Genomic DNA, 56,112 nt, shown 5'->3' on the forward strand with positions numbered 1-56,112 from the left:
AGCGTCTCTAACTGCCGAATATGGCAGCCTCTCTTGAGAATACGGGCCATAAACTGTATAGCAGTGCCGGCCCGTATCCCATGCAACTGCAACAAGGCTATCTGGGTGAAATCTATGGCATGGCGTTCTTCGAGCGCCTCGGTCGGGATTATCATTCTCAGGTAACCGAGAACCAGTTAACAGAAATCCACTTAATAGAAAGCCAAGCCGTGTTTTCTCTACTGTTCAAGGTGGAGCAATATACTGCCAAGGCTTTGCTGAAACAGTTGCCCGAGCTGGCAAGTCTGGACGAGGCGTTGTTGGAGCAGGTGCGCATGCAAGCGCAAAAAGAGGTGGACAGTTGGCTTAAGCTTCCCTGGCATGAACTGCTTGCGGCGCTGCGCCTCTGGGTCGAACCTTACCAGCAAAAATATGCCAAGTGGGCGGATGATGCCGAGAGTAACTCTGAGTACGGCGCAGCCTTTCGTCTGTTGGAGCGGCATGAAACCGCCATCTATCGCTATCTGCAGGCGCTTGAGCGCGGTGACCAGCGTTCAGCGTTAATCCTGGAGTGTTTTCTTGGAGCTCTTTAGTTGAAAGAGCTCTTCAAGTGCGGAAATTACTGGAAGGTATAGAGCAGGTTGAAGGTGGTGATGGTATCTGTCTGTTTACTGCCTTCCGGCACCACTTCTGTGTATTTAACGTTGAAGCCTATCTTGAAGGCCCAGTCCTGAAACAGGGTGTTTTTATAGCCCATGTCCAGTGCCAGAGTATTGTTGTTTTCGCCCACCTCGGCGGTCAGGTCGGCAGTGAAGCTGGTGTACTCGTGGATCTTCTGTTCAAACTTGGCCGCGGTCCGTAGGATCACATCTTTCTCGGCTACTGGATCCGGCGCCGCATCAGTTTCTATCGGCATGTTGTATCGGTAACCCGGGCCGACTTCGAGACTCAACTTGGTACGGCGGGTGCTGATGGCATCGAAACCATAACCACTGGACGCGGTATAAATTTCTGTGTAAGAACCGAACTTGTCCCAGATAAATTCGCCGCGGCCGAAGATATAGCCGCCGTTGAGTTTGTAGTTGGACTGCAGTTGCAGATTGTACTTCTCGGCAGTGGTTTTTTCAGAGTCAGAGGCGAAATAGGCCTTGAGGGTTCCTTCCTGTTTGGCGTTTTCCGTGTCGTAAACCAACTTGGTGCGACCATTGAAACTGCTTGAGTCTGTGTTACCTGTGTTGAGCTGAAAGCCGGCCTCAATCTCAGCGGTGAAGTCGCTTGGAGGCTCGCGATAATCCGGAGGCACCAAGGCCCACGCCGAAGTCGGTAGCGCAAACAATAACGCCAATACAGAGGATCTTGTCATTATTCTTATGTCTTTTGCTGTGACTGCCATAAATTTAGCGTCACATAATACCTGCTCATGGGGCCGAGGCAAAGTTATTGCTTGAGTTTACCGCAGCCTTTATGTACTATTTCGCGCCTAATTCAGTCACATTAATTTTCGTTCCTTGCCTCAATTTGGTCTGACTGAGCCAACAACGAGGCTAGATAACCGTAAGGAGCACTAAATGCGTCATTACGAAATCGTATTTATGGTTCACCCTGATCAGAGTGAACAAGTACCAGGTATGATTGAGCGCTACACAGGTGTTATCACCGAAGCTGGCGGTCAAATCCATCGTTTGGAAGACTGGGGTCGTCGCCAACTGGCTTACCCAATCCAGGATCTGCACAAGGCTCACTATGTTCTGATGAACGTTGAGACCACTGCAGAGTCTGTTGAAGAGCTGGAAACTGCTTTCCGTTTCAACGACGCCGTTCTGCGTAGCCTGGTGATGCGCACTAAAGCTGCCATCACTGAAGCATCTCCAATGGCCAAAGCTAAAGACGAGCGCGATTCACGTCGCAGCGCCGTTAGCGAAAAAGCTGCTGAAGAAACCCAAGAAAACGCTGAAGCAAGCGCTGAGTAAGTTTTTCTGTGACCACCAATCACTTGGTGTTGTCCGGTACCGTCATTCGGTCCAGACACTTTGATAGTCCGGCTGGAATACCTCACACGGTACTTCAACTGGAACACAGGTCGCAGCGTTTCGAGGCCGATTTGCCCAGAAACGTCTACTGCCAACTTCAAGTGATATTGAGTGGTGAACGCTTCAAGAGCGTAGCAGACAAGCTGAAAGCGGGTGTGGATATCCAAGTCAGTGGTTTTCTGGCTCTACAACAGAGTCGCAATGGCCAAAGCCGACTGGTGTTACACGCCGAAAATGTCGAATTGAAAAATTAGGAGACTGTCAAATGGCACGTTATTTCCGTCGTCGTAAGTTCTGCCGTTTCACTGCTGAAGGTGTTACGGAGATCGATTACAAAGATATCGCTACTCTGAAAAACTACATCACAGAAAGCGGTAAGATTGTTCCAAGCCGTATCACTGGTACTTCTGCCAAGTATCAGCGTCAACTGGCTCGCGCTATCAAGCGTGCTCGTTATCTGTCACTGCTGCCATACACTGATCTGCATCAGTAATCGGCACTGTTCTAGCTAGAGGAATTGATAATGAACGTTATTCTGCTTGATAAAATCGCAAACCTGGGCAACCTGGGTGACCAGGTATCAGTTAAGGCCGGTTACGCTCGTAACTACCTGCTGCCAAAAGGCAAAGCTGTTGTTGCCAACGCTGAGAACGTAAAAGTTTTCGAAGCTCGTCGTGCTGAGCTGGAAGCCAAGCTGGCTGCCGACCTGGCCGCTGCCACTGCTCGTGCAGAGCAGATCTCTGCTCTGGAAGCGGTTGTTATCGCTTCTAAAGCCGGTGACGAAGGCAAGCTGTTCGGTTCTATCGGTACCCGTGACATCGCTGATGCAGTAACTGCTGCCGGCGTTGAACTGGCCAAAGCCGAAGTACGTCTGCCACTGGGCGCTCTGCGCACTACTGGCGACTTCGAAGTTGAAGTTCAGCTGCACACTGAAGTAAAAGCTGTAGTTAAAGTAACTGTTGTTGCTGAAGCTTAATCCCGGCTTTTACTAGAAAAACACCGCCTTCGGGCGGTGTTTTTTTATGCCTGTTTGCTGGCCGAGGCCGACGGGTTTCCCTTTAATTCTCCTGTCTGCGGATGCCAAACTTAAGTACGCTGTCACTTACCCACAGTTACTGGCACACTTTCACTACCATACTGACATTGATTGAGTATTGGCTATCTCGGCAGTCCCGCTCCTAATTTGATTACCGATAACAACAGAGACAAAAACACCCGCCGGGGCGGGTGTTTTCAGGGTTATTGCAGATTAGTGGCTATCAGTTGCGCACCAGTTCCAGCTCTTTGAGCAGGTTGTCGGCATGATCCACTTCATCCATCATCCACAGAATGTAGCGGATATCCACGTGCACGGCGCGGGTGATGGTGGGGTTGAAGTACCAATCTTTGGTGATGGCTTCATAGGTGGAGTCAAAGTTGAGGCCAACCAGCTCGCCCTTGCCGTTAAACACAGGGGAGCCTGAGTTGCCTCCTGTGGTATCTACGCTGGAGAGGAAGTTAACCGGTACAGAGTTGAACTCGGCCGGGTTATCCAGACAGGAGAACAGGCGGCACAACCAGCTGCGGGGATCCTGATACAAGTGCTGCACCTTATGCTCGCCCAGTCGTCCCTGCTTGATGGCATCCAGCAGCTTCTGCGGTGCATTGTAGGGCTCGACACCTGTGTGCTTGGCGACTATGCCTTCCAACTTGGTAAAGGGTTGCTTGTAGAGCGCATCACGGGACTGATAGCCATCGACCATACCATAGCTGATCCTTAAGGTGCCGTTGGCATCCGGATAGACAGGCTTACCCATGGCCTTGTTATAGGCAATGATCGCCTTCATGTAGGCGGGGCGGGCGATGGACAGCTTACCGGCCAGTTCCTTGTCGGCTTTTTCCTGCGCCATATTGGTGTCGTACAGGGTCACTGCCATGCGAATGAAGGGATCGCTGCTGCTCTCGAAAGCTTCCGGCTTGGCCTGCATCCAGTTGAGGCGTTTCTCTTGGTCGGTCAACTCGGTCAGGGCATACATGCCTTCGAGCTTGTCGCCCAGGCTGATTCCTTGCTCGGGTGTCAGCAACTGGTCCATCACGGCGACCCGGTTATCCTGCGCCAGGTAGGCGTCGATATCCATTTGCCACAGTGTCTTGTCGACGCTGATATCGAAGCTGGAGTCAAGTCGCTTGAGACGGGCGGCGAACATCTTCATGTCACGCTCTTGATAACCCGCTTCGCGCTCGGCATCCGGCTTTTGGTTTTCTTTGGCCAGGCGATAAAGCTGCTTGGCGGCGCCGAGCAGGGCACTGGATTGAGCGTTGTCAAAATAGTAGCTCTGCTGATACTTGTGCTGTTGCTCGGCCAGCAGTTGTTCGAGCTCACTCAGTTGCGCCGTCAGCGGCTGTGCGTCTTTATCTTTGGCCAGCCAGTCGCGGAAGGCATTTTCCTCGACCTGCTTGATAGCGGCAATATCAGTGGCGTGGAAGCCATCCAACAAGCCGTTGAGTTTTTTCATCCGGTTGGCCATGCCGGCCAGAGTACCGGCATACTTGATGGCGATATCCTTGTCGGAAGTGCCCATGCCCTCAATGGTGTCGATTCTGGCCTGATAGCGGGCGGCTTGAGTCGGGTAGAGCCAGTCGCTGGCGAATCTCAACTCTGAGGTCAGGCGGTAGCGGCTGGTTGAACCCGGGTAACCGGCCACAAATACGCCGTCACCGGCCTTGACGCCATCGGCATTGACCTTGAGGAAGCTCTTGGGCTGATAAGGCACGTTATCCTCGGCATAGGCCGCAGGCTTGCCATCCTTGCCGACATAGGCCCTGAGGAAGGTAAAGTCGCCGCTGTGGCGAGGGTATTCATAGTTATCTATGTCGCCACCGTAACCGCCAACACTCTCGGGTGGCGCATAAACCAGGCGCACATCGCGAATAATCAGTTGTTTGATCAGGTAATATTCAAGTCCATTGTGGAAACTACGTACTGAGCAGCGGTAGTTATCGTCGGCTTCACACTCTTTGACCAGCGCCTTGCTGTTGGCCTGGATGGCTTCATAACGCGCCAGTGGCTCGGTCGGTAGATTGGCCGTTATCTTATCAGTGACATCTGTGACCGCCTCGGTGACATAGAGGCGCTCGTTGGGGCCGGCCGAAGGCTCCAGGCGTTGTTCTTTGGCCAAAAAGCCGTCGGCCAGATAGTTGTGTTCTTTGGTGCTGTTGTATTGGATACCCCGATAGGCACAGTGATGGTTGGTGACAACCAATCCTTGGGGTGAGACGAAACTGGCGGTACAATAGCCGAGGCCCACCACGGCGTTCATGGGATACTTTCCGAGATCGGCCAGTTGCTCTGCCGGGATGGCGATGCCGCGCTCACTGAGCTTGTCGGCAATAGAGGGCATTTGGTAAGGTTGCCACTGCCCTTCATCGGCTATGGCGAGGCCAGAGGTCAGCGCCAAGGCTGCAGCCAATGCATTGCGCATGTTCATTCCTTATTTATTGTTAGTGTCCGTTTGGATATGAAAAACAGGTGATTGTAGGTGTAAAATTCCTGTTCTGATTGAACCGGGTTTTATATCACATTTTGCCTGATTGTTGGAGAGTTGGAGATTTATGCAACAGCAAGGTGCCTTTAAGGCCAAAGACAAGCGAAGAGACGTCCAGGTTGACGCGCTCAAGCTGCCTCCCCATTCCATTGAGGCGGAGCAATCCGTGCTCGGGGGACTAATGCTGGATGCAGAGGCCTGGGACAAGGTGTCCGAGGCCGTGGTCAGAGAAGACTTTTACTCCCGTTCCCACAGGCTGATTTTCGGTGCCATGCAAAAGCTGGTAGAAAACGGCCAACCCATAGATTTGATTACGGTTTCAGAACAACTGGAACTGACTGACGAGCTGGAAGATGCCGGTGGTTTTACCTATCTGGGTGAGATCGCCAAGAACACCCCCAGCGCCGGTAATATTCTCTCCTACGCCGAAATCGTGCGCGAGCGTGCCGTGGTGCGGGAGATGATCCGGGTAGCACATGAGATTGCCGATGCCGGTTACAACCCTGAGGGGCGGGACTCAGGCGCCTTGCTGGACTTGGCCGAAACCAAGGTGTTCAAGATAGCCGAGCAGCGCGCCAACGCCAACGAGGGCCCGGAGGGGATCAAGACCATCCTCGAAAAAACCGTCGACAAGATTGAGCAGCTGTACAACAACCCGCACAACGGTGTGACCGGGGTATCCAGCGGTTTCTCCGATCTGGATAAGATGACCGCAGGTTTCCAATCCGGTGACCTGATCATTGTCGCGGCCCGTCCTTCCATGGGTAAGACCACCTTTGCGATGAACCTGTGTGAATATGCGGCGCTCAATGAAAACAAGCCAGTGCTTATTTTCAGTCTAGAGATGCCCTCGGAACAGATCATGATGCGTATGCTGGCGTCGCTTGGCCGGGTAGATCAGACCAAGATACGTACCGGCCAGCTGGATGATGATGATTGGGCGCGGGTGTCCTCTACCATGGGGATCATGCTCGAGCAGGGCAAGATGTATATCGATGACAGCTCGGGCCTGACGCCGACCGAAGTGCGCAGCAGGGCCAGGCGTATCGCCCGGGAATACGGCGGTCTGTCTATGATCATGGTCGACTACCTGCAGCTGATGCAGGTGCCGGCGCTGGCCGATAACCGGACCCTGGAAATTGCTGAAATCTCCCGCTCGCTCAAGGCCTTGGCCAAGGAGCTGGAGATCCCGGTGATCGCCCTGTCACAGCTGAACCGCTCATTGGAGCAAAGGGCCGATAAGCGCCCGGTAAACTCTGACTTGCGTGAATCCGGCTCTATCGAGCAGGATGCGGACCTTATCATGTTTATTTATCGTGACGAGGTGTATAACGACGATTCGCCCGATAAAGGCACGGCAGAGATCATCATAGGTAAGCAACGTAACGGCCCCATCGGCCGGGTCAGGCTGACTTTCCAGGGGATGTTCTCCCGCTTTGACAATTACGCCGGTCCGCAATTTGAAGAGGACTAAACCTCTGCGGACGGTTTTCCCGGCGCGGCCAGAGAGCGCGCCATCCAATCCAAGATTGAAGGTAAGCTTTGAAACCCTTTCCCAGAGCAGAGATTAGCAGCCGGGCGCTGCAACATAATCTGGCCAGGCTGCGTGAGATCGCGCCCGCCAGCAAAGTTATTGCTGTCGTCAAGGCCAACGGCTATGGCCACGGCTCACTGAACGTGGCCAAGAGCCTGAACAGTGCCGACGGCTTCGGTCTGGCGCGGCTCGAAGAAGCGTTGGAGCTCAGGGCCGGTGGCGTAACGGCCAAGCTGTTGTTGCTCGAAGGTTTTTTTCGCAGTACTGAGTTGCCTCTACTGGTTAAGCATGACATAGACACTGTGGTGCATCATGAGTCGCAGTTGCAGATGCTGGAGCAAGCCAAGCTGGATAAGCCGGTAACTGTGTGGCTCAAGGTCGACAGCGGCATGCACAGATTGGGTTTTCGCAGCGACGAGTTTAGCGAAGTGTATCAGCGGCTGCTGGATTGCCCGCAAGTGGCCAAGCCCATCAATCTGATGACCCATTTCGCCTGCGCCGATGAGCCGGACAATGACTATACCCGCAAGCAGTTGGAGCATTTCAACCAGCTCACCGCCGGGTTGGATGGCGACCGCAGTCTGGCCAACTCGGCCGGTGCCCTCTATTGGCCCAGCAGCCAGCAAAACTGGATTCGCCCGGGTATCGCTCTCTATGGGGTGTCGCCTGTTGTCGGTGACAGAGGCGCCAACCACGACCTGCAACCGGCCATGAGTCTGGTGTCACAACTGATAGCCGTGCGCGAGCACAAGGCCGGGGAGAGCGTGGGCTACGGGAGTTTTTGGCGCTCATCAAGAGATACCCGCCTCGGCGTGGTGGCCATAGGTTATGGTGACGGTTATCCACGCAATGCTCCCGAAGGCACGCCTGTGTTGATCAATGGTCGCCGGGTGCCTGTGGTTGGCAGGGTGTCCATGGATATGCTGACTGTGGATCTGGGGCCGGATGCCCGGGATGCGGTCGGTGATGATGCCCTCTTGTGGGGCCCGGCGTTACCGGTAGAAGAGGTGGCGGCTCATATCGAAACCGTGGCTTATGAACTGGTGACCAAGTTGACTCCCAGAGTGGCCGTCTGCCTCGATTGAGTGAGTCATGCCATTGAGTTGGCAAACAATAAAGGGCGCCTCGGCGCCCTTTGTCATTACTGATCCTCGAAACAGATCTCTATGTAGGCCGAGCCCTTGGGTGCGACAAAAGGCATGATGATCTTCTTGCCCTGGGCCTGATGGGAAATCTTGTGACCTATGCCGGAAACCACCACAGGGGTGGCCATTTCAAACTCATAGCCCTTGTCCGACAGCAGGTTCTTGGCGCCGCCGGTCACCATGTTGGTGATTTCCCCCACCAGATCTGTCACTTCTTCATTGATATTGCCGGGATTCTCTCCCAACATATTTTGCATTATCTCCAGGATCAGTCCTTGTTCAAAGGTGATCGACAGCGACCCTTTGGTCTGAGGGCCCACCATACCGATAAGCCCGGAGACATCACCTTTGGCCAGGTTGTCTGTCTTGAGTCTGGGCTTGCCCGGGGTCAACTGCATATTGGCCATGGTGGAAACTACGTTGAGGAGTGACTGGAGAAAGGGATTGATAAAAGTGACATTCATGCCGGATTTGTTCCTCTTGCTGCCAAGGGATGCGGATAGTGCAAGGCTAATCCATAAGCGGTTTGACTCCCGCCCACTGGATCACACTCTTATTAGCTTAGAACAATGGCTTGGGCTCTGTGGCGATTTCTTGCCCGGAAAAACTGTGCCCGGCATAAAAACCGGGCACAGAGCGAGCTTCAGGAGACTTTTTCGATTTTTGCCGGTAACCCCTGGCGGGCCGAGGCGCCGCTGGCCCAATCCACCAGAGGGTAGGAACCCGAACGGCTGGGATCCAGCACGGCGAGATCGTTGAGGTTAACCCCGGCGCGGATCAGCGGATTGGCAGCAACCTGCTTGTCATCTATGCTGAATGCTCGCGCGCCGAGCTCCTTGTGACCAAAGCCGTGTTCTATGGCGATGCACTCGGGATGCACACCGGCGACACATTCCACCAGTGCCAGCACACTGCCGTTGGGGGTGCTGATTTTCACTGTATCCCCCGTGGTTATCCCCAATCTTTGGGCCGTGTCTTTGTTGATCCGTACCGGATTATTGGGGTGCACCTGCCTGAGCCTGTCAGAGCCGATACTCATGGAGCTCATGGTGTGCGACTTGTAGCTCGACAGCAACATGGGCCAGGACTGGCGGTCGAAGGCTTGCCTGAGCGCTGTGCCATCGGCCAGGCGTTGACCATAGCTGCGCGGACAGCCACTGAGAAACTCGCCGCTCTGGGAGTGACGGCGACTGCCCACCTGGGGGTTCCACAGCATCATCGGCTTGGGCCAGACTTTGGTGGGGTTGCCTTCGGCGTCCCTGGCCTGGTTCATTGATTCGAACCGGCCACCGCGGGCATAGAGATAAGCCACTCTCGATGCTTCCTCTTCGCCGAGACGGGCCTTGAGTTCGGGAATAATCCTGGCAACCCCGGACCAATAGAGATCTTCCTTGCCGATGGCGGGGACTTTCTCTCCCAACCAGGCGACGTTGGCGGCGCCGTAGAGAGAAAAGTCGGCGGCGCGGGTCAACGGGTGGCGTGTGCCATCATGGGCCAGCACCGCATTTTCACCGAAGCCGGGCAAGGCCAGCGCTATGGCAATCCGGGTAAGAAAGCTTTCCATGCACACGGGATCGCCATCCACTGTGTGTTCCACCCTGGGTTTGACTATCGGCCAGCGGCCGGTGGCTATCTTGGTCATGGTGCCCTGCCAGGCAGAGGTCCAGCCCCAGGACTCGTAGGTGAGGGTATCAGGCACTATATAGTCGGACAGTGCCGTGGTTTCGTTGATAAAGCTGTCGATACTGATAAACAGCGGCAGCACCTTGGGGTCTTTGAGTTTTTCGCCTATGGCGGCGCCGAGCCCGGCCTGGCCATAGACAGGGTTGCCCATATGGTTGATCCAGGCCTTGAGCGAATAGGGGTAACCGTTGACCGCCGCGGTTAGATGCTCGCTCAGCATGGGCGCCGAGATCGGGAACCAGGGTTCCCTGGCCGGGTAGGGGGACTCGCCGGCCTGCTGCTTGCGCTTGTATTCCGAGCTTTTTTCATAGGGGAAACGGGAGCGTGACAGGAATACTCCCTTGGGCTGCACCATGCCGTCAAACTCGGCCAGATTGTAGCGTGGGCCTTTGCCGAAGGCCGGGAAAGTGCCGCCCTTGGCCAGCGCGCCGCCCTTTTGGTTGATATTGCCTATCATGGCGTTGAGCATCATGATGGCCCAGGCGGTATAGAAGCCATCACTGCTCATGGTGCCGCCGTGGCTGATCACCGCCGCCTTGCTGCCATGGCTGGTGAACTTGTTGGCCAGGGCCTCAATCTCATCGACCGGCACATCGCATTCGGCGCTGTATTGCGCCAACGTCTTGAGCCGGGCCGATTCGGCCAGCAGGCTGAAACTGCTCTTGCAGGCCAGGCTCTGGCCATTTTGGCCTGTGAGTCTGCGGTCTACTTCGAGCTGCGCCTTGGGGCAGGCTTCGGCGGCCATGGGTTCACCGCTGACGGCGTCCAGCACCAGCAAGGGGTCTTCATCACCGAAGGGCTTGCCGCTGAAGGCCAAACCCAATTCGCTGGCGTGCAGATATTGGCCGTATCTCGGATGCGCCTGGTCTGAATGCACCAGGAAACCGGCATTACTGAAACCGCGGAAACCGGCTGTTTTAGCGGCCTTGGCATTGGGAGCACTGAGAAACTCGGCGCTGTAGCGCTGATTGTCGATGATCCAGCGCAACATGGCCATCGCCAGCGAGGCGTCTGTGGCCGGGCGGATCGGCAACCAGACATTGTCCGGCGCCGACGCCAGGTTGGAGGTGTTGGGCAGCATGGGCGAAACCACAACATAGCTGAAGTTGCGGTTGTTGACCCTGGCATTGGCCAGTTGCCGTGCTTGGCGCTTGAAGGGGTTGCCGGACTGCTGCGGTGAAGTGCCGATGAACAGCAGAAACTCGGCATGATCCCAGTCCGGTTTCAAGTGGGCGTACTTTTTCAGATCGTCCAGCAAGGCGCCGGCACCGGCCCGATAGCTGAAGCCACAGTAAGAGCCGTGGTTGGCAAAGTTACGGGTGCCGAAGCTGTTGAAGGTGAAGCGTTTTATCAGCGTGTCCCGCCCCTCATCCGAGGCGTTGCTGACCAACAGCTGATTGGCCTTGGGGCCGTATTCAGGGTTGGCGGGATCCAAAGGCGTATTGAGATCGCGAATCGCCCTGAGTCCATCCACATGGCCTTCACCAAACAGATCGCCGCCTTCGACAACCTCCTTGAGCAACTGCTCGAAGGCTATGCTCTGCCACTGGCCCGAACCTCTGGGGCCGACCCGTTTCAGGCAGCGTGTTACCCGATAGGGGCTGTCCAATAACTCCAGCATGGCGTTACCGCGGGCGCAGGCGGTGGAACGTCCGGCAAGCCCCTGCTCCTGCCAGGCGCTGGTGGACACCAGGGCATCGCGCACCGGGGTGTCAAAGTCCAGGTGTTCACGGGCCGACAGTGGATGATAAGGATTACCACTGATACGGATAATGCTGTCGGTTTCATTATCGATACGGGCCCGTACCCCGCATTTGGTCCAGCAGCCGAAACACATGGTGTTGGCCAGACGCTGGTTGTCATTGGCGCTCAGTTGGCCGCTATTCAGGTCAACCCTGAGCTCAGGTGCCAGCGAGTTGCCATGAATCGCTTCTTGGGTATTTTTGCCCGAGCTGCCATTGACCAGGCCCTTGCCCAACTGGGTCAGGGTGTGGCTGTAGCCTGCAACAAACAGTCCGGTACCACCTGTGATGGCAGCCCCTTTGATAAAACGGCGTTTACTCTTATCCATTATGCGGCTCCTTTCAGTCCGGTGGCAGACTGACGTATCAGTTCGGAAATCAGGGTGATCAGGGCCAGCCATAGGCCAAAGGTACCCAGGATCCCCAGCAGCCCCTGTGGGCCCCAGGGCAGTTCATAGAAGTAGGTGCCGGCGCCATACTTGGGATCTGTCTGCGCCTGGATAAGCACCAGCCAGCGAAAGCCCCAAGCCAGGTGGATGGCGGCAAAGCTGCCAAACAGCAAGGCCCAGCGGGGCAGATGTCTGAAGGCCAGCAGCAGCGCCAACAAGGCCAGGGTTGCCAGCACCCAGATAGCGGCCAGTTGCCAACTGGGGCTGTCGCCGAGCAGTAATCTGGCTTCATTGGCGCTGTTGCCGCCACTGATAGCCCAGCCGATAAGCAACAGGGCAAACAGGGCGAAAGAGCCACGCAGCCAGAGCAGCAGCTGTTTGTCTGTCTCCTGCTTATGGCCATTGAACAGGCGGTTGAGCCAAATCAGCATGCCGCTGCCGGCGGCCAGGGCGCTGGCGGCGAACAGAGGCGGCAGCCAGTAGCTGTGCCACAGCGGTCTGGCCTTGATCGCCATGGTTTCCATGCCGGTGTAGAGGGCGATACTCAGGCCGCTGAGCAGGGCAACCCAGGCCAGAGGCTTGAGCCAGGGCTCGCCTTGCCAGTTCCCCAGGCGTAACCAGTATCCCAGGCGGCTCCAGCCATCTTTGGGCTGAGTCGGAAGGGAAGGGCGCAGCAAGAGGTAGGCAAAGGCCAGCGCCGCTGCCATAAACAGCGGCAGTAACCAGGCGCCATACCACATCCAGGAATCCGGTCTGAGCTGCATATAGAAGTGCCAGGCGCGGGCGGGTTGGTGCAGATCGGCCAAGAGTGCCACAGGTGCCACAATGGCTGTGCTGAGGATCAGGCTGCCGCAGAGTGTCAGCAGGCGCCTATCTTTGGCGCCGGGGCGGATAATGGTCAGCGCCGCAATCCACACCGCGGAATAGGCCAGTCCCATCATAAAGAAGTATTGCACCGCCCAGGGTAACCAGGTGATGGCGATATCCGGGGTCAAGATCTCTTTAATGTCCATGGTGCAACTCCTCTCCAGTGGCGGTCATCAGGCTGCGAACCGGTGCTTCGCCGCGGATCCTTTCTTCAAATGCGGCTGTCATCCCCAGATAGAATACGCAGGGCGAGGTTTCGGCCGAGGGCTTGAGTACCTTGATCTCGTCTCTATGTTCGGCCAGCATGCGACTGATTTGGCTGCCGGGATCGTTGAGATCGCCGATGATCCTGGCTTCACCGACACAGGTTTCGACGCAGGCGGGCAGCAAGCCCGCTTCCAGCCGATGGGCGCAGAAGGTGCACTTGTCGGCGGTGTTGGTGTCATGGTTGATAAAGCGCGCATCGTAGGGGCAGGCCTGGACACAGTAACCGCAGCCAACACACCAGTGGCTGTCGACCACCACTATGCCGTCCTGGCGCTGGAATGTGGCGCCAGTGGGGCAAACCGGGATGCAGGGGGGATTTTCGCAGTGGTTGCAGAGCCTGGGCAGCATCATAAAGGCGCTTTCCTGTCCTTGGGTCACTTCATACTGGTTGACTGTGGTACGAAACTGCCCTAATGGGGGTTGGTTTTCTATGGTGCAGGCGACAGTACAAGCCTGGCAACCGACGCAGCGGCGCAGATCGATCAGCATGCCATAGCGTTTGCCACTGGTTGCCTGGGGCTTGGCGGTCGATGCCTGGGCGACGGGCAAAAACGCAGCTCCGGCGCTGATGGCGGCGATTTGCCCCAGTAGTTGACGTTTACTCTTGTCCATACAGACTCCTGAGTCTTGCGGTGATTGGAAACCCACCGGGCTCCTGTTGCCTGTATTCTCGGCAACTGGCGCCCTTGGTCTCTATAGTGGTTTTCCACATATCGGGGCCGCTATTGATCCAGCGCAAGAAATTGAGGCTAGAATGGCGGGCAGACTGACGCTGACCCAGCCGCTTGTGGCCGCAAGATTTCCTAACCGGAGCTAAAACCAAGAGATGAGAACCCTGTATCTGCTGTGTTATCTGTTTGCGGCTGTACTGCTCGGCCATTGGCCGTCAGCTGCGGCAGCGACTGAGCCTTTGCCGCTATCAGGCCCAGCCATGACAACCGGAGTGTTGACCGATAAGGCGGTGGTGGATATAGGCGTGTTGGCTACCCGGGGCTACAGCGACAGCATCAACCGCTGGCAACCCACCATGAATTGGCTCGAGCAGCAGATCCCGGGATATTACTTTCGCCTGCACCCCTTGACGCTGGAGCAGCTGTCGCAGGCGGTGGCCGCCCAGGAGCTGGACTTTGTGATCACCAACCCAGGTCAATCTGTACTGTTGGCGCGGCAGTATTCCCTAAGCTGGCTGGCGACCCTCAAGAGCCGCCTCAACGCCGGTGAGCCGATGCAGGTGGGTTCGGCGCTGGTGGTAAGAAGCGAGTCCAGCCTGCAACATCTGCAAGATCTCAGGCACAAGCGTCTGGGGATAGTTTCGACCCAGGCCTTCGGCGGCTACCTGACCTTGGTGTATGAAGCGCGGCTCAAGCAGATTGATCTGCCAAGCTATGTGGCCGAGATCCAATCTTTGGGATTCCCGCTGGATAATCTGCTCTATCGCCTGCGCGATGGCAGCATAGACGCCGCCGTGGTGCCAGTCTGCCAATTGGAGCAGATGGCGGCGGAGGGGCTTATTGATGCCGGGCATTATCGGGTGCTGGACAACCAGGCGCCGGCAGGGTTTGCCTGCGAGGTGTCTACCCGCCTCTATCCCAACTGGTCCATGGCCAAGACCAGCCGTGCCGGTCAGGGGCTGGCCAAGCAGTTGACCTTGGCCCTATTGGCACTGCCGGAAGACAGTGAGGCGGCCAAAATGTCCGGCTCGCTGGGGTGGACCACGGCGGTCAGTCAACTGGCCATTGATAAGCTGCTCAAGGATCTGGACCTGCACCCATTGCAGGCGCCTTGGTGGCAAAGGGCGCTGCAGTGGCTCAAGGCCCACAGTCATTGGGGCTGGAGCTTGCTGGCGCTGCTGGTGCTGCTCAACGGTTATCACTTCTGGCTCGAATACAGTTTCAGCCGCCGCGGCCGGGAACTGGCCAAGGCCCAACGGCAACTGAGTGAAAACCTCAGTTTGCTGGAACATGCCCAGCGGGCGGCGGTGGCCGGTGAACTGGGTGCCAGCCTGGCCCATGAGCTGAACCAACCTTTGGCGGCCATAGGCAACTATTGCCACGGCGCTAGTGTCAGGCTGCAACAGGGGCAACTGGACAAGTTGCCGCTGGCACTGGAACAGATACAGGCGGAAGTGGGTCGCGCTCACGGTATCATTCAAAGGCTCAGGGGGCTTTTGAAAAAGCGCCCGCCGCAAAAACAGTTGCAGCCGTTCAGCCCCTTGCTGAGCGAGACGCTGACTCTGCTGGGGCATGAACTTGAGAAACAAGCGATCCGCGTCGATTGGCAGATTGTCGGCGAAGAAAGCCCCATGCAACTGGATACGGTCGCCATGCAGCAACTCTTGTTGAATCTGCTTAAGAATGCCATCGAAGCCTTGGCTGAAGAGCCTAAAGCCGAGCGAATTATTGCGCTGCGGCTGGATTATCAATCTCAGCCCGGCAAGCTCTTGCTGGAAGTGCAGGACAATGGCCCAGGGCTTAAACAGGATGGCAAGAGCCTGATGCAGGCCTTTACCAGTACCAAGAAAGATGGCCTGGGTCTGGGGCTGGTGATCTGCCGGGAAATCGCCGAGAGCCATGGCGGCAGCATCAGTCTGCTGCAGCCGCCTGAGGGCGGTTGTCTGGTCACTGTGGTGCTGGCTTAAACCCGTTTTGCCAAGGAGAAAGAAAAATGCCGGGACAATTTGTGGCCCAAAACAGTTCACCAACCGATGACAAGCGTCAGTCAGTCTATCTGGTGGATGACGATGATTCGGTGCGGCGTTCGTTGGGGTTTATGCTGGAAGGCTATGGTTTTGAGGTGCAGGCCTTTGAAGATGCCGAGCATTTTCTCAAGGCGCAGCTATTGGAGCAGCCCGGCTGCCTGATCCTCGATATGCGTATGCCAGGGCTCAGTGGGGCGCAGCTGCAGCAGCTGCTCAACGAGCGTAATAGCCCGTTGGCGGTGATCTTTCTCACCGGTCATGGCGACGTGCCGCTGGCGGTGGATGCGCTTAAATCCGGCGCGGTGGACTTTTTTCAAAAACCCGCCGATGGCGCTCGCCTGGCCGAGGCGGTCACCAAGGCACTGAATCACTCTGCCGAAATCGCCAAGCGACGAAAGCTGCAAGGTATCTATCAGGCGCTGACTCCGAGAGAGAAAGAGATATTGCATCTCATCGCCAAGGGCTATAAGAACCAGCAGATAGCCGACGAACTCTGCATCGCCATGCGCACAGTGGAGATCCACAGATCCAACCTGATGAAGGGCATGCAGGTGAGCTCGCTGGCTGAGATGTTGTTGATTTATGCCGGGATAGAGACAGAGTTTGAGTAACTCAGATCCAAAGTCTTCGGCGGCAACAGAATGACCTTTGATTCGGGTTTATGAGCGGGATTTATCTACGGCTGTCGTTTTATGGCCGCAGAGGGTAAAATAGCGGCCCATTTTTGCGTACCGGATCTGTTAATGCCAAGCCCTATCGATGCCAACCGCCGTTTTTCCATTGCCCCCATGCTCGATTGGACGGATCGCCACTATCGTTACTTTGCCCGGCTGATGTCGAGTCAGACGCTGCTCTACACTGAGATGGTGACCACAGGCGCGATACTGCATGGCAAGGGCGATTATCTGGCTTATAACCAGGAAGAGCACCCGCTGGCATTGCAACTGGGTGGCTCCAATGTTGAGGATCTGGCCCGCTGCGCTGAAATCGCCCGGCAAAGGGGGTATGACGAAGTTAACCTCAATGTGGGATGCCCTTCGGATAGAGTACAGAACGGCCGCTTTGGTGCTTGTTTGATGGAAGAGCCCGAGCTGGTGGCCCATTGCGTCGATGCCATGCGCCAGAAGGTGGATATTCCGGTGACGGTCAAGACCCGCATCGGCATAGATGACAAAGATTCCTACGAATTTCTTGGTGACTTCATTACCAAGGTGAGTGCCGCCGGCTGCGATACTTTCATCATTCATGCCCGCAAGGCCTGGTTGCAGGGGCTTAGTCCCAAGGAAAACCGTGAGATCCCGCCATTGGATTATCCCCGGGTGTATCAATTGAAGCAGGATTTTCCCGGTCTGCATATCAGCATCAATGGTGGTATCAAGAGCTTTGAAGATATGCATACCCATCTGGCCCAGCTGGACGGGGTGATGGTGGGGCGAGAAGCCTACCAAAATCCCTATCTGCTGGCCGAGGTGGATCAGAAGATCTTTGGCCTCGATAGCCAGGTTATGAGTCGCGATCAGGTGGTGGATGCCATGTTGCCCTATGTGGAAGCTCATCTGCAGTCGGGTGGCCGCTTGAATCATATCAGCAGACACATGACTGGCCTTTATCAGGGGATCCCCGGTTCTCGCAGTTGGCGCCGTCATCTGAGCGAGAATGCCCACAAGCCGGGTGCCGGTATCGAAGTGCTGCTTAAGGCTCGTGAAATGATGCACAGCGGAGTTTGACCTTGCTGTAATACCCGAGTGGTGAAAATCGCTATGGTGATAGTGCTTTTTACCAACAGATAGGGAATTGCTGTATTTTTGTGCTGTTACGGTCAGTCATTCAGTGTTAATGATTGGCCGTTTTTATTTTTTATTTCATTTAATATCATATCCTTAATCGAAATTTTTCCCAATTGGCACGCCCTTTGAATTAGTCATCTTGACCGCTGACCCGTTCAGCTTAACCAGAAAGGGATGACAAGCATGAAAACTTCCAACCTGACTATTCAATCTTTGCTTCTTGGCGTTGTTTTAGCTTCAGCCAGTGTTTCAGCCCAGGCCGATGTACTGCCTACTCAACCTATCCTCAGTGCTGTTGAGCAGAACCTGAGTCAGCAGGCTCAGACCATGTTGCTCAGTGCCAAGCGCGAAATGCTGGCCTCTCTGCAACAGGAACTGGAGCGTAGCGTGGCCCAACTGAGCGACGAGATGACTCAAGAAATCCTGAGTCAGATCACCGAATTACCCGTGGAGACCAGTGTTCTGACCCAAGCCAAGGATTGAGGTGCCTATGTGGATAAATAGCACCTTGGCACTACTGATGTTTCTGCCGTTGCTTGGTTACACCCTGATGGCGTTGTTAGCCTGCGGTGCCCGGCAGATACAGTTAACGAGATAATCGGAGTCAGTTATGTTTGATTTGGAACGTACACTCAAGGGAAATTCTTCCATCGTCTGTGGCCTATGCCGCGATATGGCCGAGCGTTTTGGCTGGTCGGTATTCTGGACCCGAATTGTTGCCGCAGTCATCACTCTGATGCACCCATTACTCGGATTGACGGCTTACTTTGCCCTGGCACTGCTGTGGCCCAAGTGGGTGAAATGAGTATGTATAACAAGAGTCGAAACAAGCACAGAAGATATAGGTTGCTGTCTCAGTTACTGGTGTGGAGCATAGTCGGCGCGCTGATCCTTATGGTCTCTCTGCTCAGCCGCGAGTTTATGTCAGTGGGGATCTGGGGTAGCCCGTTTTTATGGCTGGATGCCGAGAACTGGAGTTGGGTGTTGACCCTGATAACCGCGATGCTGGCATTGGTGTGGGCCGCAATGACTTTCAGTGTGTTGGCAGTGGTGTGCGTACTTTGTGTTGCTGCGGCATTACTGATGTTTATCAGCGGCTTTGCAATGATTTGGCCCGTGCTGGTTTTGGCATTGGCAGTATGGGGAATAGGCAAGTCCAGTCAATGGCAGGAGTAGTGTTGCTGCGACTGGCTTGGTGTCAGCCCAGCCGCAGCAACATTGGATTCAGCCTCGATGATTTAGCCTTTGTTGAGAAACTGGCGGAAAACCGCTTTGGCTTCATCACTCTGCAGACGCTGGCCGAAGAGTTCCAACTCCTGATGCATCTGGTGTTGTACCCGGCTCTTGTGTGGCCGCATAAGTTGTCTGGTGAGTTGCAGCGCCTGAGGTGGCTTGGAAGCCAAGGCTTTGGCCTTTTCCAGCGCATAAGGTAAGAGTTCCACCGGACTCAACATGCGGTTGATGAGTTTGAGATCCAGCGCCGTTTCGGCATCGAAACTTTCGCCCAGCAACAGCAGCTCAGAGGCCTTTTGGTAACCGACCAACTCAGGCAGTAGCAGGCTGGAACCGGCTTCAGGCACTAGTGCCAGGTCGATAAAGGGCAAACGGAACTGGGCTGTGTTATCGGCATAGACCAGGTCACAATGCAGCAGCAGCGTGGTGCCAATTCCGACAGCAGCGCCGCTGACGGCGGCGACCAAGGGCTTTTTCAGCTCCAGCAGGCAAAAGAGAAACCGCACCGCTGGGTGGTTGGGCCCCAGATCCGGCTGCTTGAGAAAATCCGCTACATCGTTGCCTGAAGTAAAGCAGTTTTCACTGCCTGTCAGCAGAAAGGCACGGATCTCGTTGTCCGCTTCCCCCTGGATCAGGTATTCTGTAAGCTGCTTATACATATCGAGATCGAGGGCGTTACGTTTATCCGGGCGGTTAAAACGTATGATACGTACACCCTGCTCATCCTGAACCTGAATCGTGCTCATTCGTTGTTTCCTTTACTGACGAAATGGGTTTTACATGGAGTTTAAGACATAGATGGCGATATTCAAACAACTGTTTAAAGTTATCTTGCTGGCCGGCATCAGTGCTAGCGCCTTCGCCTCGAACATAATGCTCGAACAAGGATATATCCGGGCCATGCCTGCTTCTGTTCCCAATACGGCGGCGTATCTGACACTCAGCAACCATGGTCCGGCGACTGAGCTGGTTTCTGCCAGTACCCCTGTGGCCCGTGAAGCCATGCTGCATACTCTGATTGAAGAAGACGGCCTGGTTAAAATGCGTCATGTGGCGGCATTTCCGCTTCCAGAGCATGGTCAGTTGACGCTGCAAAGCAGTGGCGATCACATCATGATCATGGGCCTCAAGGCGCCGTTGCAGCTGGGGCAAAAAGTGCCTGTGACACTGGGTTTTGCCAATGGTGAAACCCTCAATATTGAACTCGAAGTAAAATCCCCCCATGATGCTCCTGCAGCGCAAGAGCATCATCACCATCATTAAGGAGAACCCGGGATGCAAATGACATGGAAAAAAGGTGTCGGTGCTGCGGCCATAGTGTTCGTTATCGCATACGGCATCAGTGTTTGGTGGAGTATTGAACCCGATGTATTGACCCCTGAGGTGATGACATCGGAAAAAGGCGAAAAGATAACAGGTTATGCCACCACCAGCGCGCTGATAAATACCATGGAGACCTTGCTGGATAAGCAAGGAGGTTGGTTGTCCAACGACATGATGCCGCCTTCTGTGATGATGGACAACATGCCGGCGTTTGAATTCGGCGCCTTGGAACAGGTGCGGGATCTCGCCTTGATCATGCGCAAAGAGTTCAGCCGCTCCCAGTCGCAGTCCACCGCCGACAAAGATCTGCTGGAAGCGCACTCCAAGCTGAATATCGAGCACACCAGTTGGCTGGTGCCCAGTGCTGAGAGCGAGTATCGCGATGCTATCAAGCTATTGAAGGTTTACCGGGCGCGGATGATGGATCCCAATAACCCGGATGCCCAGTTTTATGCCCGCGCCGACAACCTCAATGAATGGTTGAAAGAGGTGCAGAAGCGTTTGGGCAGCATGTCGCAGCGTCTGGCCGCCAGTGTTGGTCAGGAGAGGCTGAATACCGATCTGGCCGGCGACAGTGCCGCCCGTCAGTCGACCCCCAACCTGGCGAGTCAGCAGATAAAGACCAGCTGGTGGCAAATAGACGATGTCTTCTATGAATCCAGAGGCTCTGCCTGGGCCTTGCTGAATTTCATGAAGGCGGTAGAGGTCGATTTTGCTGACGTACTGAAGAAAAAGAATGCCGAAGTGAGTCTCAAACAGATCATCCGTGAACTGGAAGCGACTCAGCAAACAGTCTGGAGCCCAATGATCCTCAACGGTTCCGGATTCGGTTTGGTGGCCAACCATTCTTTGGTGATGGCCAACTATGTGTCCCGCGCCAATGCCGCGGTGATTGATTTAACCAACTTGCTTTCACAGGGTTAATTTATGAAAAAGACTTTATTGGCGACAGCCTTGCTGGCTTCTTTGATGGCGACTTCCGCCCAGGCAGCAACAGTCGTAGGCTTTAAGGTAGGCGCCGATTACTGGAAAGGAGATGCCAGCGGTACTTTCGCCGAGAAAGGCCAGCCGCAGCAGGAGTTCAACTATGACTCTTCCGCCCAGTACAGCCTTTGGTTCAGCGTTGAGCACCCTGTGCCACTGCTGCCCAACCTGAAGATCCGCGAAAACCGCCTGAAAGAAGATGGCGCTATGAGCAATGCCAACTTCAACTTCAATGGCCACACCTTCAGCGGTGATGTGTATGCTACGGCCGACCTGAGCAACACAGACTTTATCCTCTACTATGAATTACTGGACAATGACCTGGTTGCTCTCGATGTAGGTGGTGCCTACAAGTTGATGGATGGTTCTTTCCGGGTGGCTGACAAGGGGCATCCTGAAGAGCGTGATATCGACAGCGGTGTGGTTATGGGTTATGCCAATGCTGAAGTTGGTCTGCCATTCTTCGGCCTGTACGCCTTTGCCGATGTGTTAGCCGGTATCAATGAGTCCAGTGTTTATGACTACCAAGTAGGTCTGGGCTGGGAGTTTGATGGTGTGGCGCTGGATACCCGGGTGCGTGCCGGCTATCGCGACTTTAAATTTGACGTAAACGGTTTCAATGGCATGAGCAGCAATATGCAGTTTGACGGCTTCTTTGCCGGTGTGGAACTGGTGTTCTAATTCCGTTATCCGTTGATAAGTCCCAATAAAAAACCGCCAGCTGGCGGTTTTTTATTGGTTAAGCTCCAGCTTATTGCTGTGCAGGAGTTGTCAGGCCGTTGTTGATGGAGATGACATCATCTTCATTCAGAGTACCTGTGGCCTGCTTCAGTGCCAATATCGACTTGATATAGCCGTATCGGGCGTTGGACAGCTGGCGTTTGGAATCATACAGATCCCGGGTACGGTTCAGCACGTCAACTATGGTACGGGTACCCACTTCAAAACCGGCTTGAGTGGCTTTCAATGCACTTTCGGAAGAGAGCACTGACTGCTCATAGGCCTTGATGGAGCTGATAGAAGCGCCAACGTTGTTGAAGTTGTTGCGAACATTTTTGACTACCTGGCGGTAGGTCTGCTCCAATCTCTGGCTGGCTTCAACATAGGCATATTGCGCTTGTTTCACCTGAGAGCTGACTTTGAAACCTTCAAAGATAGGCACGCTCAGGTTAACGCCTACGGTACCGTTATCGAAGTCAGGTTGATTCTGACTGCCGATTTCTTGCTCCAGGCCCTTGGTATAACCGGCATTCAGGCTCAGAGACGGCATATGGCCGGCTTTATAGAGGCTGATGGTTTCCTGGGCGATATCTTTACCGATACGCTGGGTCAGCAGATCGACACTGTTGGTCTCGGCCATTTTAAGCCAATCGTTTGGCATGGCTGGAGTTGGGCTGGCCGCAGAGAAACGGTCTGTATCCAGAATGTCGATGCTCTTGTGATCTATGCCGGTGATTTCACGCAGGGCTTCATAGCTGTTGATCAACTCGTTCTCGGCCAGGATTTCGGCTGCGGTCGCCAGGTCATACTGAGCCTGTGCTTCATGGACATCGGTAATGGCTGTTAGACCAACAGCAAAGCGCTGTTTGGTTTGCTCCAACTGCCGCTCAATGGCACGCTTCTCGGCGCCTTTGAACTCGTAATTATCCTTGGCGGCCAACACGTCAAAGTAAGCGGTTGTTACCCGGGTGATCAGTGTTTGCAGAGCTGAAGCATAGACGGCGTCGGCCTGTGATGCGGCTTTCTCCGCCAGGCTTAAACCGACCCAGGCAGAATGATTATAGATGACCTGGTTAAGCTTGATTGCACCTGTCAGGCCACTGGTGTCATCAGAAGGATCGTTCCAGGCTTTGTCATAACCAACATTGGCACTGATAGTCGGCAGCAGAGGCGCACGACTTTCTTCAATTTTTTCATACAACTGGTCTCTTTGGGCCTTGGCCTGGAGCACCACTGGATCATTGGTTAATGCCTGCTGATATATCTGAAGTAAATCGTCGGCTTGAACGGCCGGGGCAGAAACTGCGAGCGTTAACGCCGCGCATAAAGTGCGGATCTTGAATTTCATTGGCTGTCCTTATAGACAAACACCCTGTGACGGGCGGTTTCAACTTCGTTAGACTGTTAATGCCTTTGATAAAGGCGGTTTGCGCTTCCCGACGCTTCCCGATACAGCAAAACTTAATGGTTTTGATACTAAAAAATCAACCGTTTTCAAGTCAATTCGGAAGTGTAACAGATTTTATTGGTAAATGGTGCCGGGTGGGTTGAAATTGCATCTTTTATAGCTAAAGCGGAGTGAAAATGGCAGTAGAAAAATTCACCAAAGAGGATGTTCAGGTGCTGGGGCAGCGCACGCTATACCGTGGCTTTTTCCGGATGGAGGAATATCGTTTCCGTCATCGGCTGTTTGCCGGGGGCTGGAGTGAGGAAGTGAGTCGCGAGGTATTTGAGCGCGGTCACGCCGTAGTGGTTTTGCCCTACGATCCGCAAGAAGACAAAGTGGTGCTGATAGAGCAGGTGCGATTCCCTGCATTGGAAACCAGTGAATCCCCTTGGCTGCTGGAGTTGGTGGCGGGTATGATTGCCCCCGGCGAAGTGGCCGAGGATGTCGCCAAACGGGAACTTTTGGAAGAAACCGGACTCAACTCCAGTGCAATTTCGGCCGTAAGCAGCTATCTTTCCAGCCCCGGAGGTTGTAGTGAGCGTTTCTACTTCTATTGGGCTGAGGTAGATTCATCCAAAGCAAACGGGCTGCACGGCTTGGCCGAAGAGCATGAAGATATTCGGCTGCATGTGCTTTCCCGCGTTGATGCTTATGCCAAAGTGCTCAGTGGCGAAATCGACAACGCTTCAACCGTACTCGGGCTGCAATGGTTGCAGCTCAATTATCAAGATTTACTGCAGGCCGATGAACAAGAGAGATAGTGACAAGAAATACCAGCCGGATGTCAGCCGCTTTTTAGCTTTGTGTGGTCGCAACTACGGCCATATTCAACGCTGGTTGCCGGAGCAAGGTGAAGTGGGTGAAAGCTGGCAGGTAGAAGGTGATTTCGGTTGCCTGGATGTCGAGCTGCTGGAGAATACCCGCTATACCCAGCTGGTGAGTATTTCCCGTCATGTGGGGAAGGGCGGATTGGTGCCTGTCCCCAAAGTTACCGTGCGGATTTATCATGATGCTAAATTAGCAGAAGTGTTAAGCAGCCGACAGATTTACCAATTGCGGCCGGTGTATGATTATCCGAACTTACGCATGTATCACCGCGATGAAAAGTACCAGGTAAACGCCTTCCTGGAGGAGTTATTGAAAATAGACTGGCAGGCGCGCCTCGTTTGTCAGTCCTGAGATTGGGTAATCAAAGTGCTGAAAGAGGCAATCACATACGGTATTCCTGAGGACAAGAGTGTTCGTTTGGTGCAGATCACAGATCCTCACCTGTTTGCCGAACCTGAAGGACAGCTTCTTGGCGTCAATACCGCCAACAGTCTCAACGCCGTTATCAATACTATCCAGGCCGTCAAGTATCCCGCCGACATGCTGCTGGCCAGTGGTGACATCAGTCAGGATTATTCCGGTGAGTCTTACCGCAACTTTGTTGAAGCCATCAAACCGCTGAATTTGCCTTGCCATTATTTGCCTGGCAACCATGATGACCCCAGGATCATGTATCTGCATATGCAGGGTGAGCGTGTCTATGGCCACAGGCGGGTGTTGGCCGGGAATTGGCAGATTATCTTGCTCGACTCCACAGTGCGGGGAAAACCGGGTGGTCATATGGCCGAAAGCGAACTTGAGATCATCCGCAGTGCCATAGCCGCCGAACCTGACAAGCACGTGCTGTTGGTGATGCACCATAACCCAGTATTGGTGGACTGCACCTGGTTGGATCAACATTGCATGGACAACGGCGCCCAGTTCCTCAAAGAAATGGGGCGTTACCCTCAGATAAAGGGGATGCTCTGGGGTCATGTTCATCAGCAATTGGATACTGAATATCAGGGGGAAGGTCACAAGCTTTCTTTGATGGCGACACCATCGACTTGTATTCAATTCAAACCCTTGTCTTCCTACTTTGCGCTGGATGCACTGCAGCCAGGCTACCGTTTGCTGGAGCTCAAGCCCGATGGTAGCATGCTCACCAATGTTTATCGGATCCCGGGCGAGCGTTTCGCACCGGATGCTGAGGCCAGCGGCTACTGAGTTTGCTTTGGAGCAGTGGCCCCTTGTGAGGAACTATGCTGCTCTATATTCACGGTTTCAACAGTTCTCCCTTGTCTGACAAGGCTGTGCTTACCCGTACCTATATTGAACAACACTTTCCCGGTGTGCGACTGGAGCAGCCACAACTACCCACTTCGCCCAAGGCGGCGATGGAGTTGCTGATTCAGTTGACTGAAGCGGCCAAGGCCAGGGGCGAGCCACTGGCGTTTATCGGTTCATCCCTCGGCGGGTATTTTGCTTCTTGGTTGGTAGAGCAATATGGCGGCAAGGCGGTACTTATTAACCCGGCGGTGCGCCCCTTTGAGCTCTTTGGTGATTATTTGGGGGCACAGTACAACCCCTATACCGATGAGCACTACCAATTATTGCCGCAACATCAACTACAGCTGATTGAATTTGATACGCCGGTCATTCTCAATCCGGATCGTTTTTTTGTATTATTACAGACTGCCGATGAGGTACTGGATTATCGCCAGGCTCTGGGCAAATATCACTGCTGTGAGATGTTGCTGGAAAGCGGTGGAAACCATAGTTTTGTGGGTTACGGCGACAAGCTGGGCTCAATCTGCCGTTTTTTACACTTATCTTGACAATCAGATCCTCGCGGCCCACCATGGCCTGAACATAAAAGACAGTGTGCGCTATGACCAATCAATACACCTCCGATGCCATTGAAGTACTGAACGGACTGGATCCGGTAAAACGCCGTCCCGGCATGTATACCGATACCACTCGACCCAACCATATGGGTCAGGAAGTCATAGATAACAGTGTCGATGAGGCCTTGGCCGGGTTTGCAACTCGAATCGATGTGGTGTTGCACACAGACAACTCCCTTGAAGTCACTGACGATGGCCGTGGTATGCCGGTGGATATTCACCCGGAGGAGGGGATCCCCGGGGTCGAACTGATCCTGACCAAGCTGCATGCCGGTGGTAAGTTTTCCAACAAAAATTATCAATTTTCCGGTGGTTTGCACGGGGTAGGGATCTCTGTGGTCAACGCCCTATCTCGAAGAGTTGAAATCACGGTTCGCCGTGATGCCAAAGTCTATGAAATGGCTTTCGAGCATGGCGATAAGGTTGAGAGTCTCAGGGAAACAGGTACTTGTGGGCGCCGAAATACCGGCACCCGGGTACAGTTTTGGCCGGATCCCAGCTATTTTGACTCACCGAACTTTTCGGTTACCAAGTTGACTTATCTGCTGCGGGCCAAGGCGGTACTTTGCCCCGGGCTCAGAATTCGTTTCGCCAACAAACAAAACGGTGAGGTCCATGAATGGTTTTATGAAGAGGGCCTGACCGACTATCTGAAAGACTCCCTTAAAGAGGCTCCGGCTCTGCCACAAGAGCCTTTTGTCGGCAGTATTAAAACCAATCTGGAAGCCGCCGACTGGGCCATTACCTGGTTGCCTGAGGGCGGCGACAGTATCAGCGAAAGTTATGTTAACCTAATCCCAACGCCGCTTGGTGGTACCCATGTGAACGGTTTCCGTCAGGGACTGCTCGAGTCGATGCGTGAGTTCTGTGAGTTTCGCAACTTGATCCCAAGGGGGATTAAGCTCAGTCCGGAAGATATCTGGGACAAGGCCAGTTTTATTCTGTCGGTGAAGATGCAAGATCCGCAATTTGCCGGCCAGACCAAGGAGAAACTCTCCAGCCGCCAGTGTTCGGCATTTGTGTCGGGTGTGGTGCGTGATGCCTTCAGCCTCTGGCTCAACAGCAACACAGATCAGGCCGAACTGCTGGCCGAGATGTGCATCAATAACGCCCAGAAGCGTCTCAGGGCGGCGAAGAAAGTTGCTCGCAAGAAGGTCACTTCCGGCCCGGCGCTGCCCGGCAAACTGACCGACTGTACCGGTCAGGACCCGGCGCGTTCCGAATTATTTCTGGTGGAAGGGGACTCGGCCGGTGGCAGTGCCAAACAGGCCAGAGACAGAGAATTTCAGGCGATCATGCCGCTTCGGGGTAAGATCCTCAACACCTGGGAAGTGGAAGCGAGCCAGGTGTTGGCCTCCCAGGAAGTGCACGATATTTCAGTGGCCATAGGCTGCGATCCCGACAGCGACGATATTTCCGAACTCAGATACGGCAAGATCTGTATTCTCGCCGATGCCGACTCGGATGGTTTGCACATAGCAACCTTGCTGTGCGCGCTGTTTCTAAAGCACTATCGCACCTTGGTTGAAAAGGGGCATGTGTATATCGCCATGCCGCCACTGTTCCGTATCGATATCGGCAAAGAAGTGTTTTACGCTTTGGATGAGCCTGAAAAGCAAGGCATTCTGGACAGGATTGCCGCAGACAACAAGAAAGGTAAAGTGCAGGTCACCCGCTTTAAAGGTCTGGGTGAGATGAATCCACTGCAACTGAGGGAAACGACCATGGATCCCAACACCCGTAGATTGGTGCAACTGACCATAGACGATGTCGATGAGACTGTGGCATTGATGGACATGTTGCTGGCCAAGAAGCGCTCAGGTGATCGCAAGTCGTGGCTGGAAACCAAGGGAGACCTTGCTCAGCTGTAATCGCCCTTGATGTGCCAATAACTATAAAACTTAAAGGCAAGGATATGATGAACCTGAATAACAGAGTCGGTATCGCGACCGGCGGAGGCTTGCTCCTGCTGGGAGCGGCGTTGCTGAGTGCGGCGGCCAATGCATCTCAGTCGATGATCATTACCGTGACCAAAGGCTTTGGTGTTTCTCTCTATGCCACAGATGTTGGCGATGCCAAGCAGATGGCAGTAGGAGATGAAGGTACCCTGTTTGTTGGTTCTCACAAGAGCGGCACGATTCACGCTTTGGTCGACAGTAACAGTGATGGCCGGGTCGATAAGCGTTACCTGATAGCCAAGGGCCTGGATTACCCGGAGGCGCTGGCCTTCCATAAGGGCGATCTCTATGTCGCTTTGGAAGACAGAGTCGTGGTGTACCAGGATATAGAGCCCAGGCTCAGACGTCCTCCGCGGGCACGGGAAGTCTATGATCAACTTCCGGGCAACGGCAGAAAGAGTGCCAGAGCCATGCGCTTTGGTCCGGATGGCAGGCTCTATATTGCTATCAGCGCTCCCTGCAATGTGTGTGAGCCCAGCGCTCCTTTTGGCAGCATCATTGCCGTGGATGTGAACTCCGGCAGTAGTCAGCAGATAGCGCTCGGAATACGCAATGTCATAGGCTTTGACTGGTCGCCACTGGATAGCCGTCTTTGGTTTGCCGATATGAGCCGCGACTGGATGGGGGATAATCTGCCACCGGATGAAATCAACCGGGTCGATGTTGCCGGGGCGCATTATGGTTTCCCTTATGTGCATGGCAAAGATGTGCAGGAACCTGCCTATGAAGAGCCCAAGAGCCTGAATATTACCAAGCCAGTCTATGAACTGCCGGCGCATGTGTCTCCTATGGGGATGCTGTTTTATCGGGGAAGCCAGTTTCCCGCCGAATATCACAACCAGATTTTATTGGCAGAGAACGGCTCCTGGAACCGTTCCAGTAAGGTGGGATACCAGATAGTGGTGTTGGAAACTGATGGCCGCAAGGTGAGCAATCGCCGCACCCTGGTGAGTTTTCTCGATGGTGAGTTTCCGGTGGCCAGGCCCCATTCACTGGCGATGGCCCCGGATGGCGCCGTCTATATTTCGGATGATCTGAAGGGAAACATCTACCGCCTGTACTACAAAGACACTGGTGCAGAAGATGCTGAATCTGAGTCGGACTATGCGCCGAAACCTGAACAGGAAAATGAATAATGAGTGATGCGATAGCCTTGAGCCTGGATGGCGTGGAGCAGATGCCGCTCAGGCGCTTCACTGAAGAGGCATATCTCAACTATTCCATGTATGTGATCATGGATCGGGCCTTGCCTCATATTGGCGATGGCCTCAAGCCGGTGCAACGGCGAATTGTTTACGCCATGAGCGAGCTGGGATTATCGGCGGCGGCCAAATACAAGAAGTCGGCCCGTACCGTGGGTGACGTGCTGGGTAAGTATCACCCGCACGGTGACAGCGCCTGTTACAAAGCCATGGTACTGATGGCGCAGCCCTTTACCTATCGCTATCCCTTGGTGGATGGTCAGGGTAACTGGGGGGCTCCGGACGATCCCAAGTCGTTTGCGGCCATGCGTTATACCGAAGCCAGGCTATCCAAGTTTTCCGAGGTACTGCTCAGCGAGCTAGGTCAAGGAACAGTGGACTGGGGAGTCAACTTCGATGGCACCCTGAAAGAGCCCTTGGTGCTGCCGGCCAGACTGCCGCATATTTTGCTCAACGGTATTACCGGTATCGCAGTGGGTATGGCCACGGATATTCCGCCCCATAATGCCCGCGAGTTGGCCAGCGCCTGTATCGAGCTGCTGGATAATCCCAAGGCCGATTTGCCGCGGCTGATGGAATTCGTGCCCGGGCCTGATTATCCGACAGCTGCCGAGATCATTACCCCGAGCGCCGAAATCGCCAAGGTCTATGAATCGGGCCGCGGCTCAATCAAGGCCCGTGCGGTTTACACAGTGGAAAACGGTGAAGTGGTGATAACGGCTTTGCCGCACCAGGCCAGCTCCAGCAAGATCCTCGAGCAGTTGGCGGCGCAGATGCAGGCCAAGAAGCTGCCCATGGTGACAGACTTGCGCGATGAATCGGACCATGAAAGTCCGGTGCGCTTGGTGATAGTGCCGAGATCCAACCGGGTCGATATCGAACAGATGATGGCGCACCTGTTTGCCACTACAGATCTGGAGAAGAGTTACAGGGTCAACCTCAATGTGCTCGGCCTCGATGGCAGGCCTCAGGTCAAGGGGCTCAAGCAACTCTTGAGTGAGTGGCTGGAGTTTCGAATTCATACCGTGCGCCGCCGTCTGGAATTCCGTCTGGATAAAGTCCTGGCCAGGTTGCATATTCTTGAAGCCTTGATGATCGCCTTCCTCAATATCGATGAGGTGATAGAGATCATCCGCTTTCACGATGAACCCAAGGCCGAACTGATGCGCCGCTTTGGGCTGACAGACAAGCAAGCCGAAGCGATTCTGGAGCTCAAGCTGCGCCATCTGGCCAAGCTGGAAGAGATGAAGATCCGTGGTGAGCAGGATGAGCTCGAAGCCGAGCGGGAAAAGCTGCAACTGCTGCTCAGTTCGGAACGCCGCCTGAAGACCTTGATCAAGAAAGAACTGCAGGCAGATGCGGAAACCTATGGTGATGACCGCCGCTCGCCACTGGTGGTGAGAAGCGAATCCAGAGCGTTGTCGGAGCAGGAGTTGGTGCCAACCGAGCCCGTGACTGTGGTGTTGTCTGAAAAGGGTTGGGTGCGCTGTGCCAAGGGCCATGATATCGACGCCGCCGGCTTGTCCTACAAGGCTGGTGACAGTTTCCTCTGCGCCGCGGCCGGCCGCAGCAATCAGCAATCTGTGTTTATTGACAGCGCCGGGCGCGCCTTCGCCACGGATACCCATACTCTGCCTTCGGCCCGTAGCCAAGGGGAACCTATTACCACCAGATTCAATCTGGCCCCAGGGGAGAGCATGGAGCATGTATTGCTCGGGGATGATGATAACTGCTTCTTGCTGGCGAGTGATGCCGGTTACGGCTTTATCTGCGCCTTTAAGGACATGGTGTCGCGCAACAAGGCGGGTAAGGCTTTGCTGACGCTGCCGGCCAATGCCAAGGCTTTAACGCCACGTAAACTGGACAAGTCCAGACCCAGTTCGATTCTGGCCATTACCAATGAAGGGCGGATGCTGATGTTCTCCATGGAGGCGCTGCCGCAGTTGGCCAAGGGCAAGGGCAATAAGATTATCGGCATCCCATCGGAGCGGGCGAAAAACCGTGAAGAGTTGGTGACTCACCTTTACCTGGTGCCGGAAGGCGCCAATGTCACCCTCTGGGCCGGTAAGCGTAAGCTGACACTAAAGAGCAGCGATCTGGAGCATTATCGTGGTGAGCGTGGCCGTCGTGGCGCCAAGCTGCCAAGAGGGCTGCAAAGGGTCGACAGTGTCGAAGTCAGTGTGGAGGAGCCGGCGCTGTAGCCTGGCCCAAAAGTAGTCCGGCTCAAAAGTAATCCGGCCCAAAAATCACAAAAGCCGCATCATGATGCGGCTTTTGTTTTTTACCTGATATATCAGGCGACTTCGTAATAATTGGGCTCAAGATCCAGCTGGTTTTGGATGATTTGCGTCGCCATCCGTACACACTTACCGCATTGATCACCCACCCCGAGGCGTTTTTTCACCTCGCTGAGGCTAACATCTCCCTGGCTGACTGCCTGCTTTATCTGGGTATCCGTAATTGCATGACACAGACAAACGTACATTTATCGGGCTCCGGTTACTGCTGGTAAGTGGACGTTATTTTTCAATACGCAATTCTAAATGAAAACCGTTATCAATACTAATAACGCTTGGATATATTTTAGAGTAGATCACCCTTGAGTTGGTTATTAGGGATGGTGCGAACAAGTCTCATGTGTGCTCTGCGTCGGCTTACGGGCTTGGATGCAAGGCGTGGTTCTTGCAAATGACTCTAGTCCTTTGCAAGAACTTCCTTAGGTCTTTAGTTAGCAAATAGCACCGCGCCCGGAGGAGTGGGCGCGCTAGAGGAAGGATTAGTAACCGCGGTCGAAGTACACCAGATTCTCCAGTGATTCGGCATTGAGATAGTGGTGATAGTTGCGGGCGAAGATATCGACCACCTGAGACGGGAAGCTGGGCGCCGAAATATGGGGAGTGATTACCGCATTGGGGCAATCCCAGATGGGGTGCAGCGGTGACAGCGGCTCCTGGGCAAACACATCCAGCACGGCTTTGAGCCGGTTTCTGCGGCCGAGTTCGACCACCAGGGCATCGAGATCTAGGGCGTCGCCGCGGCCTATGTTGAACAGTATCGCGCTGTCTTTGAGTAGTGCCAGTCTTTCTTTGCTCAGCAAACCTCGGCTCTCCTGAGTGCTCGGCAGAGTGTTGACGACCACATCGGCCTGGGGCAAAAGCTCATCGAGCTGGGCCGGGCTGATGATGCAATCAAAGCCCGCGACGGCCCTTTGGCTGCGGTTCATGCCCCAGACCTGCATTTTGAAGTGTTTGGCGCTGGCGGCCAGGTGCTCGCCGATGGAACCCGTGCCCAGGATCAGCATCTTCATCCCCTGCAGGGTGGCCAGGGGACCTGGGTGCCAGTATTTCTCCTGTTGCTGGTGATGATACAGCGCATGTTGGCGAACTTCGGCGAGCAGATAACCGAACACATATTCACTCATCAAGGGGCCGAAGATACCCTTCACATTGGTCAGCAGGTAGTCTTTCCTGGTTTTAGCGCCAAGCAGTTTATCGACACCGGCGAAAGTTGATTGTAGCCAACTGAGACTCTTGCCGTGACTCAGCAGCGGTTGGGCCAGAGCCGGTTCAGCCAGCCAGATATCGGCACTGGCGATATTGGCCGGGTCATCGCCCAGGATAGTAAGGCCAGGAAGTGATTTTTCTGACAACAACTGTCGATATTCAGCATTTTCCCGGGTGAGTAACAGCAGCTTGTATGCCATAGTATCAGTCCTTGTTGTTTTCGTTATTTTTATGGATTTTATATTTTAATGGATTCAGTTACGCAACTGCTGACCCAGCTGGGCAGTCAGCTCTATCCCTGGCTCAATGAGATAGCTACCGCCATGGTTGCCTGCGTCATTTTGGTGTTCGGTGCCGACTTCAACCGTTTTCTGCGCCGTAAGCTCGGGGCACGCAACTTTGTACTGCGCACGCTGATCTTTATTTTGGTCAACGCCTTTGGTTACGGCATGCTGATAGTGGCTCTTAGCCCCTGGCTCGCCAGGCAGCTGGTGCACCTACCGGCGCTGTGGACTTTACTCTTGGTCAGCGCCACTTTTATCTTTGTCGGCGGCTGGGCCCAGCGCAATAACCAGAGTTGAACACGCTAATCAGAGAGCATTCAAACGAATGATCATTCACTCAAACCAGTGGCGGTAGTCGGTTTGTGACTCCTGAGTCAATGCGGCGGCGGCTTTGTCTGGATAGTTGGCAAAAATACCATCTACCCCCAGCGCTGCCAGCGCCCTGATATCATCGGCATCATCTACGGTATAGACATACACTTTGGCGCCGCGCTGATGAGCATCGGCTACCAGTTCACGGTTGATAAAGCTGATATCCAGATGCAGTGACCAGGCCTTGAGCTCACTGACCACGGCGGCTTGGTTGAGCGCTATCCCCTCGAGCAGTGGCGCTACCGGTACGTCGGGCAACTGCTGTTTTACCTGTTTGAGCCAGAGATGATTGAATGAAGACACCAGCAGCTGCTCTGGCTGGTAGCCGAGTTGCAGTAGCTGAGGGTATTGCTGGATAAAAGGCTCGACGCAACCCACTCCCTTGAGCTCTATGTTGACCGTCATGCGACCCTCGATAAGCTCAAGTACCTGGCGCAGGGTAGGGATAGGTTCTCCCTCGACCCTAAGCTGCCGTAGATAGCTGCTGCTTTGCTGCGCGAGCAGCCCTTTGCCGTTGCTCTTGGGGCTCAGGCGGCGGTCATGGAAGACCCAGAGCTCACCATCGGCATGATGTACATCCAGCTCAACTGCCTCACATCCAAGCTCTAGTGCCAGCGCCATCGCCTTAAGGGTGTTTTCCGGCGCATAACCACTGGCGCCACGGTGCGCGAAAATCAACATCTGCGATTAACCTCTGATAATACCGCTGGTGTCTTTGTTGTGCGTGTTGCTGATATGCACTTCGAGCTGAGGGTAAGCCAGCTCCAGCTGGTTCTCCTTGAGCTTCTTGCTGATCCGCTTGTGCAGATCGTGGCGCAGCGGCCAGCGGGAAGACATATCTTTGGCATAAGCCCTGACTTCATAGTCCTGAGTGTGTTTGCCGAAACCGGCAAACCAGACTTCCGGCTCAGGGGTCTCCAGTGCGTTCTCACACTCTTTCACCGCCTGGTAGAGCGCGGCCTCCACTCTAGCGGGATCTGAATCCCTGGCGACCGAAACATAGATGATCACCCGGGTAATGGGATCAGACAGCGACCAGTTAATTAGCTGCTCTGTGATAAAGGCCTTGTTGGGGATGATAATTTCTTTTCTGTCCCAATCTATGATGGTGGTCGCGCGGATTTTGATCTTGGATACCGTACCTGTAAGGTCGCGAATAGTGACGGTATCGCCGATCCGCACCGGCTTTTCAAACAGTATGATAAGGCCCGAGATAAAGTTGGCGAAAATCTCCTGCAGACCAAAACCCAGACCCAGAGTCAGCGCTGCAATCAACCATTGCAGCTTGGACCACTCCATCCCCAGGGTGGCGAAGCCGATGACGATACCGATAAAGACCACCAGGTAACGGGTCACTGTGGTGATGGCAAAGCCGGTTCCCGGGGAGAGATCCAGTTTTTGCAGTATCGTCAGCTCCAACAAGCCGGGCAGGTTGGTGGCTATCATCATGGAAAAACCGACCACAATGGCACCAAATACCAGTGATTTCATGGTGATGGGCAGCGGTTGCTCGACTCCGCCTATTCCGGTAGTCGTTGTAGTCCAAAGAGTAATGCCATCGAGGAAGCTGAATAGGGCGGTATGAGTTTGGGTCCACAGGCCGACCAGGCAGGCGAGAAACGCCAGCAGCAGCAGGGATCTCACCAACCCCAGTGATTGGCTGGACATGGTTTCCAAATCGACAACCGGCTCTTCATAGGTGTCCTGATGATCGTTGTTGCTTGATGAGGTATCACCTTTTTCCCGCTGCGCCAGACGCTCGGCCCGGCGGGCCTTGGCGCGATCGAAGGCGATGCGGCGCCTTTCAATCAACATCCAGCGTTTCAGCAACTGGTACAGCAACAGAAAGCCGAGTCCCAGCAGTAAAGAAAGCTGCAGCTGCAGCAGCATCTGGAAGGCGGTGAAGTAGTAGCCTCTGAATGCCAACACGGCACTCAGGGGGGGCACCAGCAACAGCAGTAGCCACAATAGCTTTTGCAGCAGGCGCTTATTCTTGTCGTCCAGATGGCTTTCACGATAGCGACGGGACAGAGTCAGTACGTCTCGATAGAGCATAAACAGCATGATACAGAACAGAATAAAGGCGCCACGGCCTATGCTGTTGCGCACCAGAGAAGAGTCGAGAATTTCGGTAAAGCCCATGACGCCCACCAAGGGCATGGTCATGATAACAAAGCGGCGAAAACGCTGCTGGCCCTGGCGGATCACCTCTTGCGGCCGTTTGAAATGGCCTATAAGCAGGCCCTTGTCCAGTGCCAGCAGATAGATGAAGCGATAGAGCTGGTACAGGCTGCCTATGGCCAGTACACCCATACCTATGGCTTGAATGAGGTTACTGTCGGACTGCAGCATAATCAAGCCGGCAGCCACTATGGGAAAGGGTTTGAACAAGCTGTAACCGGCGCTGATTAGCAGCGCTTGGATGGTGTAGATGAACTTATCCTGGGTCACCTTGCCGACCGGCGCCTCACATTCGCGCATCATGGTCTTGAATCTGGGGGTGAGAATATCCTGTGCTACCAGACACAACACCGCCAGGATGATCCACCAGGACCAGTATGGACTCAGTTCGGTCAGCCCCTGCTTTATTTCCGGTAGGTCGGTTTGTTGCCAGAGCCAGAGACTGGAGCGTTGCAGATCCGTCAACCACAGCTTGCTGATGCTGTAGGCATTGGGTACCCAGAACAGGTGTTCATTGAGGGTGGATTTGAGCCGCTGATAACTGTCGGTGAGCAGCTCATACTTGCTCTTGAGCTTGGCCAGTTCACTGAGATAAGTGTCATAGCCTTTCAATAACTGATTCAGCAAGGCCTGTTGTGATTCAAGCAGCCGCAACTGAGATTCATTGTTGTAGGCCTGGGTCGTTAGCAGTTGCTCATTGGCGGCAAACTGCTGCTCAATCTGATAGCGATTGAGTCTGGCATCGGCTATCTGGGTCTGCAGGTGCTCTTGGTTGGGGGGCTTTGGCAGTGACTGCAGTATTTGCAAAAAGCGCTCACCGAAAACCGGGTTCATCTTGACCCAGCTTATTTGCTCCTTGATGTTGTCCAGTTGCTTGCTGTGGGACTGATCCTGCTTCTCCGCCTGTTCCTGCAGGGCTATGGTCTGCGCCGTCTGCTCAGTCAATTGCTGCAACTGCTGACCATATTTTTGGTTGGCCAGACTCAGCTCTGTGGTCAGGCGATCGCGGCCATTAGCCTCGGCATTGAGGGTTTCGGCCAGTGTGGCATTGACCTGCTGCTGCCTGGCATCGGTAATGGCGCGGTTAAGCTGTTCGATAAGCAGCTCTTGTTGCTGCAACTGCTTGCGTACCAGTTGCAGTTGTAACTGATGCAGTTCGCGCTTTTGTTGGCTGATTGCCAGTTCGCTTTCCAGCGTGGTGAGCTGTTGCTCCAGCAATAACAGCTGCGCCTGTTGCAGCACTTTGGCGGCATTGTCAGTGGCCACTGCCTGGGCCTTTTGCTGTTGCAGCAGCGCCTGTCTGATTTTGACTATTTCAGCAGGTAATTCGCTGTGGCGTTTGAGCATGGCGCTGTTAGCCTGGCTTAGGCTGGTTTCACTCTCTTTCAGTTCGGAAAGGCGCAGGTAGGCCATGGAGGCCTGCTGATCCAGATCCTGATGGCGTTCGGGCTTAAGTGGTGCGGCGGCTTCCTGCAGCAGATCATAAAGATGTTGGCGCCGGCTTTCGAAATTAAGTTGCAGTTCCTGATAACTGCGGTTGGTGTCGGCAAGCTGCTGAATGCTCTTTTCCAGCTGCGCCAGTTGTTGCTCCTGCGACAGGGTTTCAGTGTTTTGTTGGTTAAGACCCAGACGTTTATCCAACCCCAGTGGCGAGTTGGCCTGGGCGGAGGCGATAAAAAGACAAAACAGCAGAAGGCAGGCTCGAACCATAGTTAAATTCAAAGAGTTAAATTCAAAGAGTTAATCGACAGCTCATCTTAGCTAAGTTAAGCGGGTTTTGATATGTCAGCCAAGGTTCTTTTTCGGGGCTTGTGATTTGTGACTCTGTGATGTTTCAAACAAGGCGGTAGCTACCACCAGAGTGCCACCGATAGCGGTTGTTAGCGTCAGCGATTCATCCAGTAGCAACCAGGCGAGCATGGCGCCATAGAAGGGTTGTAAGCAGGAGACTAAACCGACAGTTTTGGCGCTCAAGTATCTGAGTGCCGAAGTAAACAAGGCATGGGGCGCCGCGGTAAAGACGACTCCCAAAAGCAGCAGCAATCCCCAGGTTTGGTTGCTGATGTCTCCGGCATCAAGACTGTGCCAGGGGGCCAACACCAGCACGGCCACCGCTGTTTGGTAAAACATCGCCTGCTGGCCGCTGTAGGCGGTGAAGTAGCGTTTGTGCAACAGGTTGCGGGCGGTGAACAAGATGGCGGAAATAATCCCAACCAGGATCCCAAGGGTAACGTCGTTGCCCAATGACGGCTCGGGGATCAGCAGAATCACCCCCAGCAGTACTGCCAAACCGCTGACAAGATCTCTGAGGTGCAAGCGACTGCCGGTAAACCAGGGTTCGACCAGCACTGTCATCACGGGATAGGTGAAAAAGGCTATCATGCCGATGGCGACAGAGGAGAGTTGCATCGCCGCAAAGTAGGTCACCCAATGGAGGCTGACAATCACCCCAAGTAACAGGGCAATAAGGTAATCTTTGCCGCGCAGCAAGCGCAGGCGCTGACGGCTGAGTTTAACCAGCAGCGCCAGAACTATGGCGGCGATAACGCAGCGCAGCAGAGTGATATTGAGGGCGCTCAAGGGAATAAGCCGGGAGAACAGGGCGGTCCCCCCGAACAGGAGTACCGCCAGATGCAGTTCTGTCAGGCCTGTACGTGCTTGCCCCTTGGCAGACAAGTTCAGTCCTCTATTTTGGCAAAAGGTGCACCCATACGGGTTACGGCACCTGGCTCAACACCATCGGCAAATTCATCCAGGGCGTCCTTGGCAAACAGCATGACTACAGTGCTGCCCAATTTGAAGCGGCCCATCTCGGCACCTTTCTCCAATGTGATGGCATCCGGCCCTGTGGTGGGGTATTCCCAGGTAAACACGCGTTTGCCTGTCGGCGGCGTGACAGTACCGGCCCAAACGGTTTCTATGCTGGCCACTATGGTTGCGCCGACCAATACCATGGCCAGGGGGCCAATCTCGGTTTCGAATATGGCGACCACTCGCTCGTTCCGGGCAAACAGTCCAGGTACATTGCGGGCGGTCAACGGGTTAACCGAGAAGAGTTCGCCGGGCACATAAGTCATTTTCGACAGAGTGCCTTTGATGGGCATATGGATTCTGTGATAGTCCTTGGGCGCCAAATAAATGGTAGCAAAGTCACCATCTTCGAAGCGTTCGGCGTCTTTGGCTTGATTCCCCAGCAGGGTCAGAGCCGAATAGTGGTGGCCTTTGGCCTGAAAAATACGGCCGTCTTCAATGGGACCACACTGACTCACGGCGCCATCGACCGGGTGCACTATATATTCTGAGTCCTGATACAGAGGGCGTGCGCCGTCTTTAAGGGCGCGGGTGAAAAAAGCGTTGAAGCTCTTGTAAGCTTCAGGCTCGCTTTGGGCCGCTTCTGACATATCTATCTTGTACTGTTTGATAAACCAGCGAATAGCCCAGGTGGTCAGCTTGCCGGCTTCGGCCGCTGCCAGTTTCCCTACCAGGCGGGACAACAGGTGTTTGGGCAGCATGTACTGCAGTGCAATCTTCACTTTATCCAATTTTTGCTTCCTTCAAATGGGCTTTGCCAGCTTAAATGTCGTCCATGCCGGCGCGGAAGTGGCGGGCGTGACGCTGTTCATCCAGACTGGAGATAATTCTGTGATAATTGTTGAATCTGTCTTCGGCAATTTTGCCTTCCTCTACCGCTTTACGCAATGCACAGCCGGGATCGTCCAGATGTTTGCAGTCGCGGAATTTACAGCCGCCGAGAAAATCCCGGAACTCCACGAAGCACCAGCCGACACGGTCGGCAGGTAAGTGCCAGAGGGCAAATTCGCGAACCCCGGGTGAGTCAATCAGATCGCCGCCGCTGGGCAGGTGAAGCAGTTTGGCCGTGGTGGTGGTGTGCTGACCTAGGCCTGAGTTTTCCGAGACTTCTCCGGTTTGTAACTGCGCCTGTGGTAGCAGGGCATTGATAAGAGATGATTTACCTACCCCGGATTGCCCGGCGAATACACTGGTTTTGCCTTGCAACAGGGTTTTCAGTTGCTCTATCCCTTCAGCGGTTTTACTGCTGACTTTATAGACCGGGTAGCCAATGGCGCGGTACCGGGCAAGGGCGGTTTCCACTTCAATGGCCTGAGTCTCGTCCAGCAAGTCGACCTTGTTGAGAATGATCACCGGCGGGATTTCTGTGTCTTCAGCCGCCACCAGATAGCGGTCAATAATCTGGGTGGTAAAGCTGGGCAGCACAGATGAAACTATAAAAATTTGATCTATATTGGCGGCAATGACTTTAACGCCATCATAGAGGTCGGGCCGAGTCAGTGACGAGCTACGCGGGTGGACGGCTTCAACCACACCGGCGACGGTAGTTTGCGGATCGGTCGCCAGACGTACCACCACTTTATCGCCGGTAACCAGGCTGCCTATGGTGCGGCGAAGATTACAACGAACCAGTTGGCCATCATGGGTTTCAATATCGGCATGCTGGCCGAAACGGGAAATAACCGTGGCCTCCAGCTCGGGGCCGAGTGAGCTATCTTGTATTTCAGGAGCAGCCTCAGCAGCGTTTTTCCCACGTTGCAGACGCTTCTGATGATTGGCTTTCATACGGCGCAGTTGGCCATGGCTCAATGGTTTCTTTTTACTCACAGGCAGCTCTTCGCGGTATAAGGTGATTTTGTGTCTTGGCAAAAAGCAGTATGATACACGCTCTTAAATAAAAAAGCCTGAATTTAGGCGAACTGGAACGGTGGGCTGAGCTATGGTTGCGGATGCAAATAACCTGATTTGGATCGATCTCGAGATGTCCGGGCTGGAGCCTGAAACCGATAGGGTATTGGAAATAGCCACCTTGGTTACAGACAAAGAGCTTAACATTATCGGCGAAGGGCCTGTGATAGCAATTCATCAGAGTGACGAAGTGTTGGCTGCCATGGATGATTGGAATCAACAGCATCACGGCGCTTCCGGGTTGATTGAGCGGGTAAAGGCCTCCAAACACACAGAGGCTGACGCCATAGCCGAGACCATAGCTTTTTTGAGCCAGTACGTGCCTAAAGGTGTGTCTCCCATGTGTGGCAACAGTGTTGGCCAGGACAGACGCTTTCTGAACAAGTATATGCGTGAGCTGGAAGATTACTTCCACTACCGCAATATCGATGTCAGTACGGTTAAGGAACTGACCAAGCGTTGGCAGCCGGAAATCATGAAGGATTTCAAAAAGCAAAATACTCACCAAGCGTTGATGGATATTCAAGAGTCGATCGCCGAGCTGAAGTTCTATCGTGAGCGAGTATTTAAAATTTGAGCGATCGGACGATAAATCTGTTTCAGGGGGTTGCAGCAGATGGAAATTTCCATATAATGCGGCCTCACCTTTCCGCTGGCGGTAACCAGTGTGAGTAGGTAAAGTGGTAAGAGTTTACAGTTTGATGCGACATTAGCTCAGTTGATAAAACAGAAGGTCGGTACCTTTGTTGATTGTCAATTTAGATGATGAAGCTGATAAGTGATGCGACATTAGCTCAGTTGGTAGAGCGGTACCTTGCCAAGGTACAGGTCATCGGTTCGAACCCGATATGTCGCTCCAAATTCCAGACACCCACTGTCTTTAAATGTGGATGCATTATTGCAATGCGACATTAGCTCAGTTGGTAGAGCGGTACCTTGCCAAGGTACAGGTCATCGGTTCGAACCCGATATGTCGCTCCAAATTCCAGACGCCCACGGTCTTTAAATGTGGAAGCATTATTGCAATGCGACATTTGCTCAGTTGATAAAACAGCAGGTCGGTACCTTTGTTGATTGTCAGCTTGGATGATGAAGCAAACAAGTGATGCGACATTAGCTCAGTTGGTAGAGCGGTACCTTGCCAAGGTACAGGTCATCGGTTCGAACCCGATATGTCGCTCCAAATTCCAGACGCCCACTGTCTTTAAATGTGGACTTAAGTGATGCGACATTAGCTCAGTTGATAAAGCAGAAGGTCGGAACCTTTGCTGATTGTCAATTTAGATGATGAAGCAGATAAGTGATGCGACATTAGCTCAGTTGATAAAACAGAAGGTCGGTACCTTTGTTGATTGTCAGCTCGGATGATGAAGCAAACAAGTGATGCGACATTAGCTCAGTTGGTAGAGCGGTACCTTGCCAAGGTACAGGTCATCGGTTCGAACCCGATATGTCGCTCCAAATTCCAGATGCCCACTGTCTTTAAATGTGGACTTAAGCGATGCGACATTAGCTCAGTTGATAAAACAGAAGGTCGGAACCTTTGTTGATTGTCAATTTAGATGATGAAGCAGATAAGCAATGCGACATTAGCTCAGTTGATAAAACAGCAGGTCGGTACCTTTGTTGATTGTCAACTCGGATGATGAAGCAAATAAGCAATGCGACATTAGCTCAGTTGATAAAGCAGAAGGTCGGTACCTTTGTTGATTGTCAACTCGGATGATGAAGCAAATAAGCAATGCGACATTAGCTCAGTTGGTAGAGCGGTACCTTGCCAAGGTACAGGTCATCGGTTCGAACCCGATATGTCGCTCCAATCTTTATTTCCCCCTCAAAATCCTTAAAAAGTGCTTTTCGTGATCTGCCGCAGGTTTCTTGCGTTTTGTCTAATGTAGCGACATTTGTAAGCACTGATTTATGACCTTGTTCAAATATTCCCACCTTTTTTACTTCCATAATGTCTTCATACCGAATTGAATTGTGCCGTTGACGGCAGAAGAATGGAGATAGGCAGATGCGTATTCAACAGTTACGTGAACTCCTTGAATTTATAGCGAAATGTCGTCTTGATATGGCTCAGCTCTATCATAGATTACACACTCAGGCCGACTCATCCAGGGTCAAACTAATGCTGGAATATTTTGAACAGCATCAGAAACATATTGCTGAAACTCTTGAAAACTATATCGATGATGCGCCAAACAAGATCCTCGATACCTGGTACAAAGACATTGTCTTTGAGGACTTCGGCAAGCGCTGCCGCGATACCATGCTGGCGGCCAATATGACAGAAGATGATGTGCTGAATCTGCATCTGGATCTGGAAAACCGCTTGATTGCCTTGCTGGAAAAAACTGCCGGTTCGTCGGCTTCGGCCGAGGTGAAAGGGGCATTGGAAGACTTGGTGCGGGTCGAGAAGATCCAGCAGCAACGACTGGTGCACAGTACTATACGTATGGACGATATTTAACTTCTCCCAGACTTGGCGGATCTGCTTGGGTCTGCCGTTAGTTCTGCCCGGCCCAGACCGGGCTTTTTCATTTTTATCAACTTGTTCTGATTCAAGTCATAAATACTCACTGACTTTACTGCTAGTGTGTTATCAATCATCACAGTCTTTATGCTGATTTTTTATCGGTAGCGTCAGCGCCCGAAAGATGCCGATGGCGACCAATAAGGCGCAGAGAGCCAGGAGCCAGAACCAGGGAAATACCCAGTTAAAGGGTAATCCCAGCAGTAATACGCAGAGTATTAAAATAAGCAGTGTCAGTAGCATCATTCCTGTGCTTCCTTCCGGCATCCTTTGCCACAGCATAAGTTTAGTGAACGAGCGGATTTTTTCGAGTTAACAAGTCATCAGTATCTGTCAGTCAGGAGATAGGAGAATCGATATGGCCCAGGATTTGTCAGATATGCCCCGTCAGCTGTATAGCGCCAAGGCTGTACGCCAGGCCGAGTTGGACTGGGTGGCGGCTGAGCAGGGCAGTCTCTATGAGTTGGTCGAGCGGGCCGGAAAAGCTGCTTTTGAGGCATTGGCGGTCAAACTGGCCCCGGACAGCCGGGTGCTGGTCATTGCCGGGCAGGGAAACAACGGTGCCGATGCCTTGGTTTGTTTGCGTTGGTTATTGAACTCGGGTTTCAACGCCAGCTTGTTTATCTTCCCCGCCAGTCAGCCCAGCACTGAGTGGGGGCAAGCCTGGAATAAGTTACAGCAATCCGCGCCGGAACTGGCTCAGGTATCAGAGATAACCGCCGCTGAATACGATTGGATAGTGGACGGTCTGTTGGGAACCGGCCTCAAGGGTGATGTGCGGCCGGAAGCCGCTGGCATGATAGCCCAGATAAATACGGCAAGGGCCAGGGTGCTGAGTCTGGATTTGCCTTCCGGCATAGATGCCGATACCGGCGCAGCTCTTGGGGCGGCAGTCGAAGCCGAGCAGACACTCTGCTTTGCGGCTTTGAAGCAAGGACTCTTGACCGGCAGGGCCAGGCATTGCTGCGGCGAACTGCATTTTGTTGACTTGGGACTAAGTGATTACTTGCCGCCTTCAGATGTAGTCAGAGTCGGCACTGAGTACCTCAAAGGGCTTTTCGATGCCCGCCCCAGGGACAGTCACAAGGGTAAATCGGGCAAGGTTACCGTCATAGGCGGCGATTATGGCATGGGTGGGGCTGTCAGGTTGGCGGGCGAAGCTTGTCTCAGGGCTGGCGCCGGTTTGGTGACTGTGGTGAGCCGGCCGGAGCATCAGCTCACGGTCAATGCCAACAGGCCGGAACTTATGTTCTGGGGCTGTGAATTGGTGGATATGGAAGTTTATCTGCGCCTTGGCTGGGCACAGGTACTGGTGTTGGGGCCAGGGCTTGGCCGCGCCGACTGGGGATATAATCTGTTCAAGGCGGTCAGTCTGAGCGATAAGCCCTGTGTGCTGGATGCCGATGCGCTCAATCTCTTGAGCCAGGAAAAACGCTCCCAGGAGAATCGGGTTCTGACCCCCCATCCGGGGGAAGCCGCCAGGTTGCTGGCAACGGATATTGCTGATGTCGAAGCCGACAGGTTTGCAGCGGTCAGAAAACTGCAAGCTCAATATGGCGGTGTGGTACTGCTCAAGGGTGCAGGCACTCTCATTTATGATGGTAAACAGCTATTTGTTGCCCCTGTGGGGAATCCCGGGCTCGCCAGCGGTGGGTGCGGCGACGTGTTATCTGGTATAATCGGCGCGCTGATGGCTCAGGGACTGGACAACACCCGCGCGACTGTGGCAGGGGTGATAGTTCACGGCGGCGCAGCCGACCTTGCTGCCCGTAACGGGGAGAGAGGCATGCTTGCCAGCGATCTTATGCCCTGGATCCGCCATCTGGTAAACACTGACTTGTAAGCTTAACGGGCCAATGTAAGGCGTGGATCCACACTTAAATGACTATCGAACACAGCTTGACTCTGCAATTGGCAGATGAGACTCAAACTGTCGCCTTCGGGCGACAATTGGCGGCCTTGATCAGTGCGCCGTTGACCATTTATCTGACCGGAGAACTTGGTGCCGGCAAAACGACTTTCAGCCGTGGCTTAATTCAGGCCTTGGGTCATCAAGGTGCGGTTAAGAGTCCGACCTATACACTCGTGGAACCTTATGAGCTTGAAGGAATCGAAGTATATCATTTCGACCTTTATCGACTCAGCGATCCTGAAGAGCTGGAGTTTATGGGGATCCGGGATTACTTCAACGACCGCAGCCTTTGCATTATTGAATGGCCGGAACAGGGAATGGGATGCTTGCCTGCTGCCGATATACATCTGCATATCAAATATGCTAATACTGGTCGCGAAATTTCTCTGCAAGCCGATTCCGACAAGGGTAAGGTGCTATTAAGAAAAATAACAAACAATGGTAAAGACTAATAACATCTTATTTAAACTGACTTTTTTTGTTATCTGTTGGGTGGTGGCGGCGCCGATTTGGGCGGCCAATAAACTCGACGGAGTGCGTATTTGGGCGGCGCCCGAGTCGACCCGGGTGGTTTTTGACTTAAGCCAAGCTCCTGACTACAGCTATTTCACGCTGAGCAACCCTGACAGACTTGTGGTGGATCTGAAAAAGAGCACCAATGGCGTCAAGCTGGAAAAAGTTGAAAACAACAGCCCCTTGGTCAAAAAGGTGCGTTTGAGCCAACCGCCGGAGAAAGGCACGCTGCGGCTAGTCATAGATCTCAAACGGGCTGCCAAGGCTAATCTGTTCTCTCTGCCGCCAACTGCACCATACGGCAACCGTTTGGTGGTGGACCTTGATGACAAGAGCACTTCGGCCAAAGCCAGGGTGACCCCGACAGCCACTGAAGCGGTGCGGGATGTAATTATTGCTATAGATGCCGGCCATGGTGGTGATGACCCTGGATCTATCGGGCCTTCCGGTTTGTACGAGAAGAAGGTGTCATTGGCGATTGCCAAGCGAGTGGAAAAGAAAATTAATGCGACTCCCGGACTTAAAGCCGTGATGATCCGTACCGGCGACTATTTTGTTAACCTGAACCGTCGCTCGGAACTGGCGCGTCAGAGTAAGGCCGATTTGCTGATCTCTATCCACGCCGATGCCTTTACTTCACCTCAGCCCAGAGGCGCCTCTGTGTGGGTGCTCTCCATGCGACGGGCCAATACCGAAATTGGCCGCTGGCTGGAGCAGAAAGAGAAACACTCAGAGCTGCTCGGTGGTGCCGGTGAGATTATTCAAAATACCGACAATGAGCAGTATCTGGCGATGACCTTGCTGGATATGTCGATGGATAGATCTATGGCGATGAGTCACACAGTGGCCAGCGATATTCTTTCTGGTTTGGGCAAGGTGACCAAACTGCACAAGCACAAGCCCGAGTCGGCGAGTCTGGCGGTGCTCAAATCGCCTGATATCCCGTCCATTTTGGTGGAGACTGGTTTTATCTCCAACCCACAGGAAGAGAGGCTGCTCAGTAATGCCAACCATCAGGACAAACTGGCCAAGGCGATTCATAAAGGTGTACTCAAGTATTTTGAAGCCAATCCGCCGGCCGGAACCATGCTGGCCAAGCAGGGCGCTATTAAACACAAGGTTGTCAGAGGTGAATCTCTGTCGGTAATCGCCAATCGTTATGAAGTGTCGGTGGCCGATATCAAGAAAGCCAATAACCTGAAATCGGATGTAGTCCGTATAGGTCAGCAACTGGTTATCCCCAGAGCCTGAGGAAGAGATGGCAATTCAGATATTACCCCCACAACTGGCCAACCAGATTGCGGCGGGCGAAGTGGTAGAGAGGCCGGCCTCCGTCGTGAAGGAGCTGGTGGAAAACAGCCTGGATGCCGGTGCAACCCGAGTCGATATCGAAATCGATAAGGGCGGCGCCAAGCTTATTCGAATTCAGGACAATGGCGGCGGTATTGGCAAGGATGAACTGGCACTGGCGCTGTCTCGTCACGCTACGTCCAAGGTGCATACACTGGACGATCTTGAAGCCATTCTCAGCTTTGGTTTTAGAGGTGAGGCGCTGGCCAGTATCAGTTCTGTTTCCCGCCTGACCCTGACATCTCGCACGGCCGAACAATCCGAGGCCTGGCTTGCTTACGCCGAAGGCGCGGATATGGGGGTCAAGATACTGCCTGCGGCTCATCCAGTGGGCACCAGTATTGAAGTGGTCGATCTCTTCTTCAATACCCCGGCGCGCAGACGTTTCCTCAAGAGTGACAAGACAGAATTCACCCATATCGATGAGTGGCTGAAACGGATTGCGCTGGCCAGGCCGGAAATCCACCTGACGCTGAAACACAATGGCAAACAGGTCCGCAATTATCGTCCGGCAGACAATGAAGCCCAATATCTGCAACGGCTGGCTCAGGTCTGTGGTCGGCCGTTTGCTGAGCAAGCATTGAAGGTGGAATGTCAGCATGACGATATGCGCCTCAGTGGCTACCTGCAGTCCCCCTGGCAAGTTGATCCCTGTGATACTCACTATTTTTATGTCAATGGTCGTTTGATCAGGGACCGTTTGGTGAATCATGCGGTCAGGCAGGCCTTTGCCGGTTTGGCCGAATTGGAACAACCCGGCTATGTGCTGATGCTGGAGCTGGATCCCCATCAGGTAGATGTCAATGTGCACCCGGCCAAGCATGAGGTGCGTTTCCATCAGGCCAGATATGTGCACGATTATATTCTGCAGGCCTTGAGCTCAGCCCTGCAGCAAGCACAGCAACTGCCGGTCGATGACGTTAATCCGCATTTAAGCCAAACAGATTATGCTGCGCTCATTGATGTGGGTTCAGACGCCGCTGCTACAAGCTTCAACCAAGGTGGAGCGACTGATGGCAGCCGTGCCGAGCCGCGTTTTCGCGAGCCTGAGTCAAGCGGCGGCAGTGCTGGATATCAAAGCCAATATAGCGACAGAGCTCCTTTAAGCGGCAAGGCATTGGGTTCATATTCTGCTGCCGGTTCCCGTCAGGGGGTTGCAGCCCCGTCCAAGTCGGCCATCAGTAGTTATGGTGCCTTGTTGGCGACGCCGAGCGTGGTCAATGAAACCAGTCCTGAAGCCAATGTGACTGTGATGCCGCCTCTGCTGGATGGTGAACATTGGGTGTTGGTCGAAAATGAGCAGCTTAAACTGCTCAAGGTGAAAGCTGCTGCCAAGCGATTGAGATATATTGAGATTATCGCCCGCTTTCCTACCGGGTTGACCGGTCAGCCATTGCTGATGCCGGTTGCTGTGGACGCCGATCCGGAATGGCAGGCATTGCTGGAGGAAAGGGAGACTTTGCTGAGGCAATTGGGGCTGGATCTCAGTATTCGTCATTCGCAGTTGATAATCAAAAAAGTGCCCCCATATCTGAGGGACACGCAACTGGCTAGCTTGATCCCCGAGCTGCTGCAATGGCTCAGATTTGAGCAGCCACAGGAAGCGGCCTTGGCCAATTGGCTGGCGCAGAGCAGCCTTGGCAGTTTTGTCTCGGCGCCATTGATATGGCAGGGGATCTCGGCGTTGGACGAGCAAGCTCGACAAGAAATTTTACAGCTGGCTAAGGTATTGCCTTGGCAGCAATGGTTGGAAGAAGAAGGCAGTGAGTAAGGCGAAACAGCCAAGAGTGCTGACATTAATGGGGCCCACAGCCTCAGGAAAAACAGCGTTGGCGCTAGAGCTCGCCGAACATCATAACTGCGAGATTATCTCGGTAGATTCGGCACTTATCTATCGTGGAATGGATATAGGTACCGCCAAACCCAGTGCGGAAGAGCTAGCTCGCGGGCCACATAGGCTGATAGATATCCGCGATCCCAGCGAAAGTTATTCCGCTGCCGATTTTCGCAGCGATTGTCTGCGAGAGATTGAGCAGATCGTCAATATGGGAAAAACTCCGCTGTTAGTGGGTGGTACCATGTTGTATTTTAAAGCATTATTGGAAGGTTTATCGCCACTTCCCAGTGCCGATGAGGCGATAAGGGCCCAGATACAGCAAGAAGCCGAGCAATTGGGCTGGCAAGTGCTGCATCAGGAATTGGCACGGATCGATCCGGTTTCGGCCGCACGCATTCACCCCAATGACCCACAACGTCTCGGACGGGCACTGGAGGTGTATCGTATCAGCGGTAAGAGTTTGACCGAATTGACTCAGGAAAAATCGCCTGAGCTTCCCTATGATGTGGTGCAGTTTGCCATTGCGCCACAGGAGCGTAAAACGCTGCATGGGCTGATAGAGACAAGATTTATGCAGATGCTGCAGGCCGGATTCAGCGATGAAGTGGCCAAGCTGAAGCAAAGGGGGGATCTGCACCTGGATATGCCCTCGATGCGCTGTGTTGGATATCGCCAGTGTTGGCAATATCTTGAGGGTGAATTTGACCATGATACTATGGTCGAAAAAGCCGTCGCTGCTACTAGGCAATTGGCAAAGCGTCAATTAACATGGTTGCGAGGATGGCCGGAGTTGAATTGGCTGGAGAGTGGGGCGCAAGGGAATTTAGTTCAGCTTATGCGTTACTGCCGCTAGCTTAATAGCCCTAGCTGTATAATACTCAAACCGAACAAGAAAGCTTTTTGTTAGTACTATATAAATTAAAAAAAGGAAATAAAAACATGGCTAAGGGGCAATCTTTACAAGACCCATTCCTGAACGCACTACGCCGTGAGCGCGTTCCTGTTTCCATCTACCTGGTCAACGGTATCAAGTTGCAGGGACAGGTGGAATCTTTTGACCAGTTCGTTATCTTGCTGAAAAACACGGTTAGCCAGATGGTATATAAGCATGCCATTTCAACTGTTGTGCCTTCTCGTCCATTTAATGTGAGCAATCATCAGGGCGGTGGTCAGCAGAACTATAACTCGCAGCACGATGATAGCAGCGAACAGTAATAAGTTAAGGAGTTCACTTCTTGTTTGATCGCTATGAGGCGGGAGAAACTGCAGTACTTGTTCATATCGACTTTTCCGATGAAGACAGTCGGGAAGACCTTCTTGAATTGCAACTCTTGGTCGAGTCGGCCGGGGCGCGTTCGGTAGGGGTGATAACAGGAAGCCGTCGGGCGCCTGACCGCAAGTTTTTCTTGGGGACAGGAAAGGCGGAAGAACTGGCAGCTTTGGTAGCTGCGACCGAGGCAAATGTGGTGATTTTCAACCACGCATTGAGTCCTGCACAGGAAAGAAATCTTGAAATTCTGTGCCAATGCCGGGTGTTGGATAGAACCACACTTATTCTCGATATTTTTGCTCAGCGGGCCCGTACCCATGAGGGCAAGTTACAGGTGGAGCTAGCGCAGTTGCGCCACATGTCGACTCGCCTGGTGCGGGGCTGGACTCACCTTGAACGCCAAAAGGGCGGGATAGGTTTGCGCGGCCCCGGTGAAACCCAGCTGGAAACTGACCGGCGATTGCTGCGGGGGCGGATCAAGTCCATCAATCGCCGTTTGGAGAAAGTGGACAAACAGCGGGAACAAAGCCGTCGTGCCAGGAAGCGAAGCGACCTGGCTACTGTGTCACTGGTTGGTTATACCAACGCAGGTAAGTCCACTCTATTCAACGCTTTGACAACATCTGAGGTGTATGCCGCCGATCAGTTGTTTGCGACTCTGGATCCAACGCTTCGTAAGCTGGAGTTGGACAACGGCGCCGTCTTTTTAGCCGACACTGTGGGGTTTATTCGTCATTTGCCCCATGAACTGGTAGCGGCGTTTAAGGCGACATTACAGGAAACCCGTCAGGCCGATCTCCTGCTGCATGTGGTGGACTGCGCCGACGACAATATGAATGACAACTTTGAGCAGGTGCAAGAAGTGCTCAAAGAGATTGAGGCCGATGATATTCCGCAGCTTCTGGTCTGCAACAAGATAGATCTGTTGGAAGAGATAGGCCCCAAAATAGATTTCGACCCTGAAGGCCGACCATACAGAGTGTGGATCTCGGCACAACAAGGGTTGGGGTTGGATCTTCTCAAGCAGGCGGTGGATCAACTGACCGCAGCTACCATAGTTGAGCTTAGCTTGAGAATACCGGCAACAGCCGGGCATTATCTTGGCCAGTTTTATCGACTGGATGCGATACAGCAGAAAGAGTATGACGACCTGGGGAACTGTATCTTGTCTATTCGTTTACCACAGCCGGACTGGCATCGGCTGGTTAAGCAGAGTCAAGGTGAGTTGGAAACCTTTATCCTCGAACCCGAGATTGATAAAGTAGTTTGTTAATAATCTCGTTTATTCATCCACTTATGGAGAGTTAAATGGCTTGGAACGAGCCCGGTAACAAGGGTAATGATCCTTGGGGAAACAAAGGTGGCAACGACAAGGGGCCACCGGATCTGGACGATGTATTTCGCAATCTGGCCAAACGCTTTGGCGGCAAGGGCAACGGTGGTTCAGGCTTCAGCATGGGAACACTGGCCATAGTTGCAGGTATTGCCCTGGCAGTATGGGGTTTTTCCGGTTTCTACACTATCAAGGAAGCGGAGCAGGGCGTAGTGCTGCGTTTCGGTGAACACGTCGGCGAAGTTGGTCCTGGCTTACACTGGAAAGCCACCTTTATCGATACGGTTTTACCGGTAGATGTTGCATCGGTGCGCTCTATTCCCGCTTCAGGCAGCATGCTGACCGCCGATGAAAATATGGTCGTGGTCGAGCTTGATGTGCAGTATAAGGTGAAAGATGCCTACCAGTATCTGTTTAGTGCCGTTGATGCTAACTCGAGCCTGCGTGAAGCCACCGACAGTGCGTTGCGTTATGTCATAGGTCATTCAAAGATGAATGATATTTTGACAACCGGGCGTGCCAAGGTACGTGATGACACCCGCGCCGAGATTGAACGTATCATTGCACCTTACAATCTGGGATTGCAGATTGAAGACGTTAACTTCCTGCCGGCCAGACCGCCGGAAGAAGTGAAAGATGCCTTTGATGACGCAATTTCAGCACAGGAAGACGAGCACACCTATATCCGTCAGGCCGAAGCTTATCAGCTGGAAATCGAACCTAAGGCCCGTGGTCAGGTGGAACGTATCAGCCAGGATGCCCGCGCTTATAAAGAGCGTGTTGTTCAGGATGCAGAAGGTGCTGTAGCCAAGTTCAACAAGCTGCTGCCTGAATATAAGCTGGCCCCAGAGGTTACTCGTGATCGTCTCTATATCGATGCAATGCAGCAGGTGTTCAGTGATACCAACAAGGTACTGATAGATGCCAAAAATAACGGCAACCTGATGTATCTGCCGCTGGATAAGCTGATGTCTCAGGAAGATAAGCCTAAACCTAAAGCGGAGCAGGAACCCGAGCAGCATGTGGATGCCGTCAGCAGCCAAAGAAATACCAATAACAGCAGCTTCAACGGACGCATGTCCCGCGAAGAGCGTATCCGTCAGGGGAGGGAGTAAACCATGAGCAGATTTGTACTCATTATTATTGCCCTGCTGGCGATTGTTGGTGTGTCTTCATTGATGGTAGTCAATGAAGGGGAACGAGCTATAGTTTCCCGCTTTGGTGAAGTGTTGAAAGACAATGTTGACGGTAAGATGGTGCCCCGAGTTTATGGCCCGGGTCTCAACGTTAAGATCCCGCTGATCGACAAAGTCCGTTATATGGATGCCCGTATCCAGACCCTGGATGGCGCCGCCGACCGCTTTGTGACCTCTGAGAAGAAAGACCTGATGGTGGATTCTTATGTCAAGTGGCGTATCAAGGACTTTGAAAAATACTATCTGGCAACAGAAGGTGGCAACAAGTCCAAGGCAGAGTCGTTGCTGCAGCGCAAGATCAACAGTGACCTGCGTACCGAGTTCGGTAAACTGACCATCAAGCAGATTGTTTCCGGCACCAGCGAAGGCAGCACAAACTTGGCCGAGAGCAGTAGCCGTGATGACCTGATGCGTATTACTCTGGAAAATGCTGCCAAGAGTGCCGAAGGTCTGGGTATAGAAGTGGTCGATGTCAGGGTGAAACAGATAAACCTGCCATCCAACGTCAGCCACAGTATCTTCCAACGGATGCGTGCCGAGCGTCAGGCGGTAGCCAAAAAACACAGGGCTGAAGGTAAGGAAGCGGCCGAGAGAATTCGCGCCATGACCGACGCCAACGTTGTTGTGACTCTGGCCAATGCTCGTCGTGAAGCGGAAAACATTCGTGGTGAAGGTGACGCCATTGCCGCCAAGATTTACGCTGATGCTTATACCAAGGATCCTGAGTTCTTTAGTTTCCTGCGCAGCCTGGAAGCCTATAAGGCTAGTTTTGCCGGTAAATCAGACATTATGGTGCTGGAGCCGGACAGCGAATTCTTCAAATACATGAAGCAAAAAGGCAAGTAACAGTGTTGCTTGAAAGACCCGGACTGGTTCCGGGTCTTTTTTTATCTTTTTCTCAGCTTGATGCGAAAGTCACAGAATTATAAGTATTAATGTGTAAACCAAGAATATATTGTTAATAGTCAAATGGTTATGATTTAGCTTTAGTTAAATTACTTTCGAGATGCTGGTGTTTTGCAGCCTAAATCCGCTGTTTTTTTAACCCAGGCGGCTAAAAAACTGTAATCTCCTTAACCAACTTATGTCTTTTGACTATGATCTGCTTCTAATTTTTCGCTATAATGAGCCCCGCCTCAAAATTCGGCTTTTCCCTTTAGTGAGAACTAAGAGGCCTAAAGTCTTGAAAAACAAAAATTCCAACACCCTCTGGGAGATAAGTGGATGAGCAATGCGCCAGTCGATACCGGACGTCGCAGATTCCTGACAGCTGCAACCGCCGTAGTGGGCGGTGCTGGTGCCGTCGCTGTAGCGGTTCCCTTTATAAAGTCATGGAATCCGAGTGCCAAAGCGAAAGCTGCAGGTGCACCGGTAGAAGTAAATATCAGTAAGCTAGAGCCAGGTCAGCTGATCCGTGTGGAATGGCGTGGCAAGCCCGTATGGATTGTCCGCCGTACCGAGGAAGTTCTTAATGAGCTCCCCACCCACGATGACAGATTGCGGGATCCGGCTTCTGACGAACTACAGCAGCCTGATTACGCCCAAAATGGCGTACGTTCTATTAAGCCTGAGTACTTTATTGCCGTAGGTATTTGTACTCACCTGGGTTGTTCACCTACTTACCTGCCAGACTCTTTTGCAGAGCAGGTTGAAGGTGTGACTTCAGGTTTCTTCTGTCCATGTCACGGTTCCAAGTTCGATATGGCCGGTCGCGTCTTCCAGGGCGTACCTGCTCCACTGAACCTGGTGATTCCCCCACATCAATACATTGATGATGGTAACGTGCTCATCGGCGTAGACCAGGGAGCTGCATAATGGTTAAGAATATAATTGACTGGATCGATGCGCGTATCCCTATGACGGCAACTTATAACCGCCATGTTGGTCAGTACGCCACCCCCAAGAATTTTAACTTCTGGTATTTCTTCGGCTCTCTGGCACTGTTGGTTCTGGTAAACCAGCTGCTGACCGGTATCTGGCTGACCATGAACTATGTGCCTACCGCCGAAGGCGCATTTGCCTCCATCGAATACATCATGCGTGATGTCGAGTACGGTTGGTTGCTGCGTTACATGCACTCCACTGGGGCCTCGGCCTTCTTTGTGGTGGTTTACCTGCATATGTTCCGTGGCCTGCTCTACGGTTCTTACCAGAAGCCTCGTGAACTGCTGTGGCTGTTCGGTATGTTGATCTTCCTGGTGCTGATGGCCGAAGCCTTTATGGGTTATCTGCTGCCATGGGGCCAGATGTCCTACTGGGGCGCCCAGGTAATTATCTCACTGTTCGGTGCTATTCCGGTTATCGGTGATGACTTGACCCTGTGGATCCGTGGTGACTATGTGATCTCAGGTGCAACCCTGAACCGCTTCTTCGCTCTGCACGTTATCGCGTTGCCTCTGGTACTCGTGGTACTGGTATTCCTGCACCTGATTGCGCTGCATGAAGTGGGTTCCAACAACCCGGATGGTATCGAAATCAAGAAGAACAAAGATGAAAATGGCTGGCCTGTTGATGGCATCCCATTCCATCCTTACTTCACTGTAAAAGATATCATGGGTGTTGCCGGCTTCCTGATTGTCTTCTGCTACGTGCTGTTCTTTATGCCTGAAGGTGGTGGTTACTTCCTCGAGAAGCCTAACTTCGAAGCTGCTAACCCAATGAAGACGCCTGAGCATATTGCGCCTGTATGGTACTTCACTCCGTTCTACGCCATCTTGCGGGCCGTACCGGACAAGCTGGGTGGTGTAGTTATGATGGGTCTGGCGATTGCCGTACTCTTTGTGTTGCCATGGCTGGATCGCTGTAAGGTCAAGTCGGTTCGCTACCGCAGCATGATTCACAAGCTGAACATTGCTCAGTTTGCCGTGTCCTTTATCGTCCTGGGTTACCTGGGTGCGGTACCTGCGACACCAACACTGACCATTGTTGCCCGAATCTTTACTTTCACTTACTTCGGTTTCTTCCTGCTGTTGTTCATCTACAGCAAGAGTGAAAAGACCAAGCCAGTACCAGAAAGGGTGACATTCAAATGAAAAAGTTATTGATTGCTTTGGTTGCCTTTGTGCCTGGTATGGTGTCTGCCGCCAGTGGTCACAATGTGCACCTGGAAGATGCCAATATTGATCTGACAGATAAAGAGTCGCTGCGTCGTGGTGTAGAGTTGTTTCAAGACAACTGTGCCGGTTGTCACAGCACTCAATATCAGCGCTACCAGCGTGTCGCCGAAGATCTGGATATTCCTGTCGATGAGATGCGCAAGCTGATCCACACAGATGCCAAGATCGGCGAGCTGATGGAAAACTCAATTGAAACCAAAGATGCGGCCAAGTGGTTCGGTGCCGCGCCACCGGACCTGACTCTGGTAGCCCGTGTCCGGGGTGAAGATTGGGTATATTCCTACCTCAAAGGGTTCTACAAAGACCCAAGTCGTCCTTTTGGCGTGAACAACACAGTGTTCCCGTCTGTCGGTATGCCGCATGTGCTGGAAGGCCTGCAAGGTATGCCGGTTAAGCAGGAAGATGGCAGCATCACCGTCAGCGGTGGCAGTCTGTCTGCGGAAGAGTACGATCAGGTTGTTCGCGACCTTACCGGTTTTCTGGTTTACTCGGCTGAGCCGGTTAAACTGGAGCGCGAAAACCTGGGTAAATGGGTACTCGGCTTCCTGTTCATATTCTTTGTGATCGCATACCTGCTCAAGAAAGAATATTGGAAGGATGTACACTAACCCTTAGAAAGGGGTAGAATATATTATCCGCATAATGTAAACGGGGGGCATTGCCCCTCGTTTACATTTGTTTTTTTCAATTCCGGAGGGTATCAATGGCTGTTGCTGCCAATAAACGCTCTATCATGACCCTGTTCTCAGGTGCCGATGATCTCT

56 protein-coding genes and 5 tRNA genes (2 of these 61 only partly in view) are annotated in these 56,112 nt (G+C 53.3%); 45 read left to right on the forward strand and 16 right to left on the reverse strand.

Features of this window, described 5'->3' with window-relative positions:
* Positions 1-11, forward strand: partial view of a 23S rRNA (guanosine(2251)-2'-O)-methyltransferase RlmB gene (gene rlmB, locus WKR14_RS03260; RefSeq protein ID WP_165564459.1) — the 3' portion only. The gene continues 727 nt to the left of window position 1, outside the view; only the last 11 of its 738 coding nucleotides appear in the window; the start codon falls outside the window, past its left edge; it ends in the stop codon at positions 9-11.
* Between the two features lie 69 nt (positions 12-80).
* Entirely contained in the window at positions 81-572 is a 492-nt protein-coding gene (locus WKR14_RS03265) for a hypothetical protein (RefSeq protein WP_226563702.1), read from the forward strand.
* 26 nt (positions 573-598) lie between these two features.
* Here WKR14_RS03265 and WKR14_RS03270 read toward each other — a convergent pair whose 3' ends face one another.
* A complete protein-coding gene (locus WKR14_RS03270; RefSeq protein ID WP_165564461.1) occupies positions 599-1,342 on the reverse strand; it encodes a DUF481 domain-containing protein in 744 nt (247 codons plus the stop codon).
* Between the two features lie 205 nt (positions 1,343-1,547).
* On the opposite strand from WKR14_RS03270, the gene rpsF reads away from it, so the two are divergent.
* The 4 genes from rpsF to rplI are packed head-to-tail and all read left to right on the forward strand — an operon-like array spanning position 1,548 to position 2,985.
* Positions 1,548-1,949: a 30S ribosomal protein S6 gene (gene rpsF / locus WKR14_RS03275; protein ID WP_025009342.1), complete on the forward strand. Its 402-nt coding sequence runs from the start codon at positions 1,548-1,550 to the stop codon at positions 1,947-1,949.
* An 8-nt stretch (positions 1,950-1,957) separates the two neighbouring features.
* Entirely contained in the window at positions 1,958-2,263 is a 306-nt protein-coding gene (priB, locus tag WKR14_RS03280) for a primosomal replication protein N (RefSeq protein ID WP_028779665.1), read from the forward strand.
* 11 nt (positions 2,264-2,274) lie between these two features.
* A complete protein-coding gene (gene rpsR / locus WKR14_RS03285) occupies positions 2,275-2,502 on the forward strand; it encodes a 30S ribosomal protein S18 (protein ID WP_025009344.1) in 228 nt (75 codons plus the stop codon).
* Positions 2,503-2,532: 30 nt separating this feature from the next.
* Positions 2,533-2,985: a 50S ribosomal protein L9 gene (rplI, locus tag WKR14_RS03290; protein WP_025009345.1), complete on the forward strand. Its 453-nt coding sequence runs from the start codon at positions 2,533-2,535 to the stop codon at positions 2,983-2,985.
* Between the two features lie 283 nt (positions 2,986-3,268).
* On the opposite strand, the gene WKR14_RS03295 is transcribed toward rplI, so the two are convergent.
* Entirely contained in the window at positions 3,269-5,470 is a 2,202-nt protein-coding gene (locus tag WKR14_RS03295) for a S46 family peptidase (protein ID WP_339087361.1), read from the reverse strand.
* 130 nt (positions 5,471-5,600) lie between these two features.
* Here WKR14_RS03295 and dnaB point away from each other — a divergent pair, with 130 nt between their 5' ends.
* Together dnaB and alr are read left to right on the forward strand one after the other, a co-directional pair.
* A complete protein-coding gene (gene dnaB, locus WKR14_RS03300; protein WP_025009346.1) occupies positions 5,601-7,007 on the forward strand; it encodes a replicative DNA helicase in 1,407 nt (468 codons plus the stop codon).
* 68 nt (positions 7,008-7,075) lie between these two features.
* Complete coding sequence (gene alr / locus WKR14_RS03305; protein WP_339087362.1) at positions 7,076-8,152, forward strand: alanine racemase; 1,077 nt, start codon at positions 7,076-7,078, stop codon at positions 8,150-8,152.
* A 56-nt stretch (positions 8,153-8,208) separates the two neighbouring features.
* Here alr and WKR14_RS03310 read toward each other — a convergent pair whose 3' ends face one another.
* From WKR14_RS03310 to dsrO, 4 genes are all read right to left on the reverse strand, one after another.
* Positions 8,209-8,676 carry a chemotaxis protein CheX gene (locus WKR14_RS03310; RefSeq protein ID WP_101054915.1) on the reverse strand — a complete coding sequence of 156 codons (468 nt, stop codon included), beginning with the start codon at positions 8,674-8,676 and terminating at the stop codon, positions 8,209-8,211.
* A gap of 179 nt (positions 8,677-8,855) precedes the next feature.
* Entirely contained in the window at positions 8,856-11,966 is a 3,111-nt protein-coding gene (locus WKR14_RS03315; protein ID WP_339087363.1) for a tetrathionate reductase subunit A, read from the reverse strand.
* Complete coding sequence (gene nrfD / locus WKR14_RS03320; RefSeq protein WP_286998154.1) at positions 11,966-13,039, reverse strand: NrfD/PsrC family molybdoenzyme membrane anchor subunit; 1,074 nt, start codon at positions 13,037-13,039, stop codon at positions 11,966-11,968. The genes WKR14_RS03315 and nrfD overlap by 1 nt, the downstream gene beginning before the upstream one ends.
* Positions 13,029-13,772 carry a sulfate reduction electron transfer complex DsrMKJOP subunit DsrO gene (gene dsrO, locus WKR14_RS03325; protein ID WP_039034479.1) on the reverse strand — a complete coding sequence of 248 codons (744 nt, stop codon included), beginning with the start codon at positions 13,770-13,772 and terminating at the stop codon, positions 13,029-13,031. Before dsrO ends, nrfD begins: the two co-directional genes overlap by 11 nt.
* A gap of 214 nt (positions 13,773-13,986) precedes the next feature.
* On the opposite strand from dsrO, the gene WKR14_RS03330 reads away from it, so the two are divergent.
* From WKR14_RS03330 to WKR14_RS03355, 6 genes are all read left to right on the forward strand, one after another.
* Positions 13,987-15,798: a sensor histidine kinase gene (locus tag WKR14_RS03330; RefSeq protein WP_339087365.1), complete on the forward strand. Its 1,812-nt coding sequence runs from the start codon at positions 13,987-13,989 to the stop codon at positions 15,796-15,798.
* A gap of 26 nt (positions 15,799-15,824) precedes the next feature.
* Positions 15,825-16,469, forward strand: a complete 645-nt coding sequence (locus WKR14_RS03335; RefSeq protein WP_224865986.1) for a response regulator transcription factor — start codon at positions 15,825-15,827, stop codon at positions 16,467-16,469.
* 132 nt (positions 16,470-16,601) lie between these two features.
* Positions 16,602-17,585: a tRNA dihydrouridine(20/20a) synthase DusA gene (gene dusA / locus WKR14_RS03340; protein ID WP_101054927.1), complete on the forward strand. Its 984-nt coding sequence runs from the start codon at positions 16,602-16,604 to the stop codon at positions 17,583-17,585.
* Between the two features lie 243 nt (positions 17,586-17,828).
* Positions 17,829-18,128, forward strand: coding sequence for a hypothetical protein (locus WKR14_RS03345; protein WP_339087366.1), 300 nt, complete (start codon positions 17,829-17,831; stop codon positions 18,126-18,128).
* Positions 18,129-18,255: 127 nt separating this feature from the next.
* The gene (locus WKR14_RS03350; RefSeq protein ID WP_025009353.1) at positions 18,256-18,450 is read left to right on the forward strand and encodes a PspC domain-containing protein; all 195 of its coding nucleotides are present in this window, start codon (positions 18,256-18,258) and stop codon (positions 18,448-18,450) included.
* Positions 18,447-18,821, forward strand: a complete 375-nt coding sequence (locus tag WKR14_RS03355; RefSeq protein WP_129585965.1) for a hypothetical protein — start codon at positions 18,447-18,449, stop codon at positions 18,819-18,821. The genes WKR14_RS03350 and WKR14_RS03355 overlap by 4 nt, the downstream gene beginning before the upstream one ends.
* A 62-nt stretch (positions 18,822-18,883) precedes the next feature.
* Here WKR14_RS03355 and WKR14_RS03360 read toward each other — a convergent pair whose 3' ends face one another.
* Positions 18,884-19,624, reverse strand: a complete 741-nt coding sequence (locus tag WKR14_RS03360) for an enoyl-CoA hydratase (protein WP_101054931.1) — start codon at positions 19,622-19,624, stop codon at positions 18,884-18,886.
* Between the two features lie 52 nt (positions 19,625-19,676).
* On the opposite strand from WKR14_RS03360, the gene WKR14_RS03365 reads away from it, so the two are divergent.
* Genes WKR14_RS03365 through WKR14_RS03375 form a run of 3 tightly spaced genes read left to right on the forward strand, consistent with a single transcriptional unit; the run spans position 19,677 to position 21,866 of the window.
* Positions 19,677-20,141: a copper chaperone PCu(A)C gene (locus WKR14_RS03365; protein WP_165564466.1), complete on the forward strand. Its 465-nt coding sequence runs from the start codon at positions 19,677-19,679 to the stop codon at positions 20,139-20,141.
* A 12-nt stretch (positions 20,142-20,153) separates the two neighbouring features.
* Positions 20,154-21,125: a DUF2333 family protein gene (locus WKR14_RS03370; RefSeq protein ID WP_101054933.1), complete on the forward strand. Its 972-nt coding sequence runs from the start codon at positions 20,154-20,156 to the stop codon at positions 21,123-21,125.
* Positions 21,126-21,128: 3 nt separating this feature from the next.
* Positions 21,129-21,866, forward strand: coding sequence for a TIGR04219 family outer membrane beta-barrel protein (locus WKR14_RS03375; RefSeq protein ID WP_101054935.1), 738 nt, complete (start codon positions 21,129-21,131; stop codon positions 21,864-21,866).
* 70 nt (positions 21,867-21,936) lie between these two features.
* Here WKR14_RS03375 and tolC read toward each other — a convergent pair whose 3' ends face one another.
* A complete protein-coding gene (gene tolC, locus WKR14_RS03380) occupies positions 21,937-23,253 on the reverse strand; it encodes an outer membrane channel protein TolC (protein ID WP_101054937.1) in 1,317 nt (438 codons plus the stop codon).
* 236 nt (positions 23,254-23,489) lie between these two features.
* On the opposite strand from tolC, the gene nudF reads away from it, so the two are divergent.
* The 7 genes from nudF to parC are packed head-to-tail and all read left to right on the forward strand — an operon-like array spanning position 23,490 to position 31,427.
* The gene (gene nudF / locus WKR14_RS03385) at positions 23,490-24,113 is read left to right on the forward strand and encodes an ADP-ribose diphosphatase (RefSeq protein ID WP_101054939.1); all 624 of its coding nucleotides are present in this window, start codon (positions 23,490-23,492) and stop codon (positions 24,111-24,113) included.
* Positions 24,097-24,531 (forward strand): DUF1249 domain-containing protein, encoded by a 435-nt coding sequence (locus WKR14_RS03390; protein ID WP_335917023.1) that lies wholly within the window; start codon positions 24,097-24,099, stop codon positions 24,529-24,531. The genes nudF and WKR14_RS03390 overlap by 17 nt, the downstream gene beginning before the upstream one ends.
* A 15-nt stretch (positions 24,532-24,546) precedes the next feature.
* Entirely contained in the window at positions 24,547-25,386 is an 840-nt protein-coding gene (gene cpdA, locus WKR14_RS03395; protein ID WP_101054943.1) for a 3',5'-cyclic-AMP phosphodiesterase, read from the forward strand.
* Between the two features lie 35 nt (positions 25,387-25,421).
* Positions 25,422-25,997, forward strand: a complete 576-nt coding sequence (locus WKR14_RS03400) for a YqiA/YcfP family alpha/beta fold hydrolase (RefSeq protein ID WP_101054945.1) — start codon at positions 25,422-25,424, stop codon at positions 25,995-25,997.
* Between the two features lie 53 nt (positions 25,998-26,050).
* Positions 26,051-27,937 carry a DNA topoisomerase IV subunit B gene (parE, locus tag WKR14_RS03405; protein ID WP_101054947.1) on the forward strand — a complete coding sequence of 629 codons (1,887 nt, stop codon included), beginning with the start codon at positions 26,051-26,053 and terminating at the stop codon, positions 27,935-27,937.
* A gap of 47 nt (positions 27,938-27,984) precedes the next feature.
* Positions 27,985-29,160, forward strand: coding sequence for a PQQ-dependent sugar dehydrogenase (locus WKR14_RS03410; protein WP_101054969.1), 1,176 nt, complete (start codon positions 27,985-27,987; stop codon positions 29,158-29,160).
* Positions 29,160-31,427, forward strand: coding sequence for a DNA topoisomerase IV subunit A (parC, locus tag WKR14_RS03415; protein WP_339087368.1), 2,268 nt, complete (start codon positions 29,160-29,162; stop codon positions 31,425-31,427). Before WKR14_RS03410 ends, parC begins: the two co-directional genes overlap by 1 nt.
* A 92-nt stretch (positions 31,428-31,519) precedes the next feature.
* Here the strand turns inward: parC and WKR14_RS03420 are convergent, their stop codons facing one another.
* Positions 31,520-31,711 (reverse strand): bacterioferritin-associated ferredoxin, encoded by a 192-nt coding sequence (locus WKR14_RS03420; RefSeq protein ID WP_025009364.1) that lies wholly within the window; start codon positions 31,709-31,711, stop codon positions 31,520-31,522.
* A gap of 291 nt (positions 31,712-32,002) precedes the next feature.
* Complete coding sequence (locus WKR14_RS03425; RefSeq protein WP_339087369.1) at positions 32,003-32,929, reverse strand: D-2-hydroxyacid dehydrogenase; 927 nt, start codon at positions 32,927-32,929, stop codon at positions 32,003-32,005.
* A 48-nt stretch (positions 32,930-32,977) separates the two neighbouring features.
* Here WKR14_RS03425 and WKR14_RS03430 point away from each other — a divergent pair, with 48 nt between their 5' ends.
* A complete protein-coding gene (locus WKR14_RS03430) occupies positions 32,978-33,310 on the forward strand; it encodes a DUF3392 domain-containing protein (protein ID WP_339087370.1) in 333 nt (110 codons plus the stop codon).
* Between the two features lie 36 nt (positions 33,311-33,346).
* On the opposite strand, the gene WKR14_RS03435 is transcribed toward WKR14_RS03430, so the two are convergent.
* The 5 genes from WKR14_RS03435 to rsgA all read right to left on the reverse strand — a co-directional run bounded on the left by WKR14_RS03435 (position 33,347) and on the right by rsgA (position 40,204).
* Entirely contained in the window at positions 33,347-34,066 is a 720-nt protein-coding gene (locus tag WKR14_RS03435; RefSeq protein WP_101054953.1) for a glycerophosphodiester phosphodiesterase, read from the reverse strand.
* A gap of 6 nt (positions 34,067-34,072) precedes the next feature.
* Entirely contained in the window at positions 34,073-37,276 is a 3,204-nt protein-coding gene (locus tag WKR14_RS03440) for a mechanosensitive ion channel domain-containing protein (protein ID WP_339087371.1), read from the reverse strand.
* 75 nt (positions 37,277-37,351) lie between these two features.
* On the reverse strand, positions 37,352-38,242 hold the full coding sequence (locus WKR14_RS03445) for a DMT family transporter (protein ID WP_404829456.1): 891 nt from the start codon (positions 38,240-38,242) through the stop codon (positions 37,352-37,354).
* Between the two features lie 2 nt (positions 38,243-38,244).
* Positions 38,245-39,108 carry an archaetidylserine decarboxylase gene (asd, locus tag WKR14_RS03450; RefSeq protein WP_101054959.1) on the reverse strand — a complete coding sequence of 288 codons (864 nt, stop codon included), beginning with the start codon at positions 39,106-39,108 and terminating at the stop codon, positions 38,245-38,247.
* 31 nt (positions 39,109-39,139) lie between these two features.
* Positions 39,140-40,204 (reverse strand): small ribosomal subunit biogenesis GTPase RsgA, encoded by a 1,065-nt coding sequence (gene rsgA / locus WKR14_RS03455; protein ID WP_101054961.1) that lies wholly within the window; start codon positions 40,202-40,204, stop codon positions 39,140-39,142.
* A 112-nt stretch (positions 40,205-40,316) separates the two neighbouring features.
* Here rsgA and orn point away from each other — a divergent pair, with 112 nt between their 5' ends.
* The 7 genes from orn (at position 40,317) to WKR14_RS03490 (ending at position 42,758) form a co-directional block, all read left to right on the forward strand.
* Positions 40,317-40,862, forward strand: a complete 546-nt coding sequence (gene orn, locus WKR14_RS03460; RefSeq protein WP_025009371.1) for an oligoribonuclease — start codon at positions 40,317-40,319, stop codon at positions 40,860-40,862.
* A 206-nt stretch (positions 40,863-41,068) separates the two neighbouring features.
* Positions 41,069-41,144: transfer RNA gene (locus WKR14_RS03465), tRNA-Gly, on the forward strand.
* Between the two features lie 46 nt (positions 41,145-41,190).
* A tRNA-Gly gene (locus WKR14_RS03470) sits at positions 41,191-41,266 on the forward strand.
* A gap of 126 nt (positions 41,267-41,392) precedes the next feature.
* Positions 41,393-41,468: transfer RNA gene (locus WKR14_RS03475), tRNA-Gly, on the forward strand.
* Between the two features lie 202 nt (positions 41,469-41,670).
* A tRNA-Gly gene (locus WKR14_RS03480) sits at positions 41,671-41,746 on the forward strand.
* A gap of 282 nt (positions 41,747-42,028) precedes the next feature.
* A tRNA-Gly gene (locus tag WKR14_RS03485) sits at positions 42,029-42,104 on the forward strand.
* 198 nt (positions 42,105-42,302) lie between these two features.
* Positions 42,303-42,758 (forward strand): hypothetical protein, encoded by a 456-nt coding sequence (locus WKR14_RS03490; RefSeq protein WP_039035507.1) that lies wholly within the window; start codon positions 42,303-42,305, stop codon positions 42,756-42,758.
* Positions 42,759-42,890: 132 nt separating this feature from the next.
* On the opposite strand, the gene WKR14_RS03495 is transcribed toward WKR14_RS03490, so the two are convergent.
* Positions 42,891-43,067 (reverse strand): hypothetical protein, encoded by a 177-nt coding sequence (locus tag WKR14_RS03495; RefSeq protein ID WP_157822699.1) that lies wholly within the window; start codon positions 43,065-43,067, stop codon positions 42,891-42,893.
* A 112-nt stretch (positions 43,068-43,179) separates the two neighbouring features.
* Here WKR14_RS03495 and WKR14_RS03500 point away from each other — a divergent pair, with 112 nt between their 5' ends.
* From WKR14_RS03500 to sspA, 13 genes are all read left to right on the forward strand, one after another.
* Positions 43,180-44,664 carry an NAD(P)H-hydrate dehydratase gene (locus tag WKR14_RS03500; RefSeq protein WP_208159624.1) on the forward strand — a complete coding sequence of 495 codons (1,485 nt, stop codon included), beginning with the start codon at positions 43,180-43,182 and terminating at the stop codon, positions 44,662-44,664.
* A 38-nt stretch (positions 44,665-44,702) separates the two neighbouring features.
* A complete protein-coding gene (tsaE, locus tag WKR14_RS03505; protein ID WP_101057404.1) occupies positions 44,703-45,185 on the forward strand; it encodes a tRNA (adenosine(37)-N6)-threonylcarbamoyltransferase complex ATPase subunit type 1 TsaE in 483 nt (160 codons plus the stop codon).
* Positions 45,172-46,497 carry an N-acetylmuramoyl-L-alanine amidase gene (locus WKR14_RS03510; RefSeq protein WP_165564476.1) on the forward strand — a complete coding sequence of 442 codons (1,326 nt, stop codon included), beginning with the start codon at positions 45,172-45,174 and terminating at the stop codon, positions 46,495-46,497. Before tsaE ends, WKR14_RS03510 begins: the two co-directional genes overlap by 14 nt.
* A gap of 7 nt (positions 46,498-46,504) precedes the next feature.
* Positions 46,505-48,367, forward strand: coding sequence for a DNA mismatch repair endonuclease MutL (gene mutL / locus WKR14_RS03515; RefSeq protein WP_339087373.1), 1,863 nt, complete (start codon positions 46,505-46,507; stop codon positions 48,365-48,367).
* Entirely contained in the window at positions 48,360-49,286 is a 927-nt protein-coding gene (miaA, locus tag WKR14_RS03520) for a tRNA (adenosine(37)-N6)-dimethylallyltransferase MiaA (protein ID WP_101057410.1), read from the forward strand. Before mutL ends, miaA begins: the two co-directional genes overlap by 8 nt.
* Before the next feature lie 86 nt (positions 49,287-49,372).
* Positions 49,373-49,648: an RNA chaperone Hfq gene (hfq, locus tag WKR14_RS03525; RefSeq protein ID WP_039035513.1), complete on the forward strand. Its 276-nt coding sequence runs from the start codon at positions 49,373-49,375 to the stop codon at positions 49,646-49,648.
* Between the two features lie 20 nt (positions 49,649-49,668).
* The gene (hflX, locus tag WKR14_RS03530; RefSeq protein WP_335904041.1) at positions 49,669-50,976 is read left to right on the forward strand and encodes a ribosome rescue GTPase HflX; all 1,308 of its coding nucleotides are present in this window, start codon (positions 49,669-49,671) and stop codon (positions 50,974-50,976) included.
* Between the two features lie 35 nt (positions 50,977-51,011).
* Positions 51,012-52,151 carry an FtsH protease activity modulator HflK gene (gene hflK / locus WKR14_RS03535; protein WP_101057415.1) on the forward strand — a complete coding sequence of 380 codons (1,140 nt, stop codon included), beginning with the start codon at positions 51,012-51,014 and terminating at the stop codon, positions 52,149-52,151.
* Between the two features lie 3 nt (positions 52,152-52,154).
* Positions 52,155-53,078, forward strand: coding sequence for a protease modulator HflC (gene hflC, locus WKR14_RS03540; RefSeq protein WP_039035516.1), 924 nt, complete (start codon positions 52,155-52,157; stop codon positions 53,076-53,078).
* A 378-nt stretch (positions 53,079-53,456) separates the two neighbouring features.
* Positions 53,457-54,047, forward strand: a complete 591-nt coding sequence (petA, locus tag WKR14_RS03545; RefSeq protein ID WP_039035517.1) for a ubiquinol-cytochrome c reductase iron-sulfur subunit — start codon at positions 53,457-53,459, stop codon at positions 54,045-54,047.
* A complete protein-coding gene (locus tag WKR14_RS03550; RefSeq protein ID WP_025011323.1) occupies positions 54,047-55,264 on the forward strand; it encodes a cytochrome b in 1,218 nt (405 codons plus the stop codon). Before petA ends, WKR14_RS03550 begins: the two co-directional genes overlap by 1 nt.
* Complete coding sequence (locus WKR14_RS03555) at positions 55,261-55,956, forward strand: cytochrome c1 (RefSeq protein ID WP_039035518.1); 696 nt, start codon at positions 55,261-55,263, stop codon at positions 55,954-55,956. Before WKR14_RS03550 ends, WKR14_RS03555 begins: the two co-directional genes overlap by 4 nt.
* Positions 55,957-56,051: 95 nt before the next feature.
* A protein-coding gene (gene sspA, locus WKR14_RS03560) for a stringent starvation protein SspA (RefSeq protein WP_039035519.1) crosses the window boundary here: on the forward strand, positions 56,052-56,112 show its start. The gene runs 569 nt beyond the window's last position; the window shows 61 of its 630 coding nt (coding positions 1-61); its start codon is at positions 56,052-56,054; the stop codon falls past the right edge of the window.

The sequence above is a fragment of the Shewanella chilikensis genome (assembly GCF_037953065.1).
GTDB classification, from domain to species: domain Bacteria; phylum Pseudomonadota; class Gammaproteobacteria; order Enterobacterales; family Shewanellaceae; genus Shewanella; species Shewanella chilikensis.

Excerpts from the sequence above, each read along its gene's own strand:
- WKR14_RS03555 (WP_039035518.1), top strand. The coding sequence starts at position 55,261 with ATGAAAAAGTTATTGATTGCTTTGGTTGCCTTTGTGCCTGGTATGGTG.
- petA (WP_039035517.1), top strand. The coding sequence starts at position 53,457 with ATGAGCAATGCGCCAGTCGATACCGGACGTCGCAGATTCCTGACAGCT.
- WKR14_RS03500 (WP_208159624.1), top strand. The coding sequence starts at position 43,180 with ATGGCCCAGGATTTGTCAGATATGCCCCGTCAGCTGTATAGCGCCAAG.
- WKR14_RS03550 (WP_025011323.1), top strand. The coding sequence starts at position 54,047 with ATGGTTAAGAATATAATTGACTGGATCGATGCGCGTATCCCTATGACG.
- WKR14_RS03495 (WP_157822699.1), bottom strand. The coding sequence starts at position 43,067 with ATGATGCTACTGACACTGCTTATTTTAATACTCTGCGTATTACTGCTG.
- WKR14_RS03360 (WP_101054931.1), bottom strand. The coding sequence starts at position 19,624 with ATGAGCACGATTCAGGTTCAGGATGAGCAGGGTGTACGTATCATACGT.
- rplI (WP_025009345.1), top strand. The coding sequence starts at position 2,533 with ATGAACGTTATTCTGCTTGATAAAATCGCAAACCTGGGCAACCTGGGT.
- WKR14_RS03400 (WP_101054945.1), top strand. The coding sequence starts at position 25,422 with ATGCTGCTCTATATTCACGGTTTCAACAGTTCTCCCTTGTCTGACAAG.
- WKR14_RS03265 (WP_226563702.1), top strand. The coding sequence starts at position 81 with ATGCAACTGCAACAAGGCTATCTGGGTGAAATCTATGGCATGGCGTTC.
- WKR14_RS03425 (WP_339087369.1), bottom strand. The coding sequence starts at position 32,929 with ATGGCATACAAGCTGCTGTTACTCACCCGGGAAAATGCTGAATATCGA.
- WKR14_RS03355 (WP_129585965.1), top strand. The coding sequence starts at position 18,447 with ATGAGTATGTATAACAAGAGTCGAAACAAGCACAGAAGATATAGGTTG.
- WKR14_RS03370 (WP_101054933.1), top strand. The coding sequence starts at position 20,154 with ATGCAAATGACATGGAAAAAAGGTGTCGGTGCTGCGGCCATAGTGTTC.
- mutL (WP_339087373.1), top strand. The coding sequence starts at position 46,505 with ATGGCAATTCAGATATTACCCCCACAACTGGCCAACCAGATTGCGGCG.
- orn (WP_025009371.1), top strand. The coding sequence starts at position 40,317 with ATGGTTGCGGATGCAAATAACCTGATTTGGATCGATCTCGAGATGTCC.
- rpsF (WP_025009342.1), top strand. The coding sequence starts at position 1,548 with ATGCGTCATTACGAAATCGTATTTATGGTTCACCCTGATCAGAGTGAA.
- WKR14_RS03420 (WP_025009364.1), bottom strand. The coding sequence starts at position 31,711 with ATGTACGTTTGTCTGTGTCATGCAATTACGGATACCCAGATAAAGCAG.
- WKR14_RS03440 (WP_339087371.1), bottom strand. The coding sequence starts at position 37,276 with ATGGTTCGAGCCTGCCTTCTGCTGTTTTGTCTTTTTATCGCCTCCGCC.
- WKR14_RS03435 (WP_101054953.1), bottom strand. The coding sequence starts at position 34,066 with ATGTTGATTTTCGCGCACCGTGGCGCCAGTGGTTATGCGCCGGAAAAC.
- WKR14_RS03270 (WP_165564461.1), bottom strand. The coding sequence starts at position 1,342 with ATGACAAGATCCTCTGTATTGGCGTTATTGTTTGCGCTACCGACTTCG.
- parE (WP_101054947.1), top strand. The coding sequence starts at position 26,051 with ATGACCAATCAATACACCTCCGATGCCATTGAAGTACTGAACGGACTG.
- WKR14_RS03375 (WP_101054935.1), top strand. The coding sequence starts at position 21,129 with ATGAAAAAGACTTTATTGGCGACAGCCTTGCTGGCTTCTTTGATGGCG.
- dnaB (WP_025009346.1), top strand. The coding sequence starts at position 5,601 with ATGCAACAGCAAGGTGCCTTTAAGGCCAAAGACAAGCGAAGAGACGTC.
- WKR14_RS03350 (WP_025009353.1), top strand. The coding sequence starts at position 18,256 with ATGTTTGATTTGGAACGTACACTCAAGGGAAATTCTTCCATCGTCTGT.
- WKR14_RS03490 (WP_039035507.1), top strand. The coding sequence starts at position 42,303 with ATGCGTATTCAACAGTTACGTGAACTCCTTGAATTTATAGCGAAATGT.
- WKR14_RS03330 (WP_339087365.1), top strand. The coding sequence starts at position 13,987 with ATGAGAACCCTGTATCTGCTGTGTTATCTGTTTGCGGCTGTACTGCTC.
- tsaE (WP_101057404.1), top strand. The coding sequence starts at position 44,703 with ATGACTATCGAACACAGCTTGACTCTGCAATTGGCAGATGAGACTCAA.
- hflC (WP_039035516.1), top strand. The coding sequence starts at position 52,155 with ATGAGCAGATTTGTACTCATTATTATTGCCCTGCTGGCGATTGTTGGT.
- WKR14_RS03390 (WP_335917023.1), top strand. The coding sequence starts at position 24,097 with ATGAACAAGAGAGATAGTGACAAGAAATACCAGCCGGATGTCAGCCGC.
- nudF (WP_101054939.1), top strand. The coding sequence starts at position 23,490 with ATGGCAGTAGAAAAATTCACCAAAGAGGATGTTCAGGTGCTGGGGCAG.
- WKR14_RS03295 (WP_339087361.1), bottom strand. The coding sequence starts at position 5,470 with ATGCGCAATGCATTGGCTGCAGCCTTGGCGCTGACCTCTGGCCTCGCC.
- dusA (WP_101054927.1), top strand. The coding sequence starts at position 16,602 with ATGCCAAGCCCTATCGATGCCAACCGCCGTTTTTCCATTGCCCCCATG.
- rpsR (WP_025009344.1), top strand. The coding sequence starts at position 2,275 with ATGGCACGTTATTTCCGTCGTCGTAAGTTCTGCCGTTTCACTGCTGAA.
- parC (WP_339087368.1), top strand. The coding sequence starts at position 29,160 with ATGAGTGATGCGATAGCCTTGAGCCTGGATGGCGTGGAGCAGATGCCG.
- WKR14_RS03345 (WP_339087366.1), top strand. The coding sequence starts at position 17,829 with ATGAAAACTTCCAACCTGACTATTCAATCTTTGCTTCTTGGCGTTGTT.
- nrfD (WP_286998154.1), bottom strand. The coding sequence starts at position 13,039 with ATGGACATTAAAGAGATCTTGACCCCGGATATCGCCATCACCTGGTTA.
- hflK (WP_101057415.1), top strand. The coding sequence starts at position 51,012 with ATGGCTTGGAACGAGCCCGGTAACAAGGGTAATGATCCTTGGGGAAAC.
- WKR14_RS03315 (WP_339087363.1), bottom strand. The coding sequence starts at position 11,966 with ATGGATAAGAGTAAACGCCGTTTTATCAAAGGGGCTGCCATCACAGGT.
- WKR14_RS03510 (WP_165564476.1), top strand. The coding sequence starts at position 45,172 with ATGGTAAAGACTAATAACATCTTATTTAAACTGACTTTTTTTGTTATC.
- WKR14_RS03365 (WP_165564466.1), top strand. The coding sequence starts at position 19,677 with ATGGCGATATTCAAACAACTGTTTAAAGTTATCTTGCTGGCCGGCATC.
- WKR14_RS03430 (WP_339087370.1), top strand. The coding sequence starts at position 32,978 with ATGGATTCAGTTACGCAACTGCTGACCCAGCTGGGCAGTCAGCTCTAT.
- WKR14_RS03410 (WP_101054969.1), top strand. The coding sequence starts at position 27,985 with ATGAACCTGAATAACAGAGTCGGTATCGCGACCGGCGGAGGCTTGCTC.
- dsrO (WP_039034479.1), bottom strand. The coding sequence starts at position 13,772 with ATGGACAAGAGTAAACGTCAACTACTGGGGCAAATCGCCGCCATCAGC.
- tolC (WP_101054937.1), bottom strand. The coding sequence starts at position 23,253 with ATGAAATTCAAGATCCGCACTTTATGCGCGGCGTTAACGCTCGCAGTT.
- hfq (WP_039035513.1), top strand. The coding sequence starts at position 49,373 with ATGGCTAAGGGGCAATCTTTACAAGACCCATTCCTGAACGCACTACGC.
- WKR14_RS03310 (WP_101054915.1), bottom strand. The coding sequence starts at position 8,676 with ATGAATGTCACTTTTATCAATCCCTTTCTCCAGTCACTCCTCAACGTA.
- WKR14_RS03335 (WP_224865986.1), top strand. The coding sequence starts at position 15,825 with ATGCCGGGACAATTTGTGGCCCAAAACAGTTCACCAACCGATGACAAG.